51 protein-coding genes, 2 tRNA genes and 1 pseudogene (1 of these 54 cut by a window edge) are annotated in these 56,798 nt (G+C 71.8%); 20 read left to right on the top strand and 34 right to left on the bottom strand.

The window, feature by feature from the left end; all coding sequences use genetic code 11:
* Together smc and ACFQUZ_RS14800 are read right to left on the bottom strand one after the other, a co-directional pair.
* Window positions 1–3,370, bottom strand: partial view of a chromosome segregation protein SMC gene (gene smc, locus ACFQUZ_RS14805; RefSeq protein ID WP_377442320.1) — the 5' portion only. 209 nt of this gene lie to the left of the window's left edge; the window shows 3,370 of its 3,579 coding nt (coding positions 1–3,370); its start codon is at window positions 3,368–3,370; its stop codon lies beyond the left edge, outside the window.
* 351 nt (window positions 3,371–3,721) lie between these two features.
* Window positions 3,722–3,916: a hypothetical protein gene (locus ACFQUZ_RS14800; protein WP_377442318.1), complete on the bottom strand. Its 195-nt coding sequence runs from the start codon at window positions 3,914–3,916 to the stop codon at window positions 3,722–3,724.
* A 378-nt stretch (window positions 3,917–4,294) separates the two neighbouring features.
* Here ACFQUZ_RS14800 and ACFQUZ_RS14795 point away from each other — a divergent pair, with 378 nt between their 5' ends.
* A complete protein-coding gene (locus ACFQUZ_RS14795) occupies window positions 4,295–5,713 on the top strand; it encodes a CAP domain-containing protein (RefSeq protein ID WP_377442316.1) in 1,419 nt (472 codons plus the stop codon).
* A 131-nt stretch (window positions 5,714–5,844) separates the two neighbouring features.
* The gene (locus ACFQUZ_RS14790; RefSeq protein WP_377442314.1) at window positions 5,845–6,642 is read left to right on the top strand and encodes an endo alpha-1,4 polygalactosaminidase; all 798 of its coding nucleotides are present in this window, start codon (window positions 5,845–5,847) and stop codon (window positions 6,640–6,642) included.
* Window positions 6,643–6,773: 131 nt separating this feature from the next.
* Here ACFQUZ_RS14790 and ACFQUZ_RS14785 read toward each other — a convergent pair whose 3' ends face one another.
* The 9 genes from ACFQUZ_RS14785 to rsmD form a co-directional block, all read right to left on the bottom strand.
* On the bottom strand, window positions 6,774–9,008 hold the full coding sequence (locus ACFQUZ_RS14785; protein WP_377442312.1) for an MMPL family transporter: 2,235 nt from the start codon (window positions 9,006–9,008) through the stop codon (window positions 6,774–6,776).
* A gap of 288 nt (window positions 9,009–9,296) precedes the next feature.
* Window positions 9,297–10,154, bottom strand: a complete 858-nt coding sequence (gene mutM / locus ACFQUZ_RS14780; protein ID WP_377442310.1) for a bifunctional DNA-formamidopyrimidine glycosylase/DNA-(apurinic or apyrimidinic site) lyase — start codon at window positions 10,152–10,154, stop codon at window positions 9,297–9,299.
* The gene (rnc, locus tag ACFQUZ_RS14775; RefSeq protein ID WP_377442308.1) at window positions 10,147–11,067 is read right to left on the bottom strand and encodes a ribonuclease III; all 921 of its coding nucleotides are present in this window, start codon (window positions 11,065–11,067) and stop codon (window positions 10,147–10,149) included. The genes mutM and rnc overlap by 8 nt, the downstream gene beginning before the upstream one ends.
* A gap of 40 nt (window positions 11,068–11,107) precedes the next feature.
* Entirely contained in the window at window positions 11,108–12,139 is a 1,032-nt protein-coding gene (locus ACFQUZ_RS14770) for a phosphate acyltransferase PlsX (protein WP_377442429.1), read from the bottom strand.
* Window positions 12,140–12,194: 55 nt separating this feature from the next.
* Complete coding sequence (rpmF, locus tag ACFQUZ_RS14765; RefSeq protein WP_377442306.1) at window positions 12,195–12,368, bottom strand: 50S ribosomal protein L32; 174 nt, start codon at window positions 12,366–12,368, stop codon at window positions 12,195–12,197.
* A gap of 5 nt (window positions 12,369–12,373) precedes the next feature.
* Window positions 12,374–12,937: a YceD family protein gene (locus ACFQUZ_RS14760; protein ID WP_377442304.1), complete on the bottom strand. Its 564-nt coding sequence runs from the start codon at window positions 12,935–12,937 to the stop codon at window positions 12,374–12,376.
* Window positions 12,938–13,034: 97 nt separating this feature from the next.
* Window positions 13,035–13,532: a hypothetical protein gene (locus tag ACFQUZ_RS14755; RefSeq protein ID WP_377442302.1), complete on the bottom strand. Its 498-nt coding sequence runs from the start codon at window positions 13,530–13,532 to the stop codon at window positions 13,035–13,037.
* A 200-nt stretch (window positions 13,533–13,732) separates the two neighbouring features.
* A complete protein-coding gene (gene coaD, locus ACFQUZ_RS14750; RefSeq protein WP_377442300.1) occupies window positions 13,733–14,254 on the bottom strand; it encodes a pantetheine-phosphate adenylyltransferase in 522 nt (173 codons plus the stop codon).
* Complete coding sequence (gene rsmD, locus ACFQUZ_RS14745) at window positions 14,251–14,814, bottom strand: 16S rRNA (guanine(966)-N(2))-methyltransferase RsmD (RefSeq protein WP_377442298.1); 564 nt, start codon at window positions 14,812–14,814, stop codon at window positions 14,251–14,253. Before rsmD ends, coaD begins: the two co-directional genes overlap by 4 nt.
* A 318-nt stretch (window positions 14,815–15,132) precedes the next feature.
* On the opposite strand from rsmD, the gene ACFQUZ_RS14740 reads away from it, so the two are divergent.
* Window positions 15,133–16,254, top strand: a complete 1,122-nt coding sequence (locus ACFQUZ_RS14740) for an LPXTG cell wall anchor domain-containing protein (protein ID WP_377442296.1) — start codon at window positions 15,133–15,135, stop codon at window positions 16,252–16,254.
* Window positions 16,255–16,508: 254 nt separating this feature from the next.
* On the opposite strand, the gene recG is transcribed toward ACFQUZ_RS14740, so the two are convergent.
* Together recG and ACFQUZ_RS14730 are read right to left on the bottom strand one after the other, a co-directional pair.
* The gene (gene recG, locus ACFQUZ_RS14735) at window positions 16,509–18,713 is read right to left on the bottom strand and encodes an ATP-dependent DNA helicase RecG (protein ID WP_377442293.1); all 2,205 of its coding nucleotides are present in this window, start codon (window positions 18,711–18,713) and stop codon (window positions 16,509–16,511) included.
* Window positions 18,710–20,455, bottom strand: coding sequence for a DAK2 domain-containing protein (locus ACFQUZ_RS14730; protein WP_377442291.1), 1,746 nt, complete (start codon window positions 20,453–20,455; stop codon window positions 18,710–18,712). Before ACFQUZ_RS14730 ends, recG begins: the two co-directional genes overlap by 4 nt.
* Before the next feature lie 265 nt (window positions 20,456–20,720).
* Between ACFQUZ_RS14730 and rpmB the strand changes: the two genes are divergently transcribed.
* Window positions 20,721–20,912, top strand: a complete 192-nt coding sequence (rpmB, locus tag ACFQUZ_RS14725; protein ID WP_013284551.1) for a 50S ribosomal protein L28 — start codon at window positions 20,721–20,723, stop codon at window positions 20,910–20,912.
* A gap of 162 nt (window positions 20,913–21,074) precedes the next feature.
* On the opposite strand, the gene ACFQUZ_RS14720 is transcribed toward rpmB, so the two are convergent.
* Window positions 21,075–21,539 (bottom strand): GNAT family N-acetyltransferase, encoded by a 465-nt coding sequence (locus ACFQUZ_RS14720; RefSeq protein WP_377442289.1) that lies wholly within the window; start codon window positions 21,537–21,539, stop codon window positions 21,075–21,077.
* Window positions 21,540–21,567: 28 nt separating this feature from the next.
* Window positions 21,568–22,557, bottom strand: coding sequence for a thiamine-phosphate kinase (locus ACFQUZ_RS14715; protein ID WP_377442427.1), 990 nt, complete (start codon window positions 22,555–22,557; stop codon window positions 21,568–21,570).
* Window positions 22,558–22,667: 110 nt separating this feature from the next.
* Between ACFQUZ_RS14715 and ACFQUZ_RS14710 the strand changes: the two genes are divergently transcribed.
* Window positions 22,668–22,901, top strand: a complete 234-nt coding sequence (locus ACFQUZ_RS14710; RefSeq protein WP_377442287.1) for an Lrp/AsnC ligand binding domain-containing protein — start codon at window positions 22,668–22,670, stop codon at window positions 22,899–22,901.
* Window positions 22,902–23,504: a DUF3515 family protein gene (locus ACFQUZ_RS14705; RefSeq protein ID WP_377442285.1), complete on the top strand. Its 603-nt coding sequence runs from the start codon at window positions 22,902–22,904 to the stop codon at window positions 23,502–23,504.
* Window positions 23,505–23,824: 320 nt separating this feature from the next.
* Here the strand turns inward: ACFQUZ_RS14705 and ACFQUZ_RS14700 are convergent, their stop codons facing one another.
* Together ACFQUZ_RS14700 and ACFQUZ_RS14695 are read right to left on the bottom strand one after the other, a co-directional pair.
* Window positions 23,825–24,925, bottom strand: coding sequence for a D-alanine--D-alanine ligase family protein (locus ACFQUZ_RS14700; RefSeq protein WP_377442283.1), 1,101 nt, complete (start codon window positions 24,923–24,925; stop codon window positions 23,825–23,827).
* A gap of 174 nt (window positions 24,926–25,099) precedes the next feature.
* Complete coding sequence (locus tag ACFQUZ_RS14695; protein WP_377442281.1) at window positions 25,100–25,357, bottom strand: hypothetical protein; 258 nt, start codon at window positions 25,355–25,357, stop codon at window positions 25,100–25,102.
* Between the two features lie 385 nt (window positions 25,358–25,742).
* Between ACFQUZ_RS14695 and ACFQUZ_RS14690 the strand changes: the two genes are divergently transcribed.
* Window positions 25,743–26,588, top strand: a complete 846-nt coding sequence (locus ACFQUZ_RS14690) for a helix-turn-helix domain-containing protein (protein WP_377442279.1) — start codon at window positions 25,743–25,745, stop codon at window positions 26,586–26,588.
* Window position 26,589: 1 nt separating this feature from the next.
* Complete coding sequence (locus tag ACFQUZ_RS14685) at window positions 26,590–26,817, top strand: DUF397 domain-containing protein (protein ID WP_377442276.1); 228 nt, start codon at window positions 26,590–26,592, stop codon at window positions 26,815–26,817.
* A gap of 126 nt (window positions 26,818–26,943) precedes the next feature.
* On the opposite strand, the gene ACFQUZ_RS14680 is transcribed toward ACFQUZ_RS14685, so the two are convergent.
* From ACFQUZ_RS14680 to ACFQUZ_RS14665, 4 genes are all read right to left on the bottom strand, one after another.
* Window positions 26,944–27,972 (bottom strand): ROK family protein, encoded by a 1,029-nt coding sequence (locus tag ACFQUZ_RS14680; protein WP_377442274.1) that lies wholly within the window; start codon window positions 27,970–27,972, stop codon window positions 26,944–26,946.
* Between the two features lie 163 nt (window positions 27,973–28,135).
* Window positions 28,136–29,275: a cystathionine gamma-lyase gene (locus tag ACFQUZ_RS14675; RefSeq protein WP_377442272.1), complete on the bottom strand. Its 1,140-nt coding sequence runs from the start codon at window positions 29,273–29,275 to the stop codon at window positions 28,136–28,138.
* Complete coding sequence (locus ACFQUZ_RS14670; RefSeq protein ID WP_377442270.1) at window positions 29,272–30,267, bottom strand: NAD(P)H-dependent glycerol-3-phosphate dehydrogenase; 996 nt, start codon at window positions 30,265–30,267, stop codon at window positions 29,272–29,274. The genes ACFQUZ_RS14675 and ACFQUZ_RS14670 overlap by 4 nt, the downstream gene beginning before the upstream one ends.
* A complete protein-coding gene (locus tag ACFQUZ_RS14665) occupies window positions 30,264–30,998 on the bottom strand; it encodes a lysophospholipid acyltransferase family protein (RefSeq protein ID WP_377442268.1) in 735 nt (244 codons plus the stop codon). Before ACFQUZ_RS14665 ends, ACFQUZ_RS14670 begins: the two co-directional genes overlap by 4 nt.
* A 159-nt stretch (window positions 30,999–31,157) precedes the next feature.
* Between ACFQUZ_RS14665 and cofC the strand changes: the two genes are divergently transcribed.
* From cofC to ACFQUZ_RS14645, 4 genes are all read left to right on the top strand, one after another.
* A complete protein-coding gene (cofC, locus tag ACFQUZ_RS14660; protein ID WP_377442266.1) occupies window positions 31,158–31,802 on the top strand; it encodes a 2-phospho-L-lactate guanylyltransferase in 645 nt (214 codons plus the stop codon).
* Between the two features lie 19 nt (window positions 31,803–31,821).
* Window positions 31,822–32,019 (top strand): cold-shock protein, encoded by a 198-nt coding sequence (locus ACFQUZ_RS14655; protein ID WP_377442264.1) that lies wholly within the window; start codon window positions 31,822–31,824, stop codon window positions 32,017–32,019.
* A gap of 53 nt (window positions 32,020–32,072) precedes the next feature.
* Entirely contained in the window at window positions 32,073–34,448 is a 2,376-nt protein-coding gene (locus tag ACFQUZ_RS14650; RefSeq protein ID WP_377442262.1) for an RNA degradosome polyphosphate kinase, read from the top strand.
* Between the two features lie 111 nt (window positions 34,449–34,559).
* The gene (locus ACFQUZ_RS14645; protein ID WP_377442260.1) at window positions 34,560–35,477 is read left to right on the top strand and encodes an NUDIX domain-containing protein; all 918 of its coding nucleotides are present in this window, start codon (window positions 34,560–34,562) and stop codon (window positions 35,475–35,477) included.
* A gap of 125 nt (window positions 35,478–35,602) precedes the next feature.
* Here the strand turns inward: ACFQUZ_RS14645 and ACFQUZ_RS14640 are convergent.
* The 3 genes and pseudogenes from ACFQUZ_RS14640 to leuC all read right to left on the bottom strand — a co-directional run.
* Window positions 35,603–36,106: pseudogene (locus ACFQUZ_RS14640) on the bottom strand (HU family DNA-binding protein); the annotation flags it as partial.
* Window positions 36,107–36,321: 215 nt separating this feature from the next.
* A complete protein-coding gene (gene leuD / locus ACFQUZ_RS14635) occupies window positions 36,322–36,909 on the bottom strand; it encodes a 3-isopropylmalate dehydratase small subunit (protein WP_377442257.1) in 588 nt (195 codons plus the stop codon).
* A 23-nt stretch (window positions 36,910–36,932) separates the two neighbouring features.
* Window positions 36,933–38,387, bottom strand: a complete 1,455-nt coding sequence (gene leuC / locus ACFQUZ_RS14630) for a 3-isopropylmalate dehydratase large subunit (protein WP_377442254.1) — start codon at window positions 38,385–38,387, stop codon at window positions 36,933–36,935.
* 49 nt (window positions 38,388–38,436) lie between these two features.
* On the opposite strand from leuC, the gene ACFQUZ_RS14625 reads away from it, so the two are divergent.
* Entirely contained in the window at window positions 38,437–39,123 is a 687-nt protein-coding gene (locus tag ACFQUZ_RS14625) for an IclR family transcriptional regulator (protein ID WP_377442252.1), read from the top strand.
* A gap of 183 nt (window positions 39,124–39,306) precedes the next feature.
* Here the strand turns inward: ACFQUZ_RS14625 and ACFQUZ_RS14620 are convergent.
* The 3 genes from ACFQUZ_RS14620 to ACFQUZ_RS14610 form a co-directional block, all read right to left on the bottom strand.
* Window positions 39,307–39,379, bottom strand: a tRNA-Glu gene (locus ACFQUZ_RS14620).
* Between the two features lie 83 nt (window positions 39,380–39,462).
* Window positions 39,463–39,537: transfer RNA gene (locus tag ACFQUZ_RS14615), tRNA-Gln, on the bottom strand.
* Between the two features lie 107 nt (window positions 39,538–39,644).
* Window positions 39,645–40,448, bottom strand: a complete 804-nt coding sequence (locus ACFQUZ_RS14610; RefSeq protein ID WP_377442250.1) for a fumarylacetoacetate hydrolase family protein — start codon at window positions 40,446–40,448, stop codon at window positions 39,645–39,647.
* A gap of 180 nt (window positions 40,449–40,628) precedes the next feature.
* On the opposite strand from ACFQUZ_RS14610, the gene ACFQUZ_RS14605 reads away from it, so the two are divergent.
* The gene (locus tag ACFQUZ_RS14605; RefSeq protein WP_377442247.1) at window positions 40,629–41,918 is read left to right on the top strand and encodes a hypothetical protein; all 1,290 of its coding nucleotides are present in this window, start codon (window positions 40,629–40,631) and stop codon (window positions 41,916–41,918) included.
* Window positions 41,919–41,988: 70 nt separating this feature from the next.
* Here ACFQUZ_RS14605 and dinB read toward each other — a convergent pair whose 3' ends face one another.
* Window positions 41,989–43,158, bottom strand: a complete 1,170-nt coding sequence (dinB, locus tag ACFQUZ_RS14600) for a DNA polymerase IV (protein ID WP_377442426.1) — start codon at window positions 43,156–43,158, stop codon at window positions 41,989–41,991.
* 162 nt (window positions 43,159–43,320) lie between these two features.
* Between dinB and ACFQUZ_RS14595 the strand changes: the two genes are divergently transcribed.
* On the top strand, window positions 43,321–44,229 hold the full coding sequence (locus ACFQUZ_RS14595) for a 3-methyladenine DNA glycosylase (RefSeq protein ID WP_377442245.1): 909 nt from the start codon (window positions 43,321–43,323) through the stop codon (window positions 44,227–44,229).
* Window positions 44,230–44,360: 131 nt separating this feature from the next.
* Here the strand turns inward: ACFQUZ_RS14595 and ACFQUZ_RS14590 are convergent, their stop codons facing one another.
* Window positions 44,361–44,780 carry a VOC family protein gene (locus ACFQUZ_RS14590; protein ID WP_377442242.1) on the bottom strand — a complete coding sequence of 140 codons (420 nt, stop codon included), beginning with the start codon at window positions 44,778–44,780 and terminating at the stop codon, window positions 44,361–44,363.
* On the opposite strand from ACFQUZ_RS14590, the gene ACFQUZ_RS14585 reads away from it, so the two are divergent.
* Both ACFQUZ_RS14585 and ACFQUZ_RS14580 read left to right on the top strand, forming a co-directional pair.
* The gene (locus ACFQUZ_RS14585; RefSeq protein ID WP_377442240.1) at window positions 44,756–45,886 is read left to right on the top strand and encodes a hypothetical protein; all 1,131 of its coding nucleotides are present in this window, start codon (window positions 44,756–44,758) and stop codon (window positions 45,884–45,886) included. The two genes, ACFQUZ_RS14590 and ACFQUZ_RS14585, sit on opposite strands and share 25 nt — an antisense overlap.
* 135 nt (window positions 45,887–46,021) lie before the next feature.
* Window positions 46,022–46,639, top strand: a complete 618-nt coding sequence (locus ACFQUZ_RS14580; RefSeq protein WP_377442238.1) for a hypothetical protein — start codon at window positions 46,022–46,024, stop codon at window positions 46,637–46,639.
* Here ACFQUZ_RS14580 and malQ read toward each other — a convergent pair.
* Window positions 46,605–48,608 carry a 4-alpha-glucanotransferase gene (gene malQ / locus ACFQUZ_RS14575; RefSeq protein WP_377442236.1) on the bottom strand — a complete coding sequence of 668 codons (2,004 nt, stop codon included), beginning with the start codon at window positions 48,606–48,608 and terminating at the stop codon, window positions 46,605–46,607. The genes ACFQUZ_RS14580 and malQ overlap by 35 nt on opposite strands.
* A gap of 104 nt (window positions 48,609–48,712) precedes the next feature.
* Entirely contained in the window at window positions 48,713–50,404 is a 1,692-nt protein-coding gene (locus ACFQUZ_RS14570; RefSeq protein ID WP_377442234.1) for a serine/threonine protein kinase, read from the bottom strand.
* 133 nt (window positions 50,405–50,537) lie between these two features.
* Between ACFQUZ_RS14570 and ACFQUZ_RS14565 the strand changes: the two genes are divergently transcribed.
* Window positions 50,538–50,918 carry a VOC family protein gene (locus ACFQUZ_RS14565; protein WP_377442232.1) on the top strand — a complete coding sequence of 127 codons (381 nt, stop codon included), beginning with the start codon at window positions 50,538–50,540 and terminating at the stop codon, window positions 50,916–50,918.
* Window positions 50,919–50,926: 8 nt separating this feature from the next.
* On the opposite strand, the gene ACFQUZ_RS14560 is transcribed toward ACFQUZ_RS14565, so the two are convergent.
* Both ACFQUZ_RS14560 and ACFQUZ_RS14555 read right to left on the bottom strand, forming a co-directional pair.
* Entirely contained in the window at window positions 50,927–53,098 is a 2,172-nt protein-coding gene (locus ACFQUZ_RS14560) for a hypothetical protein (protein WP_377442231.1), read from the bottom strand.
* Window positions 53,099–53,255: 157 nt separating this feature from the next.
* Complete coding sequence (locus ACFQUZ_RS14555; protein ID WP_377442230.1) at window positions 53,256–54,002, bottom strand: SAM-dependent methyltransferase; 747 nt, start codon at window positions 54,000–54,002, stop codon at window positions 53,256–53,258.
* Between the two features lie 202 nt (window positions 54,003–54,204).
* On the opposite strand from ACFQUZ_RS14555, the gene ACFQUZ_RS14550 reads away from it, so the two are divergent.
* Together ACFQUZ_RS14550 and ACFQUZ_RS14545 are read left to right on the top strand one after the other, a co-directional pair.
* Window positions 54,205–54,798, top strand: coding sequence for a helix-turn-helix domain-containing protein (locus tag ACFQUZ_RS14550; protein WP_377442228.1), 594 nt, complete (start codon window positions 54,205–54,207; stop codon window positions 54,796–54,798).
* A gap of 1 nt (window position 54,799) precedes the next feature.
* Window positions 54,800–56,083: an MFS transporter gene (locus ACFQUZ_RS14545; RefSeq protein WP_377442226.1), complete on the top strand. Its 1,284-nt coding sequence runs from the start codon at window positions 54,800–54,802 to the stop codon at window positions 56,081–56,083.
* 20 nt (window positions 56,084–56,103) lie between these two features.
* Here ACFQUZ_RS14545 and arfB read toward each other — a convergent pair whose 3' ends face one another.
* A complete protein-coding gene (arfB, locus tag ACFQUZ_RS14540; protein WP_377442224.1) occupies window positions 56,104–56,529 on the bottom strand; it encodes an alternative ribosome rescue aminoacyl-tRNA hydrolase ArfB in 426 nt (141 codons plus the stop codon).
* Between the last annotated feature and the right edge of the window lie 269 nt (window positions 56,530–56,798).

Genomic DNA, 56,798 nt, shown 5'->3' with positions numbered 1-56,798 from the left:
AGAACGGGCTGGGCCGGGCCCGGAAGATGGCCACCAGCAACGCCACCGCGGTCAACGAGCGTTCCCCGCCGGACAACAGCGACAACCGCTTGATCTTCTTACCCGGTGGCCGGGCCTCCACCTCGACGCCGGTGGTGAGCAGGTCCTCCGGGTCGGTGAGCACCAGCCGACCCTCACCGCCCGGGAAGAGCACACCGAAGACCTGTTCGAACTCGCGGGCCGTGTCCTCGTACGCGCTGGCGAAGACCTCCAGGATGCGGTCGTCCACGTCCTTGACCACGGTGAGCAGGTCGCGCCGGGTGGCCTTAAGGTCCTCGAGCTGGTCGGAGAGGAACTTGAACCGCTCCTCGAGCGCGGCGAACTCCTCCAGCGCGAGCGGGTTGACCTTGCCGAGCAGGGCCAGCTCCCGTTCCGCCTTGGCGGCCCGCTTCTCCTGCATCGCGCGTTCGAACGGGACCGGCTCGGGCGCCCGTACCCCGTCCCGTTCGGCCGCGGCCAGCTCGGCGTCCGTGGGTGGCACCGGGTTCTCCGGGCCGTACTCGGCGAGCAACGTCTCCACGTCCAGGGCGAAGTCCTCGGCGGCCTTGGCCTCTAGCTGCTCGATCCGCATCCGCTGCTCGGCCCGGGCGACCTCGTCGCGGTGCACGGCGCTGGTCAGCCGCTCCAGGTCGGCCCCGAGCCGCTTGGCGGCGCCGCGCACCTCCTGCAGCTCGGCCTCTCGGGCGGACCGCGCCGCGGCGATCTCGTCCCGGCTGCGTTCGGCGGTGGACAGCGAGATCGCCAGCCGGGTGAGGGCGTCCCGGGCGCCGTTCTCGACGGCCCGGGCGATGGCCGCGCCACGGGCCCGCGCGGCCCGGCGGGCGGCGGCCCGTTCCCGGGCGGCCCGCTCGGCCGCGGCCTGACGCAGCAGCGAGTCGGCCCGACCCGCGATGGCCGCGACCCGCTCCTCGGCGGTACGCACCGCGAGCCGGACCTCCATCTCGTTCTGCCGGGCCGAGGGCAGGTAGTTGGCCAGTTCGTCCCGTTCGTCGGTGGACGGCTCCTCGTCGATCGGCGTGTCCTCCGCCAACCGGAGCCGTTCCTCCAGCTCGGCCAGGGCGGTCACGTCCCGCTCCCGGGCCTCCTCGGCCCGCGCTCTGGATTCGGCGAGCCGATCCGTTTCGGCCTTGGCGGAGCGGGCCGCCGCCCCCAACTCGGCCAGCCGGCGGGCGGCGGCGTTGCGCTGCCCCTCGGCTTCCCGCTTCACCGCCGCGGCGGCTGCCGTCTCGGCCTTGCGCGTGACGACCTCCTCGCGCGCCTCGGCGAGCTGCTCGTTCAGTTCGGCGATTGTCTGCTCGGCCGTCGTGCGGTTGGCCCGGGCCTCCTCGACCGCCGCCTGCACCTCGATGTAGCTCGGCGCCTTCGCCGAGCCGCCCGCGGCGGCGTACGCGCCGACCACGTCCCCGTCCGGAGTGACCGCGCGCAGTTCGGCGTTGGCTGAGACCAGCGCGGTGGCCGCCGCCAGGTCAGGCACGAGCGCGACATCACGCAGCGCCCGGTGCACCGCGGGGCGGATGTCGTCGGGGCAGCTAACCAGGTCCGGTGCCCACCGGGCGCCGTCGGGCAGCTCCGGCCGCAGCGCGTCCAGCGAGCCGATCATGCCGGGACCGGCGTCGCCGGCCACCAGCAGACTTGCCCGGCCGGCGTCGGAGATCTTCAACAGCCGCATCGCCTCGGCCGCCTCGTCCACCCCGCGTACGGCGACGGCGTCGGCGAGCGCGCCGAGCGCGGCGGCCAGCGCCGCCTCGTGCCCGGGCGCCACGGTGAGCAGCCCGGCGAGACCGCCGAGCAGGCCCGGAACCTCGCTGGCCCGGGAGAGCAGGGCGCCGGCGCCGTCCGCCCGGCGCAGCCCCATGGACAGCGCCTCCTCGCGGGCCTTCCAGGAGGCCGCGTCCTTCTCGGCGGCCCGCTCGGCGTCGGACAGCGCGCGTACCCGGGCCGCCGCCTGGTCCTGGGCGGCCTGCGCCTGCGCGTGCCGGGCGTCCAGCTCGGCGTTGTCCCGGTCGGCCTCGGTGGATTGTTCAGCCACCACGTCCAGCTCGGCCTGCGCGTGCTCGGCGCGGGCCAACGCGTCGGCGTGCGCGGCGGCCAACCGAGCGATCTCCTCGGCGGCCGACGAGGTCCGGGCCCGGGCGGAGTTGACTTGCCCGGTCAGCTTCGCCAAGCCCTCGCGCCGGTCGGCGATGGCTTTGGCGGCGGTGACCAGCGACCGTTCCGCGGCGGCGAGCTGCCGTTCCAGCTCCTGCCGGTGCTCCACCGCCTCGGCGAGGTGCACCTGGTCGTCGGTGAGCGCGGCGCGCAGTTCCTCCTCCTGCTCGCGGACCCGTTCCGCCTCGGCCGTGAGCTGGTCGGGGTCGCGACCCGGCCGCTCGTCGTCCGGGGTGGCACTCATGTGCCGCAGCCGTTCCCGGGCCAACTGCTCGGTGGACCGGAACCGCTCCTGCAACGCGGCCAGCTTGAACCAGGTGTCCTGGGCGTTCGCCAGCATCGGGGCGTCCTCGGCCAGAGCCGCTTCCAGCTCCGCCAGCCGGTACTGCACCTCGGCGTGTTCGGCTTCGACCCGCTCCCGCCGGTCCCGCAAGGCGGTCTCGTCGGCGATCTCCTTGTCCAGGGTGGTGCGCAGGGTGGACAGGTCGTCGGCGAGCAGCCGCAGCCGGGCGTCCCGGAGGTTCGCCTGGATCACCGCGGCCCGGCGGGCCACCTCGGCCTGCCGGCCGAGCGGCTTGAGCTGCCGGCGGAGTTCCGTGGTCAGGTCGGTCAGCCGGTTCAGGTTGGTCTGCATCGCGTCGAGCTTGCGCAGCGCCTTTTCCTTGCGCTTGCGGTGCTTGAGTACGCCGGCGGCCTCCTCGATGAAGGCCCGGCGGTCCTCCGGCTTGGCGTGCAGGACGGCGTCGAGCTGTCCCTGCCCGACGATGACGTGCATCTCGCGGCCGATTCCGGAGTCGGAGAGCAGTTCCTGGATGTCGAGCAGGCGGCAACCGCTGCCGTTGATCTCGTATTCGCTCTCCCCCGAGCGGAACATCCGGCGGGTAATCGACACCTCGGTGTAGTCGATCGGAAGCGCGCCGTCGGTGTTGTCGATGGTGAGAGTGACCTCGGCGCGGCCCAGGGGTGCCCGACCGGCGGTGCCGGCGAAGATCACGTCTTCCATCTTGCCGCCGCGCAGGGCCTTCGCGCTGTGCTCGCCGAGCACCCAGGCGATGGCGTCGACGACGTTGGACTTGCCGGAGCCGTTCGGGCCCACCACGCAGGTGATGCCCGGCTCCAGCTTCAACGTGGTCGCCGAGGCGAAGGACTTGAAGCCCTTCACCGTCAGGGTCTTGAGATACACGTTCCCGATCCTCGTCCGCCGCGCCGTCGGGGCCGACGGTCGCCTCCCCGGCCCGGCGCCCGGTGCCGATCCCGGATCGGCTCCCCAGCGTCTGGCGCGAACCGGGCCGTTCGCGAACCGGCCGCCTCCGCGACCGGGTCTTCGCAGCGTAACCCGCACACTGCCGGGCCGATCCGCGGCGCGCGTCGCAGCTTACCGGGCGTGCCCGTGCCGTTCGCCGGTCACCACCACGGCTCCGTGATCGGGACCGGCGTCGCCGGGCACAAGAACGCGCGCCGTCACGGATGTGCCGGCGCGCGTTCTGTGTTCAGTTGTACTGTGCCGTTACCGGGCGGTGGATGACCGCTCGGATCAGGTCAGCGCCGGTTCGGTCAGCCGGAGCAGATTATCCGCCTCGGCCGTCGCGGCGGCGAGCCGATCGTTCTCCGCTCGCAGACGCGTGATCTCGAACTCCAACGCCTCGACCCTGGCACGCAACCGCGTGACCTCGTCGAGGAGGCGCCGGTCAGGCGCCGCACCCACGTGGCCGTAGAGGGCCTTCGCCATATCGTCTCCCTTTGATGCGCTGCCGGTAGGCCGGCCAACGCGCGCCCCATCGCTCGCAACATGCGCCCTCGAGCACACATTGGGCACGATTGGGCGCGACTGGCGACACCTCTATAGTGTGTCGACACGCTCGCTTCGTCAAGTTACGTGGCGCGCGGAAGTCTTCCGTGTCGACCGGTGTCGCCCAGACCCGGCCGCCGCTTGGCACGAACAAGATCACTGTTCGGACGATGACAGTGTACCGTCGAGCCGCCTCCGGCACCCCGGTTTTCGGTCTTTACCTCAGCCTTATGTCTTCCTTAGCCAGATTGCTGGCGCGCGACGTGACACCGTAACCTCGGCCGGGCTTCACGACTGGCAATTTACGGAGGCGAGCGCGTGCAGGGTTGGAACGACCGGATCGACCCGAGCGACCCGAACTGGGCCGACCGGCGAACGGCGGACGAACCGGCGCCGCAGCCGTGGTACGACGCCCTCCACCACTCGTACGACCCCGACGGGCGGTATCCGTACGGCGGCACGGAGGCCGCCGGCCACGCCGCGGCCAGCGGCGAACCGTACGACCCGGACCGGGGCGCCACGGACGCGTACCCGACCGTCGGTGGCTATCCGGGCCCCGGCGGCGAGGACGGCCAGTACCGGCCCGCGTTCGACGCACGACCGCCGTACGACTCGGACCGCGACGACTACCCGACCCAGGCCCCGGGCTTCGCCGGCGGGCACGGCTACGCCGACGGACCCGGCTACGCCGACGGACCCGGTTACCCCGGACATCGGGACGGACTCGACCAGGGCGGGTTCGACCAGGGCGGGTTCGACCAGGGCGGGTTCGACCAGGGCGGGTTCGACCAGGGCGGGTTCCACCAGGGCGGGTTCCACCAGGGCCATCCTGGGTATGGCATGGACCGGGACGCGCACGGCGACGGACCCGAGCGTCCGATCGGTGGCTTCTGGGCCGACCCGCCGAACGCCGGCGACGAGCGCGGCTCGTACCCCGACCACACCGCCAAGTGGGACGCGGCGGACCGCGCCGGTACGGCCTCGGAACCGCCGGCTCGCCGGCTGCCCCGGCCGCTGGTCCTCGCCGGAGCCGCCGCCGCCGCGACCCTGGCCGTGATGGTCGGCGTCGGCGCCATGGTGCTGCCCGACTCGCAGGAGCCGACATCCCGCACGACGACCACCGCCGACGGCGGAACCGCGCCCACCGAGGCGGCTGACCCCTTCGGCGACCCGACGGAGAGCCCGACCGAGCCCGTCCCGACGAGCGCCGCACCGACCCCGAGCGCCAGTCCCAGCAAGCCGGCGGCCACCACCCCGGCGCCCCGCCGCTCGACGGCCCCGCCGGCCCGGCGGACCGAGTCCGCCCCGGCCAGCCGGTCGGGCGGCAGCAGCGGCGGATCCGGCAACGGCTCGGTCAGCAGCACCGAGCAGCAGGTGATCGACCTCGTCAACCGGGAGCGGTCGGCCAACGGCTGCGGTGCGGTCGCCGCTGAGTCACACCTGATGACCTCTGCCCGGCTGCACAGCCAGGACCAGGCGGAGCACAACAAGATGTCGCACACCGGCAGCGACGGCAGCAGCTTCGACCAGCGCATCCGGCGGGCCGGCTACGACGGGCGGACGATGGCGGAGAACGTCGCGTACGGTTACCCGACCCCCGCCGCCGTGATGGACGGCTGGATGAACAGCTCCGGTCACCGCGCCAACATCCTGAACTGCGCCTTCAAGGACATCGGGGTGGGCGTGGCCACGGGGGGCGACGGCCGGCTCTACTGGACGCAGAACTTCGGCGGCTGAGCCGCCCGACACCGCACCGCCGTACGGGTCGTTGATCCGTACGGCGGTGCGGTCGGTACGGGCAGCACGACCCCGTACCAGACCCGACCGCTCGTCGGTGACCTCCGACGTCCTGTGGTCGGGGAGCCGCGATGCCCAGGACCCGCGGCCGGCTGTCGGCGCTGCTGGCCGCCCTGACCCTGTTCGCCCCGCCCAGTTGCGCGGCGGAACCGGCCGCGCCGCCGCCTCACCCGTGGGCCAGCGGCCCGGCGCCGAGCTGGCAGTGGCAGTTGTCCGGCACGCCGGACGTCGACGTGGACGCCGAGGTGTTCGTCCTGGACCCGTTCGCCACGACGGCCGACGTGACCGACCGGCTACGGGCCCGGAACCGCCGGCTGATCTGCTCGGTCGAGGTGGGCACGTACGATCCCCGGCGACCGGACGCCAGTCGATTCCCGGCGGACGTGCTCGGTGCCCCCGCTGGCGGCGATCGGCGCTGGCTGGACATCCGACGCTGGGACGTCCTCGCGCCGATCGTCGAGGACCGGTTCCGGCTCTGCCTCGGCAAGCGGTTCGAGGCCGTCGCCCCGCTGGACGCGGACGGGCACCTGCACCGGTCCGGCTTCCCGCTCAGCTTCGACGACCAGCTCGTGGCCAACCGCCGGGTCGCCGCGATGGCTCGTTCGCTGGGCCTGACCGTCGGACTGGTGAACAACCTGCCACAGGTCACGGCGCTGGCCCCGGACTTCGACTTCGCGATCAACGAGGAGTGCGTACGCCTGGGGCAGTGCGACCGGCTCCGGCCGTTCGTGGCGGCCGGCAAGCCCGTGTTCCACGTGGAGTACACCGGTGACACCGGCGACTTCTGTGTGACCTCCCGAGGGCTGGGCTTCGCCTCGATGCGCAAGGACCGGTCCCTTGGCGTATGGCGCGAACCGTGCCTGCGCTGACTGTCGCCCTGCTCATCGGGGTAGGTCGCCGGCAGACCACCGCGTCCGGCCGCGCCCGTGGGCTTCCGGCCCGGAAGCCCACGGGCAGGGTGGCGTCACCTCCGCGGCCACCCCCTCCGGCCACGTCCCGATCAGCGCGTCAGCACCAGTTCGGGTTCGGGTTCCACGGGCGGCACCGGTCCGGCCGGCGACACCGGGACCGCGGTACGGCCGCGCAGGAACCGCGGCGCCCACCAGTTGGCCGACCCCAGCAGCGTCATCAGCGACGGCAGTACCACCGCGCGGATGATCGTGGCGTCCAGCAGGATCGCCGCCGCGAGTCCGACCCCGAGCTGCTTCATGTCGATCGTGCTCAGCGTCGCGAAGATCGAGAACACCCCGACCATCACGATCGCGGCGCTGCTCACGACGCCCGCCGAACTGGTGATCCCGTAGGCGACGGCCTCCCGGTTGGGGACCCCCCGACGCACCGCCTCGCGAATCCGGCTGACCACGAAGACGTGGTAGTCCATCGACAATCCGAACAGCACCACGAACAGGAACAGCGGCAGCCAGGAGACGATCGCCCCCATCGAGGTGAAGCCGAGCAGATCCTCCGCCCAGGCGCCCTGGAACACCAGCGTCAGCAGCCCGTACGCGGCCCCGGCGGACAGCAGGTTGAGCAGGATCGAGGTGAGGGCGACCACCACCGACCGGAACGTGAAGGTCATCACCAGAAAGGTCAGCACCAGGACGAACCCCATGACCAACGGCAGCTTGTCCCGTACGTGTGCCGCGTAGTCCTCGCTCCACGCCACCGCACCGCTGACGGCGTGCTCGGCGCCGGGAACGGCACCGACGGTGGCCGGGACGAACCTGTCGCGCAGCACCTCCAGCGATCGTTTCGCCTCGTCGGTGCGACTGGCGTGCGGGGTGGCCACCTCCAGCACCGACACCTGCCGGTCAGCGGACACCCGGATCTCCGGACCGTCCTGCTCGATCGGGGCGAACAACGGGTCGGCCGCCGCCCGGCGAGCCAGGTCCGTCAGCGCCACCCGGACCTCGTCGGCCGCGCCGGCCGGTGCCCGCACCGCGACGGTGTGGGTGGTCCCGGTGCTCGGGAACGCGTCGGTCAGCCGGTCGTACGCCTGCATGACCGGCGTGTCGCGGGGCAGGTCCTCCATCCCGGGGAACTTGAGCTGCATGCCGAGCGCCGGGGCGGCCAGCGCGAGCAGCAGACCGACCGAGACGGTCAGGGTGACGGCCGGACGGCGCAGGGCGGGCCGCAGCAGCGCCGGCCACAGGCGGGGCGGCGCCGGCGTGCCGTCGGGACCCCGGCGCGGCGCGGTGAGCCGCCACAGGACGGGCACCCGGGGCCGGTCCACCCAACGTCCGAGCTTGGCCAGCAGCGCGGGCAGCACGGTGAGCGAACCGGCCACGGCCACCGCGACCACCAGGATCGAGCCGACGGCGAGCGAGGAGAAGACCACGTCGCCGGCGAGGAACAGCCCGGCCATCGAGATGATGACGGCGAGGCCGGAGACGACCACGGCGTGCCCCGAGGTCTCGGCCGCGATCTCCACCGCGTCGAGGCTCCCCCGACCCTTGGCCCGTTCCTCCCGTTCCCGCCGGACGTAGAACAGCGAGTAGTCGACCCCCACCGCCATGCCGATCAGCAGGATGACGCTGGCCGTGGTCTCGGTTGCCGGCACCAGGTGCGAGGCGAGCGTCGAGAGCCCCAGCGCGGCGGCGACCGAGGAAAGGGCGAGCAGCACCGGCACCCCGGCGGCGATCAACGCGCCGAACGCGACGATCAGAATGGCCAGCGTCACCGGGAGGCTGAGCAGTTCGGCACGCTTGAAGTCGTTGCCGAGCGTGTCGTCCATGGCCTTGCCGATGGATGGCCCGCCGACCTGCTCGACCCGCAGGTCGGGATGATCGGCCTGGACGCGCGCGGTCGCGTCCAGCAGCGGCTGGATCCGGTCGGACGCGGTCTCCGGGTCGCCGGTGAGGGTGACCGGCAGCAGCAACGCGGTGCCGTCCCGGGCCGGCACCGGCTCGCCGACCGACGCCACGCCGGTCACCGATCCGAGCCGGGCGCGCGCGTCGGTGGCCGCCGCCTGAGCGGCCGTCGGGTCGAGCGTCCCGGTCCGGGCACTGATCAGGACGTTGTCCACCGCCGGGTCGGCGAAGTTCCCGTCGGCGACGATGATGTCGGCGCGCCCGGCCTCACCGATCGCCGAGTCCCGATCTGTCGCCTCGTTGAGACCGGCCGTGTTGCCCCCCACGAAACACACGGCCACGAAGACGATCCACATCGCCACGGCGCGCCACGGATGCTCGGCGCTCCACCGAGCCACCCGTACGGTCACTGGTCTGCTGCCCATGTTCTCGGCTCCCCCTCGTGTCAGCCTCGACGAGTGGACGCTCGTCGAGCCGACGTTAGGGAGGACGGGCGTACCGGGCATCGGGGAACGCCCCGCGGTTGTCCCCGAGTAATCATCCAGATCGGACGGTGACGGGGCCGGCGGCGGCGAACCGGACATCTGACGCAGGAGCGTGGTACGCGCAGGAGCGCGGAACCGCCCGTAGGGAGTGGCGACGGCGTGTCGGCGACGGCATTCCGGAGACGACCCGGAGTGCGGCGCGGGATGACCCCGAGCCGTCCTGAGGGGTCAACCCCGAGCGGCTCCCCGGGGACGCGGCTGGCAACGCGGACAACTGAACGACGACCGGTTCATGAACGGTTCCCGCCGGATGGGAGCAGCGCACCGCCGGCACGGGAGCCCTTCCCGGCCGTACACGGCCAACGAGCGGTCGAAGTAGCCGCTCTCACCGTTCACGTTGACGTAGAGCGCGTCGAAGCTGGTGCCTCCCTCGTCGGTGGCGGCGGCAAGCACGTCGCGGACATGGCCGAGCAGCCGGCCGACCGCGGGCCGGGTGAGGGCGTCGGTGGGCCGGAGGCCGTGCAGCCGGGCCCGCCAGAGCGCCTCGTCGGCGTAGATGTTGCCGACGCCGGAGATGAGGGACTGGTCGAGCAGGGCTCGTTTGATCTCGGTACGCCGTCGCCGCAGAGCCGCGACGAACGCCGTGTCGGAGAAGTCCGGGTCCATCGGGTCGCGGGCGATGTGCGCGATCTCCGCGGGCAGGTCGGCCCCACCCTCGGAGAGGGCCAACCCGCCGAACGTCCGCTGGTCGACGAAGCGCAGCTCGGGGCCTTCGTCGGCGAACCCGAAGCGGACCCGCAGGTGCTTCTCGTCCGGGGCATCGGCCGGCTGGAGCAGCATCTGTCCCGACATGCCGAGGTGACCCAGCACGGCGTCGCCGCTGTCCAGCGGCAGCCAGAGGTACTTGCCACGGCGGCGGACGTCGACCACGGTCCGACCAGCGATGGCCGCGGCGAAGTGTTCCGGACCGGGGACATGGCGGCGCACGGCGCGCGGATGCCGCACCTCGACGCTGGCGATCCGCCGGCCGACGACCCAGGTGGCCAGCCCGCGCCGGACCGTCTCGACCTCAGGCAGTTCAGGCACGCGACCCGCCGTGCGGCTCTGGGTCCGTCACCGGCGGCGGCTGCGGGGCCTCCGTCGCGGGTACGCCGGCGGACCCGGTCGCCGCGCTGTGCGCTGGCGCCGGCGAGTCCAGCCGCGGCCCCGCGGGCTCGGTGGACGCGCCGGGTCCGTTCGGTGGCTCGACCGGGGCCGGCGGCTCCGACTGTTCGGCCGCCTGTTCCGACAGGGTGCGCCAGGCTGTCTCGGCGGCTCGCTGCTCAGCTTCCTTCTTGCTACGACCCTCGGCACCGCCGTACCGGTCGCCGGCCACCACCACCCAGGCGGTGAACGTCTTCGCGTGGTCGGGTCCGGTGTCCTCGATACGGTACTCCGGCACGCCGAGCCCCAGTGCCGCGGTGAGTTCCTGGAGGCTGGTCTTCCAGTCGAGGCCGGCGCCCCGCCCGGCGGACTCCGCCATCAGCGGATCGAACAGCCGGTGGATCACCTTGGCGGCGATCTCCAGGCCGTACTGGAGGTAGATGGCGCCGAGCAGAGCCTCCAGGGTGTCCGCGAGAATGCTTGCCTTGTCCCGGCCGCCGGTGCTCTCCTCGCCCTTGCCGAGCAGCAGGTACGGGCCGAGGCCGGAGGGCCCGAGCCGGCGCGCCACGTCGGCCAGGGCCCGCATGTTCACCACGCTCGCCCGCAACTTGGCCAGCTGCCCCTCCGGCAGATCCGGGTGATTGTGGAAGAGCGCGGTGGTGATGACCACGCCGAGCACCGAGTCGCCGAGAAACTCCAGCCGTTCGTTGGTGGGCAGCCCACCGTTCTCGTACGCGTACGAGCGGTGCGTCAGCGCCCGCTCCAGGAGCTCCGGATCCAACGTGACACCGAAGGCCTGCTCCAGGTGACCGATCGGCGCCCGTCGGCGCTTGCCGTTACCGTTACTGGCGCTCATGGTGCCACCTCGTGAACCATCGGTTCGCTCCCTGGACTGGTCATGCGGACACCTCGGTGTCGCTCGGCCGGACGTCCCGCTGCGGGTCGGCGGACAGCGTGCGGACGGCGGCGGACGCGCCCTGACGGCACAACCGGGCCGCGAGTGCGATGCCGGACGCGAGGTCGGCGGCCCCGGCCGCGCCGTGGCAGACCACCACGGTGCCGGCCACCCCGAGCAGCGCGGCGGCGCGTGGCGCACCGCCACGCCGAGGCGGTCCGCCGGCCAGGTCGTACGCGCCCTCGATGCCCTTGAGCAGGATATTTCCCGTGAAGCCGTCGGTCACCACCACGTCGGCCCGGTTGCCGGCAGTGACGTCGTTTCCCTCGACCAGGCCGACGTACCGGGCGCCGGCCGGCAGCGGCTCGGCGGCCAGGGCGGGATCCGCGGCACGGCGGGGCCGGTCGCCCTTGCCGCCCTCCACACCGACGGACAGCAGGCCCACCCGGGGCGCGGAGGTTCCGTTCACCACCGCGGCGTACGCGGCGCCCAGCACCGCGTGTCGGGCGAGGGTGCCGGCCCGGGCCTCCAGCGAGCCGCCGACGTCGAGCAGCACCACCGGGCCGGACATGGCGGGCAGGATGGCGGCAAGCGCCGGTCGGCGTACCCCGGACCAGCGGCCGAAGCCGAGTACGGCGGCGGTGACGGTGGCGCCGGTCGACCCTGCGGAGACGATGGCGTCCGCCGCGCCGGTCGTCGCGGCGTGGACCGCGGCGCCGATTGTGGTTTCGGCGCGGACCGCGAGCGTCGGATCGTCGGCCATGGTGACCAGGCCGCGGACCGGACGGACCGTCACCCGGAGCCGGTCCGCCGGCGAGAGCGCGGCGACGACCTCGTCGGCCACCTCGGGTGGCCCGACGAGCAGTAGCGTCAGGTCGGCGTCGGCGTCCAGCGCTCGCAGAGCGCCGTCAACCACGACGGCGGGAGCTCGGTCCCCGCCGAGGAGGTCGACGGCGATCCGCACGGCGCCCGGCTGGGCCGCGGCGACCACGGTGTCGCGGTCGCCGCTGACCGGAGCCGGTACCCCGGGCAGTCGCCGGGACGGGCGCGCCCGACCAGGGGTCGGAGGCGTCACTCGGTGTCCAGAATCAGACCTCGATGACCTGGCGGCCGTTGTAGGTGCCGCAGACGGGGCAGGCGGCGTGCGGCAGCTTCGGCGACTTGCACTGCGGGCACGCGGCAGTGGTCACCGCCGCGGCCTTCCACTGCGCCCGGCGGGACCGGGTGTTGCTGCGCGACATCTTGCGCTTGGGAACGGCCACGGTTGCTACTCCTCTTTGCGGATCATTTGCGACAGCCCCGCCCAGCGCGGGTCGAGCTGTTCATGGTTGTGGTCGGCCGGCAGGTCGTCCAGGTGTACCCCGCAGTCGGGGCACAGGCCCGGGCAGTCCTCCCGGCACAGCGGGTTCGTCGGCAGCGCGAGCACCACCGCGTCCCGCACCTCCGGCTCCAGGTCGATCAGGTCGCCCCGCATCCGGCCCACCTCGTCCTCTTCGGCCGTTTCGTCCGTGGTGCTGTGCTCGTAGGCGTACAGCTCCTGAACCGTCACGGTCACCGAGTCGTTGATCTCCCGTAGGCAACGGCCGCACTCGCCGGTCACCGGGCCGCTCACCGTCCCGGAAACGAGCACGCCCTCGGACACCGACTCGAGCCGCAGGTCGAGGCTCAGGTCGGCGCCCTGCGGCACGCGGATCAACTCCACGCCGAGGTCCACCGGTGCCGGCACCACCCGCTTGACCGTACGCAACGCGCCAGGCCGACGCGGCAGGTCTCTCGTGTCGAGGACCAGCGGCGACCTGGGGTCGAGTGGGTTAGGCAAATGTTTGGGCATAGTTAGACTCCGGCCTGGTAGAGGCCGACGAAGAAGGTTACCCGAGGGGCCGCCCCAGCGTCGAACCGGGGCGCGTCCGCTCGCCAGGGTGTCGCAGCTAGAACGGCAGGGGGCGCTCGGCCTCGTCACCCCCGAAGGTACCGATCTCCCGAAGCGCGTGCATCTTGTCCCGGCCGCGCTCGATCGAGGCGAGGGCCCGGGTGAGGAACTGCTCGAAGTTGGCCAGCGCGGTGTCGACGTAGTCGTCGACCTCGTCCCGGAGCCGCTGCGCCTCGGCCCGGGCCTCGGCGATGATCCGGGCCCCCTCGTGCTCGGCGGAGACGGTGATCTCATTCCGCGACACGAGCCTGGAGTGTTCCGCCTCACCCTCGCTGATGATGCGATCGGCCTCCCGTTTGCCGGCCTCCATGATCTTGTCCCGCTCCTCCAGCAACGCAACGGCGCGCCGCAGGTCGGCGGGAAGCTCCGCGCGCAGCTCGTCGAGGGCGGCAATCATCTCGCCCCGGTCCACCATGCAGCTGTTGCGCGACATCGGGACAGAACGGGCCGTCTCCACCATGGCGATGATCTCGTCGATGCGGTCGAGCGGGTCCACCGGTACCTCACCCCTGTCGTTCGATACGGCCGGCCTCCATGATGCGGGTACCGGGCCGGTTGCCGCTCAACCATGATGCGGTCACCGGCACCATCATGGGGCCCCCGCGCGGGTCGTGCTCCGATCACCGCTGGCCCGGCGCGTCGCGCCGGAGCCCCGCACCGAGCGTCGCGAAGCGTCCCCGTCAACCCGTCAACCCGTCAACCCGGCGGCGGGGCCGCGGAGGACGGCGGAGCGGCGGAGGGCGGCGGCCCCAGTCGGCGACGCAACGCCTGGTCCACCGACTCCGGCACGTGCGCGGACACGTCACCGCCCCACTTCGCCACGTCCTTGACCAGGCTGGAGGAGAGGAACGAATAGAGCGGGTTGGTGGGCATGAACAGGGTCTCCACCCCGGCCAGGCCGATGTTCATGTGCGCCATCTGCAGCTCGTAGTCGAAGTCACTCACCGCCCGCAGGCCCTTGACCAGCACCGTGGCCTGCTGGGCGCGGCAGAAGTCCACCGTGAGGCCACGGAACGACTCCACCCGGACGTTGCCGAACGCCGCGGTCACCTCGCGCAGCATCGCCATCCGCTCGTCGACGTCGAACAACGACTTCTTCGTCTGGTTGATCGACACGACGACGATCACCTCGTCGAACAGCCGGCTCGCCCGGCCGATGATGTCCAGGTGACCGTTGGTGACCGGGTCGAACGAGCCGGGGCACACCGCACGTCTCATGATCGGCGACCGTACCAAAGCGTGGTCTCGCCATACCGGCGACTGCGCTCGCCGGTGATGCCGTGCACCCAGGTCGGTGGGCCGCCGCGGGTGGACCGCTCGACGACCACCACGGCGTCCGGCGCCAGCCAGTCGTACGCGACGAGGGCGGTGAGCGTCGCGGCGAGTTCGGCGTCCGGCAGCGCGTATGGCGGATCGGCGAAAACGACGTCGTACGGCCCGCCGAGCGGGCTGGTCGCGAGCACCTGGGCCACGGCACCCGTGGCGAGGGTGGCTCCGCCGCCCGCCCGCAACGTCGCGATGTTGTCGCGGATCACCCGCGCGGCGCGGGGGTCCGACTCCACCAGCAGCACGTGTGCCGCACCCCGGGAGAGGGCCTCCAGGCCCACCGCGCCGGAGCCGGCGTACAGGTCGGCGAAGCGGGCGCCGTCCAGGTCGACCGTTGCCGACAAGGCGCTGAACAGCGCCTCGCGGACCCGGTCCGCGGTGGGTCGGGTGCGGTCTCCCGGCGGCGCGGCGATCCGCCGGCCACCCAACGTTCCGGCGACGATCCGGGTCATCCTGGTCGGCCCTCCTGACGGTGCTGACGGTACCGGAGTGACTGATGTGGCGTGAGATAACAGAAGGTAATCGGAAACCGGCTCACATCTGACTCTGAGTGGATCAAACGTCTCAGGTGGATAACATCATCCTTAGAGGGTCCTGAAGGGTATCCGTGCTCCACGCTAATCGCTAAGGTCTGGCGCTGTGCCGGCTCCCGTTTGCCGGCGTTGCGACGTGGGGGAGGCACCGTCGCAGGTCGCGCCGCGTCAGCAGTGACCTCCTACGCCACCCCCGCCCGTCGTGCCCTGACGCTTCCACCCTCTCAGGAGTAACGCGTGATCCGTCCCAAGCTGTCGCTCCGGCGGCCGCTCGCCGTGCTGGGGGCCGCCTTCCTCGGCCTCACCGCGGCCGTTGCGGTAGCCGCCCCGGCGAGCGCGCACCACAGTGAGGTCAAGGTGGCCGCCGAGTGCGACACCAAGACCGGCGAGTGGGTCGTCGACTGGACCGTCAACAGCTACGCCCCCGTCAAGACGTACAAGTTCATCAAGGTCGACGCGAAGAGCTGGGTCGGCGAGAAGGCCAGCGACCTGTCCATCCCGGGCATCGAGGTCACCAAGGGTGACGAGTACCCGCACAGCGTCGGCACCCCGGTCAAGGCCACCACCCGCCTGGCTGGCGAGACCACCAAGGCCCGGCTCGCGGTGAAGGCCAAGTGGGACAACGGCCACCAGGACGACAAGATCCGCGCCGCCGCCATCGACCTGGGCGGCAAGTGCGCCCCGGATGAGCAGCCCCCGCCGAAGACCGCCGTGCCCTCCGCCAGCATGGTCGCCGACTGCGACGGCAACGTCGACGTCAAGCTGGTCAACGGCAAGGAAGCCACCGCCGACGCCGAGTTCGAGGTGACCGCGGGCACCGGCTTCGAACCCAAGAAGGTGACCGTTAAGCCGGACGCCGACGCCACGGTCAAGGTCGAGGCCAAGTACGCCACGCACATCAAGGTCACCGCCAAGGGCGAGAAGGAGCCGCTGCTCGACGCGGCGCCGACCAAGCCCGAGGACTGCGTCGCCCCGGGTGAGCCGGCCGGCAGCATCAAGATGACCTGTGACAAGCTGATCTTCCAGATCGTCAACCCGGAGGACGGCGAGACCATCGAGGTCACCCTGACCCCGAACAAGGGTGAGGCCAAGCAGCTGGTCGTGAAGGCCGGCGAGACCGGGACCGTCGAGTTCGACGCGTTCGAGGGCCTGACCGTCACCCCCTCGGCCGAGGGCATGGGCGAGGGCGAGCCGATCGCCTGGATCCAGCCGGAGAACTGTGACGAGGAGGGTGGCCCCACCCTGCCGGTGACCGGCGCCCAGGCCACCGGCATCGCGGGCGGCGCCGCCGTCCTGGTCGCCGTCGGTGCCGGCCTGTTCGTGCTGAACCGTCGTCGTAAGATCCGCTTCACCGCCTGATCCGCGTCAGGATGATCTCGATCACCTGAGCGACTGACGGCCCGAGGGCGCGTCGACCACCGGTCGACGCGCCCTCGGTCATTCCCCCCTCGCCCCACCCTCGCCCCCGCCCGCCGCCCGCCGGCCCCGCCCGCAGGCTTCGTTGATCTAGGGCAGATGCCTGTCTCCCGTCGATCTAGGGCAGATGGTCGTGATTGGAGATCAACTCACGACCATCTGCCCTAGATCAACGGCGGGGTGGGTGGGGGTGGGGGTTAGCCCTTTTCCAGGTACTCGGCGCGTTCCTCGTCGACCAGGGCGGCGACCGAGTCGGCCAGTCCCGGATGTCGGGCCAGTTCCGGATCCTCCTCGACCAGGGGGATCGCCTCCAGCCGGGCGTCCCGGATCAGGTCGGTGTCCCGCAGTAGCGACAGTAGCCGCAGGTGCGAGCGCCGGCCGGACTGGGTGGCCCCCAGCACATCGCCCTCCCGGCGCTGCTCCAGGTCCAGCTCAGCCAACCGGAAGCCATCCGTGGTCGAGGCCACCGCGTCCAGCCGTTCCCGCGCCGGGGTCCCCTCGGCCGCCTCGGTGACCAGCAGGCACAGGCCCGGCGCCGAACCACGACCCACCCGACCCCGCAGTTGGTGCAACTGGGAGACGCCGAACCGGTCCGCGTCCAGCACGATCATCACGGTGGCGTTCGGCACGTCGACGCCCACCTCGACAACCGTGGTGGCCACCAGCACGTCAAGGTTCCCGGCGGCGAACGCGCGCATCACAGCGTCCTTCTCGTCGGCCGGCAGCCGGCCGTGCAGCACACCGATCCGCAACCCGTGCAGCGGCCCGTCCGCCAGCAGCGGAGCCACCTCGGTCACCGCCAACGGTGGCCGGCGGGCGGATTCCTCCGTCGGCGGCGGCGCCTCCTCGTCGTCGTCAGAGGCACCGGCCTCGCCGATCCGCGGGCACACCACGTACGCCTGATGGCCGGCGGTCACCTCCTCGCGCAGCCGGCGCCAGGCCCGGTCGAGGTACGCCGGTTTGTCGGCGGCCGGCACCACGTGCGAGGCGATCGGCGAGCGGCCGCGCGGCAACTGGGACAGCGTCGAGACCTCCAGGTCCCCGTACACGGTCATGGCTACCGTGCGCGGGATCGGCGTCGCGGTCATCACCAGCACATGCGGCGGTTGCTCGGCCTTGGCCCGCAGCGCGTCCCGCTGCTCGACGCCGAACCGGTGCTGCTCGTCCACCACGACGAGGCCCAGGTCGGCGAAGTCCACCCCCTCGTACAGCAGGGCGTGGGTGCCGATGACGATTCCGGCTTCGCCGGTCGCCACCTCCTCCAGGGCGCGGCGCCGGGCAGCCGTTCCCAGCGAACCGGTGACCAGCGTGATCCGGGTACCGTCCGGATCTCCGTCCAGCTCACCGGCCCGGCCGAGCGGTCCGAGCAGGGCGGCGACGCCCCGGTAGTGCTGGGCGGCGAGCACCTCGGTGGGAGCCAGCAGAGCGGCCTGCCCGCCCGCGTCCACCACCTGGAGCATCGCGCGCAACGCGCAGACCGTCTTGCCCGAGCCCACCTCCCCCTGCAACAGCCGGTGCATGGGGTGCGCGGTGGCCAGGTCGCCGCTGATCTCCTCGCCCACGTCGCGTTGCCCGTCGGTCAGCTCGTACGGCAACCGGGCGTCGAACGCCGTCAGCAGCCCGTCGTCCCGGCGCGGTCGGGGTCGCGCCGGCCACGACGCCGCCCGATGCTTGCGCTGGACGAGGGTCAACTGCAGGGCGAACGCCTCGTCCCATTTCAACCGCCGGCGCGCCCGGTACAGGTCGTCCTTAGTGGACGGCCGATGAATCTCGCGCAGCGCCCGGGCCAGGTCGATCAGGTTGCGGCTGGCCCTGATCGTCGCCGGCAGCGGATCCGGTGGCGGTGACAGCGTGTCCAGCACCACCCGGACGCAGCGGGCGATCACCCAGGTGGGCACGGCGGCCGCCGCCGGATACACCGGGATGAGCGCGCCGGCGAACTCCTCGATCTCCTCCGAAGCCGCCGCCTCGCCGCCGGCGGCTCCCTCGCCGAGCAGTACGTATTCGGGGCCGTTGAGCTGACGCTTGCTCCGGAACTCGGTCACCTTCCCGGCGAACAGCCCCCACCGACCCGGCTTCAGATCCCGCTCGCGCCATACCTGGTTGCCGAAGAAGGTGAGCGTCAGCGTGCCGCCCGAGCCGTCCTCCACGGTCACCTCGAGCAGGTTGCCCCGACGCTGGCGCATCGGGCGTACCGCCGTGCGGCGCACCTGGCCGAGCACCGTGACCTGCTCGCCCACCTCCAGAGATCGAATGTCCGTATGGTCGCCCCGCTCGTCGTAGCGGCGCGGAAAGTGGTAAACGAGGTCACCCGCGGTGTGCAGGTCCAGGTGGGCGGCGAGCGCCTTGGCGGTCTTGTCGCCCACCAGCTTCTTCAGCGGCGTCTCCATCGTCGCCGTCATTCCACCCCCACCACAAGCGGATAGTTGGGTTGGCCGCCGTCGTGGACCTGCGTCTCGACGAACGGCCAGCGGGCTGCCAGGTGCGCTCGCAGCGCATCGGCCAACCCGGCCGGAGCACCCGCCCCGAGCAGCAGCGTGACCAGCTCACCGCCACCGCCGAGCATCCGGTCGATCAGGTCCCGGCAGGTTGCGAGCAGATCCGTGCCGATCAGATTGACCTCTCCCTCGACCAGTCCGAGAACGTCGCCCGGGCGGCACCGTCCAGCGACGGTGAGCGCCTCCCGGCTGGCCTGGCAGATCTCGCCGTACCGACAGGCTCCGGCGGACTCGGCCATCGCGATCACATCGTCGTCGAACCGCCGCTCGGGATCCCGCACGGCGAGCGCGGCGAGCGCCTGGACCGGCGAGCGGGTCGGCACCACACTGACCCGGATCCCGCGCTGGGCGGCCTCCGCGACCGCCAGGTTCGCCACCGCCTGCGTGTCGGGGTCGTTGGGCAGCACCACGACACGGGCGGCATGAGTGCCGCTGATCGCCCCGACCAGATCGGCGGTCGACGGGTTCCCAGCCACCACGGTGGCCCCCTCCCCGGCGAACAACTGGGCAAGTCCGTCGCCCGCGGCGACCACCACGGCGGCCCGGTCCGGACCGGCCGACTGGACCGCGGTGTCTTGACCGGCGGTGACCCGCGACCCGCCGCCGTCCGCCGGGGCGGCGGCGACGCAGAGATCGGATCGGGTGCCGAGGCCGGCCATCTGGTCGGCGAACCGGGTCACCGTGATCCGGTGCGGCCGGCCGGCCACCACCCCGGCCTCGATGGCCGCGCCCACGTCGTCGACGTGCACGTGCACGTTCCAGGTGGCCGGTCCGTCGACCCGGCCGTCCCCGACCACCACCAGCGAGTCACCCAGTCCGGCGAGCACGGCGCGCAACCGGTCGACCGCCGCCGGCTCGGCGTCGAGCAGATACTGCACCTCGTAGGCGTACCCGGACGCCTCGCCCGGCGCCGGATCGGACCGCTGGCCCGCCGGCCCCGCCAACTCAGCCGTCCGCGGAGCCGGATCGCCCGGCTGCCGGGCCGGCGGGGCGTGCGGTTCGGCGGACGTCGCCGCCGCGCCGCTGACGGTCTCGGCCAGGGCATCCAGCAACAGGCACAGACCACGACCGCCGGCATCCACCACGCCGGCCCGAGCCAGCGCCGGCAACTGCTCAGGGGTACGGGCCAGCGCGTCGGCCGCCGCGGCGGCGGCCGCCCCGGTCACCGACCGTAGGTCGTCGCTGTTCGACCGCTCAGCCGCTGCGGCGGCCGCGGCGGCGACGGTGAGCAGGGTGCCTTCCGCCGGTTCGGCAACCGCGGCGTATGCGGCGGAGGCAGCCGTCCGCAACGCGGCCGCCAACTCCCGACCGCCCACCGCGGGCACCTGGGCCAGGGAGTCGGCCAACCCGCGCAGGATCTGCGAGACGATCACCCCGGAGTTTCCCCGGGCGCCGAGGAGGGCGCCACGGGCCATCAGCCGCAGCGCGTGCCCGTGCGGGGTCGTCTCCCGACCGGGGTCGGTCTCCAGCCCGGCGAGCAGCGCCTGCTGGGCCGAGGTGAGGGTGAGCACCAGATTTGTCCCGGTGTCACCGTCCGGCACCGGATAGACGTTGAGATCATCGATTTCGCCCTGGTGGCGGCGAAGCGCCGCGAGCCCGCCCGAGCACCATCGGCGCACCGCCGCGGCGTCCAGGGTGTCCAACACGGCGAGAAGCCTACTTGCGTGGTCCGACGAGCGCCTTCCGCCGGGCCGCTTCCACGGGCCGGCGACACGGGCCGGCTCCCCCGGGTGGGCGACACGGGCTGGCCCCCCGGGGCCGGCGGAACGGGCTGGCTCCGCGGGAACGGGACGCCGGCCGGCGGTCTGGATGCCGATTAGCCGGCCGGCCGGGGCATCGGGTAACCTGGCCAGGTTGCCCGGGCGACGCCTGGTGGCGACCTCACGAACGATCAGACTTCAGGAGTATCCCGTGGCTAGCGTGTGCGACGTCTGTGGCAAGGGGCCCGGCTTCGGCCACAACGTGTCCCACTCGCACCGGCGGACCAACCGCCGCTGGAACCCGAACATCCAGTCGGTGCGTACCCCGGCCGGTGGCGGCACCACCAAGAAGTTGCAGGTCTGCACCTCATGCATCAAGGCCGGCAAGGTCACCCGCGCCTGACACGGGCGGCACCCCGACCGGAACCCGCACCGCCCTGGCCGCCGGATCGTCACGACCCGGCGGTCAGCCGTGTTCCCGGGTCCGTCTCCGCAGGCCATCGCTCGTCGCTGGGCGGGCACGGCCCACGCCGGCCCGGAACCAATCCACGCCGCGCAGCGCGAGCTACGTCAGGGCGCGCCCGAAGGACACGCAGCCGTCCCAGTCCCGGTAGTAGCCGAAGTTCTCGATCCGCCGGTAACCGCTCGACTCGTACAGCGCGATGGCCTCGGGCTGCTTGTCGCCGCATTCGAGGATGATCCGCTCCCGCCCGGCGTTCCGGGCGGACCGTTCCACCGCGGCCAGCAGTGCCCGGGCCACTCCTCGCCCCCGCGCCGTGGGCATCACGAACATCCGCTTCAGTTCGGCGACCCTCGCGTCGTGCCCGCGCCAGCCTCCGCATCCCACCGCCTCGCCGGCCAGGTGCGCGATCAGGAAGTCGCCGGTCGGTGGCACGAACTCGCTCGCCCGCACCGGTGTGTCGTCCCCGTTCCCGCCGTAGCGGGCACCGAGGTCAGCCAGCGCCGCCGTGACCAACCGCGTGGCCTCGGGTGAGTCGAAGCGCGCCGCTCGAATCTCGATCTCGTGCACCCGCAGAGCCTACGACCCGGGACGCCGGTCAGCGGAAGTGATCCCAGCCGGCCGGGCCGGTGAACGGCCGGCCGTCGACGGTGACCTGGCCGGCGGTCGGGGTGACGGCTCCCACGGCCCGCCAACCGTCGGGCAGCGCCGCGTCCGCGGGAAAGGTCGCGGCCAGGGCATGGTCCTCGCCGCCGCCCAGCAACCAGGTGTACGGGTCGACGCCCAGCGCCTGTGCGGCGTCGCGCAGCTGACCGGGCACCGGGAAGGCGTCCCGGCGCAGGTCGACGCCGACCCCGCTGGCCGTCGCGACGTGCCCGAGGTCGGCGAGCAGGCCGTCCGAAACGTCGATCATGGCGGTGGCCCCGGCACGCGCGGCCGCCGGTCCCGCCCCGTACGGCACCTCGGGTCGCCGGTACGCGCTGACCAGCAGCTTCGGCGTCCGGAAGCCACGGGAGAGCACGGTCAGGCCGGCGGCCGCGTGTCCGGTGCGCCCGGCCAGCGCCACCACGTCGCCGACTCGGGCGCCGGCGCGCCGCACCGGCGGCCGCCCCGCGAGGTCGCCGAGCGCGGTGACCGACACGGTGAGTGTGGGGCTGCCCGAGACGTCGCCGCCCACCACGCCGGCGCCCACCTTCGCCGCCTCGGCCGCCAGCCCGTCGGCGAGACCCTCCGCCCAGGCCACCGGGAGGTCGGACGGGGCGCAGAGCGTCACCAGCAGGGCCGTCGGCACCGCACCCATCGCGGCGATGTCCGCCATGTTCGCCGCCGCGGCCCGGTGTCCCACGTCCGCGGCGCTGGACCAGTCGCGCCGGAAGTGCCGGCCGTCCACCAGCACGTCGGTCGCCGCGACCACCCGCCCGTCCGCCGCGCTGACGAGCGCGGCGTCGTCACCCGGCCCGAGCAGGCAGGCGGCGCCGGAATCGAGCCGGGCGGTGATCCGGGCGATCAGCCCGAACTCGCCCGTCGTCGAGACCGTCTCCGGAGCGGCACCCGGGACAACGGTGCCGTCCGCCCCGCCCCGTCGCAGCGCACTCCGATCACTCACTGTCGCCTCCGTTGCCTACCGGTACTGATCCGTCCCGGTCCGTACGGTATTTTCTCCGTCGAGCCGCTCGGCGGCGGGACGGGAGTCGGATCATGGTCCAGGCGTACATCCTCATCCAGACCGAGGTCGGACGCGCGCGTGACGTGGCCGGGGAGATAGGCGAAATCCCCGGCGTGGTCCGCGTGGACGCCGTCACCGGTCCGTATGACGTGGTGGTGCTCACGGAGGCGCACACGGTCGACGAGTTGGGCAAGATGATCGTCAGTAAGGTGCAACTGGTGCCCGGGATCACCCGTACGCTTACCTGTTCGGTGGTGCGGCTCTAGGTGGAGCGGACCACGTCCTCGCGGCCCGCCGTGCCCGACCAGCCGCCGGCCCGCGACCCCGCTGCCCGGCAGGCCGCCCGGTGGGCTACCGCGGTGGCGTTGCCGGTCGCCCTGCTGGTGGGATTGTTCGCGTTCTTCCAGCTCCGGCCCGAGCCACCGGCGCCGTCCGCGACCGCACCGGGCCCGCAGTCCACCGCCCCGGTCACGGTGGCCGCGCCGGCGTTGCCGGACCGGGCTCAGGTGGTCTGCCGGGCGTTGATCGCCACGCTGCCGGGTTCCGTCCGGGATCTGCGGCAGCGGCCGGTCACGGCCGGTCCGGAGCAGAACGCCGCGTACGGAGATCCGGCTCTCCTGGTGCGCTGCGGAGTGCCGCCCGTCACCGCCTCCGGCACCGATGACCTCTGGAACATCAACGGCGTCTGCTGGCTCCCGGAGCAGACTCCGGAGGCCGTGGTGCTCACCACGGTCGACCGGGAGGTGCCGATCGCGGTGACGGTGCCTCGGGCTTACCCGGAGGCGTTGCAGTGGACGGCGCCGCTCGCGGAGGCCACGCTGGCCAGCGTCCGGTCGATCGCTGATCCGCCGCGGAGGTGCCGGGGCTGATCGCGGCGGGAGCGGTCCCCGGGTTCCGACCGCGACGGTCACCAACGCCGTGACCAGGAGCCGGCCTACCGGGTAGTACCCGCCTTGCGCGACCGCCCCTGCCGCGACCGCCGCCAGCAGCGCAAGGGCCCAGGTGGGTGGGGCGGTGGCGGTGACGGCCCGGCCGGTGACCAAGCCACGCCCGCAGCGGTACGCGCGGACATGCGTTCCCCCGTAGATCGCGACTGTCGTGCGACTGACGATTGAACACCCTGGGGAGGGCGGGACGGTTGCGTCAGGAAGGCGACAGTCCTATGTCGAGGACACTGTGGTATCGCCGGTCAATGCAGGCCGGTGCCTCGCTGTAACGCCGTCCGGATCAGCCGGTTCACCAACTTGGGGTACTCCAGCCCGGTGGCGGCCCACATCCGCGGGAACATGGACGTCGGGGTGAAGCCCGGCATGGTGTTCACCTCGTTGAGATAGACATCAAGTTCCGGCGTGACGAAGAAGTCGACCCGGGCCAGCCCGGCACCGTCCAGTGCGGTGAACGCCCGGCACGCGTAGTCCCGTATCCGCGCCGTCACGTGCTCGGGCAGGTCGGCCGGGATGTCGTACTCGCACGCGTCGTCGATGTACTTCGCCTCGAAGTCGTAGAAGTCGTGGTCGGCCACGATTCGCACCTCGGCGAGAAGGGATGCCTCGGGGGCCCCGCCGGTCTCGCCCTCCAGCACGCCGCACTCGACCTCCCGGCCGACGATGGCCGCCTCCACGATGACCTTCGGGTCGATCTCGCGGGCGGTCGCCACGGCGGCGTCCAGGTCGGCCCAGTCGGTCACCTTGCTGATCCCGAACGAGGACCCCGCTCGGGCCGGCTTGACGAAGACCGGCAGGCCCAGCCGGTCTCGGTCCACGTCGGACAGCGTCATCCCGGCACGCAGCACCGCGTACGGGCCGCTGGGAATGCCCTCGGCGGTGCAGAGCTTCTTGGCGAACTCCTTGTCCATGGCGGCGGCGGAGGCGAAGACGTTCGCCCCCACGTAGGGCACCCCGGCCATTTCCAGCAACCCCTGAATGGTGCCGTCCTCGCCGTAGGCGCCGTGCAGCACGGGGAACACCACGTCCACGCCGGCCAGGACGCGCGGTCCGTCGGTCGGATCGAGCACCATGAGGCCGTTACCGGTGGGGTCGGCGGGCAGCACCACGGCGGATCCGGTGTCGGCGGTGATTTCCGGGAGCCGTCGATCGGTGATGGCCAGCCGCTCCGGATCTCCGTTGGCCAGCACCCACTGTCCGGCTCGGGTGATGCCGACCGGCACCACCTCGAACTCGTCTGGATCGAGAGCGGCGATGACGGATCCGGCGCTGACGGCGGAGACACCGTGCTCGGGGCTGCGGCCGCCGAAGACGACGGCGACGCGGGTCTTGCCTGGGCTGCTCACGCGGGGTCACCTCTCGTTCGCGATGGCGGCACCGCGCCAGCGCCGGAAAGTGCGCCGTTCGGTGCCGCCGGTGCGGCTTCCGGGTGACCCTACTCTGCGTGCGGACGCACGGGGTCGCGCCCGGGACCGACCCCGTTTATCCGCATATCCTGCCGACAAACCCCTTACTTAGGGTTATTGACGGCTCGACCGCTCGTCATCATCGCGCCGGTTTCCGCGGTTTCCGCGACCTACCGCGATGACCTTGACCCGCTGCCGGCCGGCGCGGACCATCCCCAGCGCCATGAACGCCCCGGCGATCCGGTCGGCCGCCGCCCGGTCGCTCGCCCCCACCACCTGTCGACGCCGCTCCGGGCTGCTCCGCTCGTCCCGTCCTTCGGTCGGCAGCGGCCGGACGTCGGTGAGCACGACGAGATACCTGGCCGTCACCATGGCGCGCCGCCCCGGTCATCAGGCCCACGGCCACCGCGTGGTCCATGCCGCCCCGCCGCGCAGCCCGGGCAGCACACCGCGTACCACGCGCGCCCCGCCGGGCACCACGGGCCCCCCGGGCCACCGGGATCCAGAAGACAGACCCTGGGCACGGTCATGGCGATCCTCCAGGTGCGCGGCATCGGGCACACGACGATCGGGTACGGGAGAGGCCCGATCGTCGTGCTCCTCGCCCCCTCCCCGGGGTGTCACTCACCGCCACCGTCGACTCGACCACCGGCAGTGAGGATGTGCGCATAGATTGGCGGATGGGAAAACATGAATGCAACTCTCACCATTGTTCTCTCATGCGGGCTTTCCCATAGAAATATGTAAGCATCGATGCATGGCACCGAAGACCGCCCGCGCTCGCCGACTCGGATTCGCCCTGCGGTCCTACCGCGAGGCCGCCGGGTTGACCCTGGAGGAGGCCGCCGACGAGATCAACAGCACCCGCAGCACCCTGTCCCGGTACGAGAACGCGTTGACCCTGGTCAGCCCGGCCACGGTGCGGGCTCTTCTCGCCCTCTACCGGGTCAGCGACGAGGAGACGGCGGCCGTGGTACGGCTTGCCCGGGAGGCCCGGACGCCGGGTTGGTGGCAGTCCTATTCGGACGTGCTCGACCGACGCACATTGGACTTCATCGCGTTGGAATCCGAGGCGACGGTCGTCGCGAATTTCGAACCGTGCGTGGTGCCGGGACTGTTGCAGACCGCCGACTACATCCGGGCGGTAATGCGCGGCGCGCCCAACTCCCTCTCCGACAGCGAGGTCGAGCAGCGGGTGCAGGCCCGGCTGAGCCGCCAACAACGGCTGACCGGGAGCGAGCCCCCGATCTTCGACGCGATCATCGACGAGGCCGCCCTGCTCCGACCCGTGGGTGGCACCGGTGTGCTCGCTGCCCAACTGAACCAGTTGGTCAAGACCTCCGAGCTGCCGAACGTCACGATCCAGGTGGTGCCGCTGTCCGCCGGCTACCACCGCGGCACCGGCGGCTCCCTGCACATCCTCGAGTTCGCGGATCCGGAGGACCCGATTCTCGCCTCCGTAGAGACGGTGGCCGGCCAGCTCACCCTGGACCGGCCAGCCGATCTGCGCGTCTGCACGCGGGTCATGGAGAACCTGCGATCGGTCGCGCTGAGCCCGGACGCCAGCCGGGACCGCATCATCCACCTGCAGAAGGGACCCTGACGTGTCGACAAACCCGCCCACCGCGGACCACCCGGCCGGGTGGCGCAAGAGCACCCGCAGCGGTGATCAGGGCGCCTGCGTGGAGGTCGCGCTCGGCGGCCCGGACATCGGGGTCCGGGACTCCAAGGACGTGACCGGCCCCGTCCTGCGCTTCTCCCCCGCCGCATGGGCCGCCTTCGCCGCGGGACCGCCGGAGCCGCCCGCCCAGACCCCGGCCGCGCACGCGTAGCGCGTCCGGCACCGGACCCCGGTGGCCGCTGCCGCGTCGTGTCCCCGCGGCGGGCCTGGTAGCCGGGAACGACATACCGCGGAGCCACCGACCTGGCTCCGCGGTATGTCCGTTGAAGCGGGACGCCTACCGGGGACGCAACGCCTCCATCGCGGCGATCGCCACTCCCCGGGCGCCGGCCTGGTCCAGGTCGGGCACCAGCGCGAACTGGGCGACCGCACGCTGCTCCCGGCGCAGGCGGGTATGCGACTCAACGATCTCCAGGAACCACCGGCCGAAGTCGGGGGAAGCCTCCACCACACCGCCGCCGACAAAGTACGCGTGCGGATCGGTGAAGTTGGCCGCCAGGGTGAACAACCGGCCCAACGCGCGTGCCTGCTGGTCGAAGATGAGGCGGGCCATCGGATCACCACGCACGCCGTACCCGCGGACCAGCTTCGCCGCCTCCGCCGGCGGTCCGGCCGCGGCCAGCGGGTGCCCCTCGAACCGGGTCAGCCAGTAGGGCAACAGGTTCCGCGCGATGCCGGTCAGCGAGGCGATGCTCTCGGCGTCGCCGGCGAACCCGCAGGCGCACGTCGGCACCGGCTGCTCCGGCCCCAGCAGGCCGTCCAGGGGCAGGTGCACATGCCCCAGCTCGCCGGCCATCCCGGCGGCACCGGAAACCACCCGGCCCTGTTCGATCAGCCCACCCCCCAGTCCCGTCCCCACCACCACGGTGACCGACGAGCGGACCGCCGCGTCCTGTCCGAAGTGGACGTGGTGGGCGTAGAGCGCCGCGGCGTTGCCGTCGTTGTGATAGATGACCGGCAGTCCGAGCCGGTCCTGCAGCGCGCCACGGAAGTCGAACCCCCGCCAGGCCGGCTCGGAGAAGTTTGTCGAACCCTTTGCGGAGATGACCCCGGTGGCACTGGCCGGTCCCGGCGAGTCGAGACCCACCCCGAGCACCGCGTCGCGAGGCACCCCGGTGGCGGTCAGCACGGCGTCCATGGCGGCGACGAGCGCCTCGACGGCGGCCGGCGGCCCGTCGTGCACCCGGCTGGGCGTCTCCACGAGTCCATCCACCAGGAACCGGCCCGCCGAGTCGAGGACCGTGGCGTTGTTGCTGGTGCCGCCGTTGTCCAGGCCGACGACCACCGGCAGCCGCACGTCGCTCATGCCCGAACTCCCGTCGTCGCCAAGCCCGTGCCACCAGATCGTAGCGAGCCGGACGGCATCGCGCTGCCGCTCGCGGCAGCCCGGCCCAACGGCCGGATCAGCGCGGCCCAACGGCCGGATCAGCGCGGCCCAACGGCCGGATCAGCGCGGCCCGGCGGCCGGATCAGGCCGGCCCGGCCGCGTCCAGAGCCCGGGTGAGGTCGGCGACCAGATCCGCCGTGTCCTCGACGCCACAGGAGAGCCGTACGAAACCCGGCGTGGTGTCGTCGCCCCACTGCGCCCGGCGGTCGGCCGTGGTGTGCACGCCGCCGAACGACGTGGCGGCGAACACCAGCCGGGCGGCGCGCAGGAACCGTGCCACCCGGTCCGCCGAGCCGAGATCGAAGCCGAGGACACCCGGCATCCGCCGTAGCTGCGCGCTGGCGACCGGGTACGCCGGGTCGCCCGGCAGGCCCGGCCACCGGACACCTTCCACATCGGATCGTGCCGCGAGGGTTCGGGCAACGGCGGCCGCGTTGGCGCTCTGGCGAGCCAACCGCAGGTCGAGAGTGGCCATCGAGCGGTGCGCCAGCCACGCCTCGACGGGGCCGGGGACCGCCCCGGTCATCGTGCGCCAGGCGCGCAACCGCGCCGCCAGTGCCTCGTCGCGGGTGGCCAGGTAGCCCAGGAGCAGGTCCGAGTGGCCGGTGAGCGCCTTGGTCCCGGAGGCGACCACCAGGTCCGCTCCGAGGTCCAGCGGGCGCTGCCCGAGCGGGGTCGCCGTGGTGTTGTCGACCGCGAGCAGCGCCCCGGCCGCGCGGGCCCGCCGGGCCACCGCCGCCACGTCACAGACGTCCAGGCCAGGGTTCGCCGGTGTCTCCAGCAGCACCAGGCGCACGCCGGCCAGTTCCGGGTACGGTCCGGCGGTCGGCACCAGCGTCACCCGTACGCCCAGCTCGGTCAGTGTCTCGGCGGCGAACGCCCGGACCGGGAAGTAACCGTCCGCCGGCAGCAGCACCCGGTCGCCGGGACGCAGCACGGCCAGCAGCAGGCCGGTGACGGCGGCCTGCCCGCTGGCGAAGGCCAGGCAGTCACCGCCCTCCAGATCCCCGATTGCCGCCTCCAGCAACCGACGCGTCGGGTTGTCCGGCCGCCCGTAGCCATCCGGCGTGGCGTCCGGCCCCCGATCCGGATCGAGGTGGTACGGCGCAGCGAGGACCGGACCCGGCAGGAACGGCCGACCGGGGACCGGCTCCGGCAGACCGGCGTGCGCGCACCGGGTACCGTCACCCCACCCAACCGTCCCCGGCGGTTGACCGGTCATTCCGGTTTGGGCGACCGCGCCATCAGCGCCGCCATCGCCACCCTCGGCGAGACTCCCTCGTGGCACACCAACTCCACCTGCTCGGTGATCGGCATCTCGACCCCGTGCGCGCGGGCCAGGTCACGGATGGACAGGCAGCTCTTGACCCCCTCGGCGGTCTGCCGGGTGGCGGCCTGCGCCTGCTCCAGCGTCTCGCCCCGACCCAGGTGCTCGCCGAAGGTGCGGTTGCGCGCCGACGGTGACGAGCAGCTCGCCACGAGGTCGCCCATTCCGGCCAGACCGGCGAACGTCAGCGGGTCGGCACCGAGCGCCACCCCGAGTCGCGCCGTCTCGGCGAGTCCCCGGGTGATCAGCATGGCGCGGGTGTTGTGACCCAGGCCCATCGCGGTCGCCATCCCGTACGCCAGGGCGATGACGTTCTTGACCGCGCCGCCCAGTTCGGCCCCGATCACGTCGTCGTTGGTGTACGGACGGAAGTACGGCGTCGTGATGGCGCGCTGGACCAGCGTGGCGCGGGCCAGATCCACGCACGCCACGACGGTTGCGGCCGGCTGCTCGGCGGCGATCTCGGGGGCCAGGTTGGGTCCGGAGACCACGGCCACCCGGTCGGCCGGCACCGCGCCGGTCTCCATGATCACCTCGCTCATCCGCCGGGTGGTGCCGAGTTCGATCCCCTTCATCAGGGAGACCAGCGTCGCGTCGGGCTCGAGGAAGCCGGCCCACTCCGCCAGGTTGCCGCGCAGCGTCTGGGACGGCACGGCGAGCACCACGAGATCGGCACCGCTGATGGCCTTGGCGGCGTCGTCGGTGGCGGTCACCTGCTCCGGGAGCCGGATCCCCGGGAGGTAGTCGGGGTTCGTGCCGGTCGACCGGATGATCGCCGCCACCTGGGCCCGCCGGGCCCAGATCGTCACGTCACTGCCGGCGTCCGCGAGCAGCTTGGCGAACGCCGTACCCCAGGATCCGGCACCGAGGACGGCGGCCCGGCTCATTGCTCACCGCCGGCCGGCCGGCCGGTTTCCGACCGGGCGTCCCGGGACCACAGCGGGGGTGGGGTGCCGCCGCGCACCTCGGCCACGAGGTCACGGATGCGTAGCATGATCTCCTCGGTCATCTCGTCGAGGGTCGCCTTGGTCGGGTTCGCACCCGCCCAGCGGCTCAGGTCCACCGGTGGACCCGCCGTCACCCGCATTCGCAGGCCGGGCCGGAGGTCGACCTTCTTCGTCCGCGGATCGAAGATCTGCTCGGGGCCCCACATCGCCATCGGGATCACTGGCGCCCCGGTCGCCAGGGCCAGCCGGGCGGCGCCGGTCTTCCCGCGCATCGGCCACAGGTCGGGCTCCTTGGTGGTGGTGCCCTCCGGGTAGATGATCACCGCGCCGCCGGACCGGACGGCCGCCACCAGCCGGTCGAGGGACCTGGCGGCGTTCATCGTGCCGCGCTCCACCGGGATCTGCCGCACCTTGTGCAGCAGCCAGCCCACCACCGGCACCGTGAACACGCTCGCCTTGCCGAGGTACTGCGGCCAACGACCGGCGTCGTAGATGTAGTGCGCGGAGATCAGGGGGTCGGCGTGGGAGATGTGATTGGGGACGATGATCACACCACCGGTACGCGGGATGTGCTCCCGGCCGGACCACTCCCGGCGGGTCCAGAGGAACAGCGGCGGCTTGATCAACATCACGACGAAGCGTCGCCAGAATCCCAGCCTGCGCCGCGCCACCATGCCTCCTCGTCGTACCGCTTCAGCGACGCCCCGCCGACGCCCGCAGCGAAATCATGCCTGCTCGCGCCGGATGCGGCCAGTGCGGGGGCGACCCTGGACCGTCAGGGGGTGTCCGGCGGCGCGGCGGATGATCGCGGCTGCTGGCAGGATTGAGGCGTGACTGAGCCGATCTGGACGGTGGTGGTGCCGGTCAAGCGCCTCGACGCGGCCAAGACCCGGTTGCGTGGCGCGGTCGACGGGGTGCCCCACGAGCAGCTGGCCCTGGCCCTCGCGCAGGACACCGTGGCGGCCGCGGTGGCCTGCCCGGAGGTCGCCGCGGTGCTGGTCGTCGCCGACGCGTCGATGACCGCGGCGTTCGAGCCGCTGCGCGCCCGGGTGGTGCCCGAGGCCGGGGAGCGCGGCCTCAATGCCGCCGTGACGCAGGGCGCCGAGTTAATCCGGGATTGTCCGGTTGCGGCGCTTCCGGCCGATCTGCCAGCGCTACGCCCGCTGGAACTGGCGGCCGCCCTGCGGGCCGCCGCGGCCGAGCCCTCCGGCCGCCGGTTCGTGGCCGACACCCCTGGCACCGGCACCGTACTCCTGACCACCCCGGCCGGCGTCGCTCTGGACCCCCGCTTCGGGGCCGGCTCGGCAACGGCCCACGAGGAATCCGGCGCCGAACCGCTGCGTGGCACCTGGCCCACCCTGCGACGGGACGTCGACACCCCCGCCGACCTGGCGGCGGCCGCGGTGCTCGGCCTCGGGCGGCACACCAACGCGCTGGTCCGGCGGGTGTTCGCCGCCACCGCGGCGCACCGCTGACCGGTGTACGGTGCAACGCATGCAGGGCACCGTGGCGACCTACTCCCCGTCGACGAGGTCTGGCACTCTCCTGCTGGACGACGGTTCCGAGGTCAGCTTCCCGGCGGCGGCGTTCGACGCCTCGGGGTTGCGGCTGCTGCGGTTGGGACAACGGGTCCGGGTGGAGTACGGCCCGGACGGCGCCGTCAGCCGCATCGCCATCCCGACGTTCGACTGATCAACTGAGTCGAGTTCATTTTCCGTTCACCTGGATCGGGCCATGATGGGCCGGTGAGCACGCCCGCAGATCATTCCGGCCCGGACCCTCTCGACCGCGCGGAAACCGACGGCGACGCCAGCGCGAACGGCGGTGGCAACGGCGCCCGGCGGCGCGGACCGGACGGTCGGTTCCGGCGGCCCGAGCCGGCCGCTCCCACCGGCCCGGTTACCGCGGTCGACGACGGTCCGGTGTCTGGGGACGACCTGCCGCCGCTGCCCGACGACGGCCCGGTGTCCGGGGACGAGCTACCGCCGCCGCCACCCGACGACGGCCCGGTGTCCGGGGACGACCTGCCGCCGCCACCCGCTCCGCTGCCCGACGACCGGTTCCTCAACCGCGAGCTTTCCTGGCTCGACTTCAACGCCCGGGTGCTCTGCCTGGCCGAGGACCAGACCACGCCGCTGCTGGAACGGGCGAAGTTCCTGGCCATCTTCGCCAGCAATCTGGACGAGTTCTACATGGTCCGGGTGGCCGGGTTGAAACGTCGGCTACAGGCGGGGCTGCCGGTGCGTGGCGGCGACCGGCTGCCGCTGCGGACCCAACTGGAACGCATCGCCGAGCAGACCGCCGATCTGGTGGCCCGGCACGCCCGCTGCTTCGTCGATGACGTGCTGCCCCGGCTGGCCGCCGAGGACATCCACCTGCAGCGCTGGAGCGACCTGGGACCGGTCGAGCGGGAACGGCTGAGCACCTACTTCCGGGAACACATCTTCCCGGTGCTCACCCCGCTCGCGGTGGACCCGGCGCACCCGTTCCCGTACATCTCGGGGCGGTCGCTCAGCCTGGCTGTGACGGTCCGCGACCCGGACGGCGGGCCGGAGCTGTTCGCCCGGGTCAAGGTGCCGAACAACGTCCCCCGGTTCGTCCGGGTGGACCGGGACGCTCCCGGCTATCGCTTCCTGCCGGTGGAGGACCTCATCGCCACCCACCTCAGCCAGCTGTTCTCCGGCATGCGGGTGGTCGAGTGCCACCTGTTCCGGGTGACCCGCAACGCCGAGGTGGAGGTCGACGAGGACCGAGACGAGGACCTGCTGCAGGCGCTGGAGCGGGAACTGGCGCAGCGGCGGTTCGGGCCGCCGGTCCGGCTCGAGGTGGACGCCTCGATCTCGGACCATGTGCTGGAACTTCTGGTCCGCGAGCTGGACATGGACAGCCACGACGTGTTGCGGGTGCCCGGCCTGCTGGACCTGGCCTCGCTATGGCAGGTGTACGAGGCGTGCGACCGGTCCGATCTCAAGGACCGCCCGTTCGTCCCGGCGACCCATCCGCGCCTGGTCGAGGGCGAGGTGCCGCGCAGCGTCTTCGCCACCCTGCGCGACGGCGACGTGCTGGTGCACCACCCTTACCATTCGTTCTCCACAAGCGTGCAGCGCTTCATCGAGCAGGCCGCCGCGGACCCCCAGGTGCTGGCGATCAAGCAGACGCTCTACCGGACCAGTGGCGACTCCCCGATCGTGGACGCGTTGACCGAGGCGGCCGCCGCCGGCAAGCAGGTGGTGGTGCTTGTCGAGATCAAGGCACGGTTCGACGAACAGGCCAACATCGGCTGGGCGCGAGTGCTGGAACAGGCCGGCTGCCACGTGGTCTACGGCCTCGTCGGCCTGAAGACGCACTGCAAGACGGCGCTGGTGGTGCGCCAGGAGGGCAACCAGATCCGCCGCTACTGCCACATCGGCACCGGCAACTACCACAGCAAGACCGCCCGGCTGTACGAGGACTTCGGCATGTTGACCGCCGATCCGGCGGTTGGCGCCGACCTGACCGACCTGTTCAACGTGCTCACCGGGTACAGCAGGCAGACCGCGTACCGCCGGCTGTTGGTGGCGCCGCACGGCATCCGCAGCGGGCTGATCGAGCGGATCGAGCGGGAGGTCGCGCACACCCGGCTTGGCCAGCGGGGCATGGTCCAGATGAAGGTCAACGCACTGGTGGACGAGGAGATGATCGACGCACTCTACCGGGCGTCCCGGGCCGGCGTACATGTGGATCTGCTTATCCGGGGCATGTGCGCGCTGCGCCCGGGGGTGCCCGGGCTGTCGGAGAACATCCGGGTCCGCTCGATCCTCGGCCGGTTCCTCGAACACTCGCGGATCTTCCGGTTCGGCAACGACGGCGCCGGCGAGTGTTGGATCGGCTCGGCCGACCTGATGCACCGCAACCTGGACCGCCGGGTCGAGGCCCTGGTAAACGTCACCGACCCGGTAGCCCGGGCGGAACTGGACCACCTGATGACGACCGCGATGGGCGAGGATGTCGAGGCGTTCGACCTGGCCGCCGACGGACGCTGGCACCGGCGCGCGAGCACCCCCGAACGGCCGTTGGCGCACCTGCAGGAACTCCTGCTGCGGCGGATCGAGGGCGAGGCGGCCCAGCCGGCCACCGCCTGAGGGCTAGGCTGAGCCAAACATGCTGGCGAGGGAGCCGACATACCAGGTCAGCGAGCATTTCCGTGGCTGGGTGGCCGCGCTCCTCGGGGACGGGCGGTCGCCCATGACGCGGTGCGCGAGGCTGCCGCGGTGAACCCGATCCGCGCGGCCGGCGGTGTCGTGCACCGGCCGGTGAACGGCGGCACCGAGGTCTGTCTGGTGCATCGCCCGCGCTACGACGACTGGTCGTTACCCAAGGGCAAGCTGGATCCGGGGGAACATCCGCTCCTCGCCGCCGTCCGGGAGGTCGCCGAGGAGGCCGACGTACGGGCCGTACCGCAGATCCGGTTGCCTACCGTGCGGTACGTCAGTCAGGGCCGACCGAAACGGGTCGACTTCTGGTCCATGCGGGCGGGCGGCTCGGGCGGGTTCCAGCCGCACGTCGAGGTGGACCAGCTCCGCTGGCTGCCGGTCGCCCAAGCCAGCGAGCTCGTCAGTTATCCGCACGATGCCCAGGTTCTGCGTGCCTTCGCGGCGCTGCCCGCGGTAACCGTCGAGGTGACCGTGGCCCGGCACGCCAGCGCGTACCGGCGGGGCACCTGGACCGGCCCGGACACCGCGCGGGCGCTGGACGACGACGGACGCCGGCAGGCCGCCGCCCTGGCGCCGTTGCTGGCGCTCTGCGGACCGCGTCGGCTGCTGTCGGCCGCCGCGCTGCGGTGCGTGCAGACGTTGGCGCCGCTGGCGGCGTCGCTGGACCTTCCGATCGAGGTGGACTCCGACTTCGCCGAACCCCGGCCCGGCCAGGATGCCGGCGACCGGGTCGGGGCGGCCACCGCCCGGCTGATCGAGCTGGCACTGGACGGGCAACCGGTGACGGTGTGCAGCCAGGGAAAAGTGCTGCCGCCGGCATTGGACCGGCTCGCGGCGGTCGGCGCCCCGGTGGGCGCGGCCGGCGACCACCGCACCCCGAAGGGCACCGGTTGGCTGCTGGCGTTCGCGGGTGACCGCCTGGTCGGGGCTGACCGGCTCATCCCACCGCCGGACTGACCCGCTCGTCCCACCGCCGGGCTGGGTGCACGGCGGCTGGATCCGAGGACCCGGACCGCGGAGAAGGGCCCTCCGCCAACGCGTTCCCGTCGGCGGAGGGCCCTTCCTCGTACTCAGCGGCGCGCGGCCTTCTTGGCCGGCGCCTTCTTCGCGGACGCGGACTTCTTGGCCCCGGTCGCCTTGCTGGTGGTCTTCTTCGCCGCCGTCGCCTTGCTGGTGGTCTTCTTCGCGGTGGTCTTCTTGGCGGTGGCCTTCTTGGCGGCGGTGGTCTTGGTCGCCGCCTTCGTCGCCTTGGTGCCGGTGGACTTGGTGCCACCGGACGCCTTCTTCGCCGCCCCCGTGGCCTTCGGCACCTTGCCGCTGGCCACCATCTCCTTGAAGCCCGTACCCGGCTTGAAGGCCGGGACGGACGTCTTCTTGACCTTCACCGGTTCCCCGGTACGCGGGTTGCGCGCTGTTCGCGCACCACGGACCCGCTTTTCGAAGGCACCGAAGCCGGTGATCGCCACCCGGTCGCCCTTGGCCACGGCCGCCTGAATCTCAGCCAGGACCGCGTCGAGCGCCGACGTCGCCGTCTTCCGGTCCCCGAGGCGATCAGTCAACGCCTCGATGAGCTCGGCCTTGTTCACGACTTCCTCCCGATGTGCAACTGGACTCAACGCGAGCCATTCTGCGCGCACCGTATGCCCTGCGCCCCGCAGACACAAACATCTGGTCGAAAAAATCCCTTGTGTCGCAACGGATTTCGTCGACCGGCTCGGCGTAGGGCACCCGGAAGGCGTGACAGCACAGGGAATCCGGGCCCGAGCGGGACGGGGACACCACCCGACGCCCGGGTCCGCGGTCACCCAACCGTCGGCAGGATGGCCGGTCGGACGTCCTCAAACTTCCTGATCAAGGACTCGTGGCGAAGTGTGAGTCCAATGTCGTCCAGCCCCTCCATGAGGCGCCAGCGGTTGAAGTCGTCGATGGGGAACGGCCACGTCAGCTCGGCCACCCGGACTTCCCGCTCGACCAGGTCGACCGTGATCGGGGTGGTCGGCTCGCGCTCCACGATTGCCCACAGGTCCTCGATCGCGGGCAGTTCCAGTTCGACCGGCAGCAGCCCTTCCTTGAGGGCGTTTCCCCGGAAGATGTCGCCGAAGCGCGGCGACAGGACCGCGCGGAATCCCCAGTCCCGTAGCGCCCACACGGCATGCTGCCGGGACGAGCCGGTGCCGAAGTCGGGACCGGCCACCAGGATCGACGCGCCGGAATGGGCGGGATCGTTGAACACGAATTCCGGGTCCTGCCGCCAGGAGTCGAACAGGGCGTCGGCAAACCCGGTCCTGGTGACCCGCTTGAGATAGACGGCCGGCACTATCTGATCTGTATCCACATTGGATCGGCGAAGCGGCATCGCCGTACCGGTGTGGGTGGTGAGCCTTTCCATGTCTGCCCTTCTGGTGTCTTGAGCTACAGATCCGCCGGCGCGGCCAGCCGGCCAGCCACGGCGGTGGCCGCGGCGACCGGTGGCGACACCAGGTGGGTGCGGCCGCCCCGGCCCTGGCGACCCTCGAAGTTGCGGTTGGAGGTGGACGCGGACCGCTCCCCCGGCCGCAACGTGTCCGGGTTCATGCCCAGACACATGGAACAGCCGGCGAACCGCCACTCGGCTCCGGCGTCGCTGAACACCTTGTCCAGTCCCTCGGCCTCGGCGGCCTCGCGCACCGCCGCCGAGCCGGGCACCACGAGCATCCGTACGCCGTCGGCGACCCGGTGACCACGCAGCACGTCGGCCGCGGCCCGCAGGTCCTCCAGCCGCCCATTGGTGCACGAGCCGACGAAGACCACGTCGACCGGCACCGAACGCAGCGGCGTACCAGGACGCAGGTCCATGTACTCGAGGGCGCGCTGGGCGGCCGCCCGGTCCTCGGCGGAGTCGAAGTCGGCGGGGTCGGGCACCGCGCCGTCCAGCGCCGAACCCTGGCCCGGGTTGGTGCCCCAGGTGACGAACGGGCTGATCCGGCTGGCGTCCAGCCGTACCTCGGCGTCGAACCGGGCGTCCGGGTCGGTGGCCAGGCCGCGCCAGTACTCGACGGCGGCGTCCCAGCTCTCGCCCGTAGGGGCGTGCCGGCGACCGCGCAGGTAGCCGAAGGTGGTCTCGTCCGGTGCGATCATGCCGGCCTTGGCGCCCCACTCGATGGACATGTTCGCCACCGTCATCCGGCCCTCCATGGACAGCGCCCGGATCGCCTCGCCGCGGTACTCCACCACGTGTCCCCGACCACCGCCGGTGCCTACCTGGGCGATCAGCGCGAGGACGAGGTCCTTGGCGGTGACCCCGGGAGCGAGGTGCCCGGTCACGGTGACCGCCATCGTCCTGGGGCGCTGCTGCGGCAGGGTCTGCGTAGCCAGCACGTGCTCGACCTCGCTGGTGCCGATGCCGAACGCCAGTGCGCCGAACGCGCCGTGGGTGGCGGTGTGCGAATCACCGCAGACCACGGTCATCCCCGGCTGGGTGAGGCCGAGTTGTGGGCCTATCACGTGCACGATGCCCTGCTGCTCGTCGCCGAGTTGATGCAGGCGGACGCCGAACTCGGCGCAGTTGCGGCGCAGCGTCGCGAGCTGGGTCCGAGAGGTCAGGTCGGTCACCGTGCTCAGGTCACCGCGGCGACCGTGCGCCTGCGGGTCCGCGTACCCGGTGGGGGTGTTGTGGTCCTCGGTGGCGAGGGTGAGGTCGGGGCGACGGACCCGGCGCCGCGCGGCGCGCAGCCCGTCGAACGCCTGCGGGCTCGTCACCTCGTGCAACAGGTGCAGGTCGATGTAGAGCAGGTCGGGTTCGCCGGCCGCGGACCGCACCACGTGGGCGTCCCAGACCTTCTCGGCCAGCGTCTGTGGACCCGGCGGCTGTGGAGTGTCTCCCACCATCTGGACATCCTAAATTCTGGGAGGTAAGTTTCGGCTTGTGGGACACAGTATGAGCGGTGTCGGCGTCCTCGACAAGGCGGTGGTGATCCTCGCCGCCTGTGTGGATGGCGCCAGCCTGGCCGAACTCGTCGAACGCACCAAGCTGCCCCGGGCCACCGCGCACCGGCTCGCTCAGGCCCTGGAGATCCACCGCATGCTGGTCCGGGACACCCAGGGCCGCTGGCGCCCGGGGCCCCGGCTGGGCGAACTGGCGAACGCCGCTCCCGATGTCCTGCTCACCGCCGCCGAGCCGCTGCTGACCGCACTGCGGGACGCCACCGGCGAAAGCGCCCAGCTCTACCTGCGCCGAGCCGACGAACGCATCTGCGTGGCCGCTGCCGAGCGAGCCAGCGGCCTCCGCGACACCGTTCCCATCGGCGCGGTCCTCCCGATGACCGCGGGGTCGGCGGCACAGGTGCTACTCGCCTGGGAGCCACCGGAGGCGGTGATGCCGCTGCTGCCGAGGTGCAAGTTCACCGGCCGCACGCTGGCCGAGGTCCGCCGCCGAGGCTGGGCGCAGAGCGTTGCCGAACGGGAGGCCGGAGTGGCGAGCGTCTCCGCCCCGATCCGCGACCGGACCGGACGGGTGATCGCCTCGGTCAGCGTCTCGGGCCCCATCGAACGGCTTGGCCGCCGCCCAGGCGACCGCCACGCCATGGCCGTCGTCCGCGCCGGCCAACGCCTCAGCGGCCTCTGACCCCCCACCCCCCTGCCCCCACCGCCCCACCCCGCCGATCTAGGGCAGATGGTCGTGATTGGAGATCAACTAGCAGCCATCTGCCCTAGATCGGCGGGAAACACGGGAAACGGCGCAGGGGGGCGTTGGATGTGGGCACAATGAAACGGCCCGCATCGCCAGAGGCGATGCGGGCCGTGAACGTAGCCCCGACCGGATTCGAACCGGCGCTACCGCCTTGAGAGGGCGGCGTCCTAGGCCGCTAGACGACGGGGCCGAGAACTTCCATGTCGTTGACCTTGCGACCAACGCCGCCAGACTCTATCAGAGTCCAGCTACCGACGCCCTCGCGGGCATCAGTGGCTGGGGTACCAGGACTCGAACCTAGACTAACTGAACCAGAATCAGTCGGGCTGCCAATTACCCCATACCCCATCGGCGCTTTCGGCGCCGGAAGAGAACTTTACCGGACCTGTCCGGCAGGGCCAAATCGACCCCCGCGTCCGGTCCGGAGCCCCCGGCGCCTGAGCCCACGGGCGGACTCAGTCCATCGCCACGACCGGGTTGACCAGTTCGCCGATCCCCTCCACCCGGACGCTGACCGTATCCCCGCTGGTCAGCGGGGAAACCCCCGCGGGGGTACCGGTCAGCACCACGTCGCCGGGGAGCAGTGTCATGACGTGCGAGACGTACGACACCAGGCCGGGTACGTCGAACACCATGTCCCGGGTCCGGCCGAGCTGCCGCACCTCCATCTCGTCGGCCGACCGCCCCACCTCGCACCGAACTTCGAGGTCGCCGACGTCCAGCCCGGTCGCGATCCACGGCCCCAGCGGGCAGAACGAGTCGAACCCCTTCGCCCGCGTCCACTGACCGTCGGAACGCTGCAGATCACGCGCCGTGACGTCGTTGGCGCAGGTGTAGCCGAATACTGCCCGCTGCGCGGCGGCCCGGTCGGCACGGCGGGCACCGGGCGGACCGATCACCACCGCCAGCTCGGCCTCGTGCTCCACCTGGCGGGACTGTGGCGGCAGCCGGATCGCGTCCCGTGGCCCGATCACCGAGGTGGACGGCTTCAGGAACAGCAGCGGCTCGGCCGGCACCTCCGCACCGTGCTCGGCGGCATGTTCCGCGTAGTTGCGGCCGACGCAGACCACCTTGCTGGGCAGGATCGGGGAAAGCAGCCGGACGTCGGCCACCGCCCACCGCTGCCCGGTGAAGGTGATCTGGCCGAACGGGTGGCCGTCGATCTGGGCAATCGTCAGGGCCTGCGGGCCGGCGTCCGGCTCACCTTCGACGGCGCCGAACGACATTCCCTTGGGATGGGCGAAACGAGCGATACGCACCCGGCCAATCTAGCCGCAGTCGCTGTCCGCGAGCCCGGCGGCGGGGCGTACCGGCATACAGGGCCCGGGAGAGTACGCCCGCAGGGTACCCCCGACCCAGCGCCGCCGTGGTCGTTCCCTCCTTTCCGACCTCCACGGGGGGACCCGCGCCTAGCGTCGGCCGTGGGAGGTCTCGATCTGATGGTGGTATCGAGAAGTCAACTGAGGGTGTTCGCCACGCTCGTCGCCGGCGCCCTGGCCGTCCTCACCGCACCGGTCACACCGACAACCCCGACCCCGCCCACGAGCACGGCGCGGCCGACCGTCACGGGCTCACCCGGCGGCACAGCACCACCCACCGGAACGCCACTGCCGGCAACCGCGGCGCCGCCACCCATCGCCACAGTGCCCGCCGTGACCCTGGCGGTCACCCCGCTCGGCCAGCTCACCCCGGCGTACGAGATCCAGGTCACAAACGGCACGGCGGCGTCGGTGCGGACCACGGTCCGCCAGGAACTCCCACCCGGCCTGTCCCCCATCGCGATCAGCCACGGCGGCCACGCGAACGATTCCGGCGGCGCCGGTGGGGGCACCGAGCTGAGCTGGCAGCTCCGGGTGCCCGCCGGGCGTACCGAAACGGTAAGCGCGACCCTGCGACGGGCCGGCGCGAACGCCTCCGAGCTGACCGCGCCGGCCTGCGCGTTCACCCGTGACGGCCTGGTGCCGGACGACTGCGCGACGGCCACCTGGAGCCCGCCGCGCCAGTTCATCGGCGGCTCCGAGCCGCCGTGGCGACAACCCGGCGTGCTCGGGCTGGCCGGCGGCGCGGCCCTGCTGCTCGGCGCCATCGGGCTCGGATTCCGGGCTCGAAGACGCCGGGACGCCAGCGCCCGGCAGGCGGCCCGCGACGTGCTCGCCCACAGCGAACCGAACATCTATCCGAAACCTCGCACGGCTGCCCCCCGGGTGGTGCGGCCTCCCCGCCGCCGCCCTCCGCTGTGGGCAGCGGTCGGGCTGGCCCTGCTGCTCATCGGCGCGTCGGCCGGGGTCGCGTTGTGGGCGGCCACCGATCGGGTGGGTGCCATGCAGTCGCGGCAACAACCGTCCGGCGGGGCCTGGGTGGGCACCACCGCCGAAGGCCCGGTCGGCACGCCGCTACGCGAGTCCGCCTTCGAGTTCACCGTGTATCGGGCGGCCTGCCCAGCGGGCCGGCCGTGCACGCTCACCGTCGGCGTCCGCAACGTCTCCGACCGTGGCCAGCGCTGGTACGCCGAGTTGCAGCGGGCCTACCTGGCGGACGGCAACTGGGTGACGGTCGACGAGGCGGCGACCCGTGGTGCCAACCGGGGGCACGACCTTTTCGCCGAACCGGTGCCGCCGGGCGAACGACGGCTGGCACCGTTGGTCTTCGCGGCCACCCCGAGCCCACCGACGACGTTCGAACTCCGCAGCGCCGTCTTCTCCGCCGGGGTACGGGTCGATCCGTCCTGAGCTGAACGTCCGGCGGTCCAGTCCGGTCCCGGTCCGGTGCCGTCGGTCGACCGGTCCCGCCGGTACCGGGTCAGTCGGGCAGGAGGGGCATTTCCAGGCCGGGATCCCGACCGAGCAGGACGGCCCGGGTGAGCGCCGACGAGCCGAACCGGTCGCGTACGGCGTCGACCGCGGCGTCCAGACCGGAGCCGTCGTCTCCGTCGAAGGGCAACTCCGGCTGCACGTACCCGTTGTGCAGGTTGCCGAGCGAAATGCCGATAAGCGTGACGCCGCGCCGGTCGATCTCCGGCTGGGCGGCGTGTAACAGGGATCGCGCGGCGGCGAGGACGGCGCCGGTGTGCGCGGTCGCCTTGGTCACGGTATGTGATCGGGTGGCCCGTGCGTAGTCGGCGAATCTCAGCCGGAGTGTCACCGTCCGGCCGACGCGACCGGCCGCCCGCATCCGGCGGGTCACCCGGTCGACCAGGCCGGCCAGGATGGCGTCGAGTTCGGCGGGTGGATGCGGCCCGCGTCCGAGCGCGTGCTGGGCACCCATCGATCCGCGCCGGCGGCCGACGTCCACCCGCCGAGGGTCGCGGTTGTGTGCCAGGGCGTGCAGGTGCCGACCGGCGGCGGACCCGAGCAGGGAGACGAGGGTGGCCTCACCGAGCCGGGCCACCTGCCCGACCGTACGGATCCGCCGGTCCCGCAGCTTCGCGGCGGTGACCGGACCCACCCCCCACAGCCGCTCGACCGGAAGCGGATGCAGGAAGTCCAGTTCCCCGGCGGGCGGCACGACCAGCAGACCGTCCGGTTTGGCCACCCCGCTCGCCACCTTGGCGAGGAACTTCGTCCGGGCCACTCCCACGGTGATCGGCAGGCCGACGGTCTCCCGCACATCGTCGCGCAACCGTCCCGCGATGTCGGCCGGCGGCCCGCAGAGCCGGCGCAGACCGCCCACGTCGAGGAACGCCTCGTCGATGGAGAGCCCCTCGACGATCGGGGTGGTCCGCCGGAAGATCTCGAACACCGCCCGGCTGGCGGCGGTGTACGCCGACATCCGCGGCGGCACGACGACGGCATCCGGACAGAGCCGGCGCGCCTGCGCACCGCCCATCGCGCTGCGGACGCCCCGGGCTTTCGCCTCGTAGCTGGCGGCCAGCACCACCCCGCCGCCGACGATCACGGGCCGACCGCGCAGTCGCGGATCGTCCCGCTGCTCCACCGAGGCGTAGAACGCGTCAAGATCGGCGTGCAGGATCGTGGCGGCGCCGCGCCCACCGGCACCGCGCCCACCGGCACCGTCCTCGCCGGCACCACCCTCCCCAGCACCGTCCGACACGAACATATGTTCGCACGGAATCGTCTGACCTGGGGGGCGACCAGCGGAGACGGCCTCCGTTCGGCTGCGTACCCTGAACGGGTGACCGTGACGCACATCCCCGCGGCGAGCTGGCTTGCCGCCCTGGCGGCCCACGAGAGGCGCGCCGACTCCCTCACGGCCGGACACCGTGCCCGCAAGGCCACCGGGGAACGTCACGCGATCGACGATTTCCTCTACGACTACTACGGCACCAGGCCGTCCGTGCTGCGACGTTGGCATCCCGGCGTGGGTATCTCCCTGGAGCCGGGACCACACGGCTCCGCACCACACCGACAGTGGCGCTGGTACGCCGAGGACGCGAACGGGGTGGTGGGTCTCGACGTCGCGGCGTTCCTCACCGACCGGGGCGAGTCGGTGCGCTTCATCCATCGACTGTTGTCCGCGATCGCCTCGCGACCGGCCTTCACCGGCTGCTTCGGGTTGCACGAGTGGGCGATGGTGTACCGCCAACGTCAGCATCGGCATCCGCTACCCCTGCGGCTCGGGCAGGAGGGCACCGACGCGGTTGTCGAGTCCCACCAGATCCGTTGCACGCACTTCGACGCGTTCCGGTTCTTCACCCCGGACGCGGTCGGCCTCAACCGGCTCCAACCCACCCGGGCGAGCCAGGTGGAACTCGACCAACCGGGCTGCCTGCACGCCTCCATGGACTGCCACAAGTGGGCGACCAAGCTGGGTCCAGCCGTTCCGGGAGACCTGGCGCTCGACTGCTTCGAGTTGGCGAGGGACATCCGGCTGCTCGACATGCGGGCATCTCCATACGACTTCTCCTCGTACGGGGAGTCGGCGGTGGCCATCGAGACACCGGAGGGCAAGTCCGAGTACGTGGCTCGGCAGCGCGACTTCGCCCACCGTGCCGACCGGCTACGCGCCCGGTTGATCGAGGTCTGCGCAGCGCTGATCGAGGCGGCGCCGGTGGGGATGATCGTGGTGGGAGATCGGGATTGATCGTGGATTATCGCTGCCCCTGGCGGGGCACCAACAATCCACGATCCACACGACGGTCACCCGGTCGGGTCGAGGTAGAGGCAGAACGGGTGCCCGGCCGGGTCGAGCGGCACCCGCACGTTCTCCTGCGGCTAGTACGCGGCGACCTCGGCACCGATGCCGACGGCGTACGCCACCGCCTGGGCCAGGTCGTCCACCTCGATGTCGAGGTGCATGGACATCCGCGGCTGCCCCGGAACGGTCGGCCAAACGGGCCGGACGTAGTGCGGCTCAGTCTGGAACCCCAGGTTGTAACCGAGTTCCCCGAGCCGCGCGCCGTCGGCGGTGAACAGATCAACCGGCTCCAGGCAATGGCACGGACGTCGTTTGCGCAGCCCATGAAAACGCTCTGAGCTGGGCTTTTGCCGGATCGGTCGGCGACGTACGGTCGGGAGTGCCGGGCTGTGGCGACCCCGGCAACCAGCTCCACCCCTCGGCCGGCAGCGCTGCCCGTCGACGGCCCCTCGGTCGACGCGGAGGCACGCTGATGACGATCTTCGGTTGGGACACAAGTGATTACGACGTCGGCCGGGGACTGACCCCGGACCGGGTCCGCGCGGCCGCCGGGTTGGGCATCCAGTTCCTGACGGCCAAGGGCACCGAGCACTCCCCCGGCGGCGTGGTCCGGCACACCTCCGGCGGCTGGGTCCTCGGCACCGGCCGGGACGCCGGCATCCCGTTTCTCGGCCTCTACGTGGTCGTCCGCACGGGCGTGTCTCCGGCGGTTCAGGCGCAGACGCTCATCGAGCACGCGACCAGGGTCGCCCCCTGGTGGTCCACCTCTCCGCAGTTCTTCTGGCAGGTGGACCTCGAACGGTGGCCGTACGACGACGTGGCGGCGACCGTCGGCGTCCAGGTCTGCGCCGAGTTGGAGGCCCGAACCACCAAACGGGTTGTCCTGTACGCGTCCCGGGGCCAGTACGGCGACAGCCAACTCGGCCCGTATCCGCGCTGGAACGCCCGCTACCCGTACAACCGGGACGAGGACTTCCGCGCCGCGTACACCAGGGCCGGTGGGGACACCGGATCGGGCTGGCAGGTCTACGGGGCGCCGCCGAAGCTGCCCCTGATCTGGCAGTACACCAGCACCGCACGGATCGGCGCGCAGCGCACCTGCGACGCGAACGCCTTCCGGGGGGACCTCACCGCCTTCGCCGTCATGATCGGCGCCACCTCACCAGGGGGAACGGACGTGAAGACCACGCATATCGTCACCAGGAACAGCAGTGCCACCGTCCCGGTGGACGGCGTCTATCACGACATCCCCTGGTCAGACGGAAACGTCGCCTACCAGGTCACCGGCGCCGGTGTGGTGAGCCACCAGACCAAACTGGACCTGCGCGGGTTGCGCCTCGGCGACCTCGTCCGGATCCGCGCCAGCTACCGCTTCCCGGGCCGCACCGACCCGTACCACCAGACCCTGTCGCAGCAGACCGTCTCGGTCGACCCGGCCGGCACCGGTGGGATCTTCTTGGTCAGCAGCGCCAACGAGAACCATCAACTGACGGCCGGCACGCAGATCAGCTTCGCGGTGGCGGTGACGCCGGCCGCCGGGACCGGAACCCGGACCGTCAGTTACGGCGAGTACACCCGCAAGACCATCCTGCTGTACGCCTGAGGCAGGCGAGGGTGTCGGTCCGACGGACCCCAACTATGAACAAGAAGTGACGACTCGATGGCTATGCGTGGCGATCCACCACGTCGACGCTGGCCACCGCACGATGACTCCATGCCTACCTCTCGCCGACTGACGGTGGCCGGCCTCGCCGTCATCGGAGTCGCCCTTATCGTCATGGCCGCCGTTAACCTGCCCACAGCCGGCGCGGTGGCAACCGTGATAAATGCGCTGACCGGTCTGGTTCTACTCGGACTGGCGTTATGGAACGGAACAGCTTCCCGAGGGACGACCGCTGGGCAGCCGGAAGCCGCCGATCGCAGGCAACGACTTCCGATTCGCGTCGCCTACGTCGCCTTGGCTTTCTCGGCGCTGGCAATCATCATCCAGGTCCAACCATGGTGGACGATCTCCGAGGACTCCGGTGGCATCGAGGCAGCCAGGACGACCCCTGTCGTGCCCGGGCAGAGCGGTGTCGTCGCGCCCGTCGCCGCGTCCGTTCGGCCGCCGGGACGAACCTGCGCGACCGTCACGTCGGACTCGGCCGGGGTCTACACGAATCCGGACTCGTCCGCTTCACCGGTGAAGTACAAGAGCGGAGGAGACCGCATCGTACTGGAGCCGGGTCAGATCCCACCGCCGTTCGACGGCTGGGTCAAGGTTTGGCTCCCCGCCGACGCGCCCGGTTACGGCTTCATGCGCGCCGACACCCTGTCCGCGATCAGCTGTGAACGGCCCGCCGGCGCCCTCCGCTAGCACCACCGTTGCCGCGCCCGGTCTTCATCAAATCGGCAACGCGACCCGGGCGAGGGTCGGCTCGGAGCTGTTCGAGGGTGGCTGGCAGCGGCAGGCGCCAGTTCGGGTACTCGTTCACGGTGCCCGGCAGATTGGGCTGGCGGATCTCGCCAAGCACGTCGTAGAGCGACACGGCGAGCAGCCGGGTCGGGCTGGCCGCCAGCGCGGCGTGCATGCCCACCACTATGTCGTCGTCGGACGGGTCGCCGCCGGAACCGGCCGGCAGCAGGTTCTCGGCACGCAGCATGGCGAGCAGCTGGTGCCGGTCGTCGGCGGCCCGGGACCGCTCATCGGCCTCGCTGCCGGCCAGTTGGCGTAGTTCGGCCCGGACCCGCACGTGCTCGCCGACCAGGAAGCCGGGCGCGGTGGGCAGGTCGTGGGTGGAGATGGTGGCAAGCGCGTTGCGGGGCCAGCGGGCCGGCGGGAGGAACGGCGCGTCCGGGCGTTCGTGGTCGCGGGCGAACCACAGCACGGTGGAGCCGAGCATGTTGCGACCCCGCAGTCCTCGGGTCACCACCGGTTGCACGGTGCCCAGGTCCTCGCCGATCACCACGGCGCCGGCCCGGTGCGCCTCCAGCGCGAGGATGCCGAGCATCGCCTCGGCGTCGTACGTCACATAGGTGCCCTCCCCGGGCCCGGCACCCGGCGGGATCCACCACAGCCGCCACAGGCCGGCGACGTGGTCGACACGGAGCCCGCCGGCGTGGGCGAGCGCTCGGCGCAAGAGGTCGCGATAGGCGGCGTACCCGGTGGCGGCCAACCGGTCCGGCCGCCATGCGGCGAGTCCCCAGTCCTGGCCGAGTTGGTTGAAGTCGTCCGGGGGAGCGCCGATCCGGACTCCGGCGGCCAGCACGTCGGCGAGTTGCCACCCGTCGGCGCCGCCCGGATCGACGCCGACTGCCAGGTCGTGCACGATGCCGACCGGCATCCCGGCCGCGGACGCGGCGGCGGAAGCGGCCGCGAGCTGTTCGCCGCACAGCCGCTGCAACCAGGCGTGGAAGGCCACCTGCGGGGCCAGCTCGGCGCGGGCCTCGGCCACCGCCGGTCCGGCCGGCGTCCGCAGCGGTTCGGGCCAGGTCCGCCAGTCGCTGCCGTGCCGCTCGGCGAGAGCGCAGTACGTGGCGAAGGCGGTCAGCTCCGGATCCGCGTCCAGATCGATCGGCCCGGCCAGCGGGAAGAGCAACTCCAGGGCCGCCCGCTTGGCTCGCCAGACGGCGTCGTAGTCAATCAGGTCACCGGCGTCGGGCCGCAGCGCGTCGATCCGGCCGCGCAGGTCGGCGTCGGCCTCCTGGTACGCGTCGATGTCGGCGACGCGGAGGTAGAGGGGATTGGCGAACCGGCGGCTGGACGGCGAGTACGGCGACGCGGGCACCGGATGGGTCGGGGCCACCGCGTGCAGCGGGTTGAGCAGCACCAGTCCGGCGCCGGTGTCGGCACCCGCCCAGCGGGTGAAGTCGGCCAGGTCGCCCAGGTCTCCCATCCCCCACGACCGGTCCGACCGCAGCGCGTAGAGCTGGAGCATCCAGCCCCAGGCCGTCGGCGGCACGGGGAGCCGGCGGGGCACGACGACGAGCGGGACCTGGCGACCGGCGCAGGTCAGCCGGTGCCAGCCCAGCGGCAGGTCGGCGGGGAGCGTCTCGCCAACCGGGCGACGGCCACCGTCTTCCAGGGTCACCTCGCCGGGAGCGGGCAACGCCCGGGTCCGGCCGGCGGTGAGCACCACCGTGTCGGGCAGGCTGGCGCCGTCGACCACCGCACGAGCGGCGGTGAGGCTGTCCTGGACCGCCGCCGGGCCGGTCGCGTCCACGCCGAGCAGTCCGAGCACCTCCACGACGATCTCCGGGCGGACCCGCACCCGCCGTCCCCGCCAGTCGGTGTACGAGGTAGCCACCCCGTGGGCCGCCGCCAGGGCGGCCAGTCGCCGGTCCATCCGCACCCCCAGACCTTGTCATGTGGCCGTCATCGACGCACGGCCACCCCGGTCGTTGACCGGGCGTTCCCGCCGGTCGAACGGTTCTGGACGGAACGCCTGGGTCAGCCGCAGTGTTCGAATGGGCTGTTGTAGCTGGCTCCGCCGGTCGATCCGCCCCACCTGACGCAGACCCCGGCCGCTCGGGCCCGCACCGGACCGGCGTAGTACTCGAACGAACCGCTGTCGGTCTGCCGGTCGCGGCCCTTGACCTCAAGGTATGCCGAGATCTGGGTACGCACGCCGACCGAGTTGGTCTTCATGGCGACGGTGCAGTTGTTGCCGTTGCCGGAGTTGTACATCAGGTACACCCGCGCGAGCGGCGTCCCGTTCGCACTGACCAGGGGCTTCGAGTTGATCACTTGGTACCCGTTGCCGCATACCTCGACCGGTGTGTGCGGGTTCTTCTCGGGAGGCTCGGCTCCGGGTGTGGTGGGTTCCGGGTCTGGCTTGCCGGTGCCCGCCGGCCCCGGGGGCGGCGCCGCTGAGGGGTCTCCCCGACCGGGGGTGCTGGTCGCCGGGTCCGCCCCGGCGGTCGCCGTCGGGCTGGCCGACGGCCCGGAACCCTCGGCCGGGGGACCAAGGCCCGCGCTGGCCGACGTTCCCGCCTCCGCCTGGTTCGAGGGATCCGTTCGGTTCTCGTCCGCCCCGCGCCACACGCCCACCAGCGCGGTCCCGCCGAGCACCGCGACAACAACCGCCGCCACACCCGCCAACGCGGCGATCCGGCGCCGCCGGCCGCTGGCGGTCGGCGCGACAGGCGACGGCTCGGCTGCGGGCGGCCTGGGAACAGTCGGACCGGTCCCGTCCGGCGCTCCTCCTCGCGGTGTAACCGTGGCCCGCGGTGACGCGTCGGCTTGCCACGTCACGGCCTGCGGTGGCGCTGCCCGTGGTGGGGACGGCAGGGCCGTGGTCGGCCCCGACGCCAGGGCGTCCTGCGCGATCCGCACCGCCCGGACGAACGCCGCCGCGCTCGGGAACCGGTCGGCCGGGTCCTTGGCCATCGCGCGGGTCAGCAACCGCACCACCGATGCCGGTACGTCGGCTGGCAGGGCCGGCGGCTCGTCCTGGAGATGTTGGGTCGCGACCTGCAACGCGTTCTCACCGATGAACGGCGGACGGCCGAGCAGGCAGCAGTACCCGACCGCGGCCAGGGCATAGACGTCGGTAGCCGCGGAGAGGGGTCGACCCGCGATCTGCTCCGGGGCCATGTAGTGCGCGGATCCCAGCACGATGTTGGTGCCGGTAATGCTTGTCACGTTCGCCGACCGGGCCACCCCGAAGTCCACGAGCACGACGGAACCATCCGGCTGGACCAGTAGGTTCCCCGGCTTCACGTCCCGATGGACGATGTTGGCGAGATGGGCGACGTGCAGCGCCTGCCCGGCCTGGGCCAGTACGGAGAGAGTCTCGGCGGCGTCGAGCCGACCGGTATCCTTGATCCGCTGTGACAGCGACGTGCCGTCGATGTACTCCATCACGAGGTAGTCCATGCGGTGACCGTCGACCTCGGTGTCCTCGCCGTAGTCGTACACGGCGACGATGCCGGGGTGCCGGAGCGCGGCCAGCAGCCGCGCCTCGGTGCGGAAGCGGGTGATGAACTCGGTGTCGGAGACCAGCGCCGGCAGCAGTGCCTTGATCGCGATCCGGCGCTTCAGCAGGGTGTCGGTGGCCGACCAGACATCTCCCATGCCGCCGCTCGCGATCCGGTCGTCGAGCCGGTAGCGGTCGTTGAGCACGACTCCTGCGGAGAGCATCCGGACACCGTACCGGTCGGCGGGGCCGAGGCGTCGATGGCGCCGGATCGGCCATCGGCGGGGCCGACGGCCATCGGCGGGCATGGCCGGGCGGGACCCGCCCGCTCGACCGGCGGGGCTAGGGTGGCTCACCATGATGCTGCGTCACATCACCGTCGACTGCGCCGATCCGTACGAGTTGGCCACCTTCTGGAGCGGTGTGACGGGCTGGACAGTGTCTGATGTGGACAAACCGGGTGATGACGAGGTCCTGGTCGAGGCACCGGCCCCGGTGCCGGGCCTGCTGTTCGTCCGGGTGCCGGAGGGCAAGACAGTGAAGAACCGGATCCACCTCGACTGGCAGCCGACGGAACGCGGCCGGGACGGCGAGGTGGAGCGGCTCATGGCGCTCGGCGCCACGCTGCACGAGGACCATCGCGCCGAGGGCGGCGGTCGCGGTTGGGCCACGCTGCGCGATCCCGAGGGCAACGAGTTCTGCGTCGAGCGGGAGGCCGGCTCAGCCGCCGCCGGCTGACCACGACGTCATGGCCCGGTCGCCGGTACGCGGCTGCTCGGTGTCGGTTCGGCGGGCGTGCGGAGTCGAGGGCTCGGACGCTCCCAGAGCCGGCTGGGATCGTTGAGCGGATCGACGTGCCACATCCGGACCGGAATCGTGTGCTCGACCAGGCGGCCCTCCCGGACGGTGGCCTGGGTGCCGGTGAGCGTGGTCCTGGTCGTCTCGAGACTTGTCAGGTAGTCCCTGCCCCGCGGTGACCGGTCGGGTAGCAGGTCGTCGGCCAGCAGCACGGCATCCCACATGGGGATCAGATAGGTGCCCAGGTCGTTGGGTCGGCACGGCTGGCTCGTGAGCTTCGCGGCGGCGTCCAGGGTGCAGGCGTTCCGCACCTCCCCGTCCCGGGCGCCCGCGGCCCGGTCCACGCAGGCGAAGGTCTCGTCCGAGGGGATGCCCAGCACGTCCCGCGAGACGGACACCTGCGTGGTGAGCGTCTCGAACGACGCCGCCGTCAGGTCAGCGCATCCCGGCCCACCGACGTAGTAGTCGATCGGCCAGTCCGCGTTACTGACGGCACGCAGGCGGTAGTCGGCCATGAACCGGCTGACCGAGACGTCGGCGATGACCAGCCGCGGTCGGGAGTGTCCGCAAACCTCGTTGATCCGCTGGACGAAGTCGGCGAACCGCGTCCACCGGTCGGCGAAGTACAGCACCGTCGGCGGGCCGTCGGCGTTGGCCGCGCAGGCGGTGTCGTCCACCCGCTCCAGGCTCGGCAGGTGCCTCGCGGTAGCTCCCACGGCCGGCTTCACCGCGATCAGCAGGTCGTTGACAAGGGACGTCGTGTAGTGGTCGGTCGGGTCTCGCTGCTGGTAGATGTCCAGCCGGAATCCCCCGGGATATCGGTGTCTCAGCCGGTCGATCGTGTCCGTCGCGTAGTCCAAGTTGGACGGGGCAAGCTGGAGGTAACCGGGCCGATCCACGAACGGCCGCCCCGGCGCACCGAGATCGGCGAGCAGGTTCGGAGCGATGAACGGGATGCCGGCGTCGAGCAGCCGGTTGATCGCGCGTTGGGTGAGGTCGCGGCTGTCGCCTCCGCCGATGACGACCGCGCGAGGCCCCAGGGCCGCCCGCCGGTCGATGATCAACTGAGCGATGTCGTCGGCGTGCCGGACGTCCTGGGTGGCGTCGGCGATGACCACATGCAGCCGGTGGTCACCGGCGGCGGAGATCTGGGTCTGCGCGAACAGCAACGCGCGCAACTGGTCGCGTTCGGACGGGTAGTCCCGGCCATCCGCACACCGGGTGGTGTCGCCGGGTAGCGCGTCGCAGGACAGGGCACCCAGCCACACCACGGTGAGATCGCCATCGCGCAATGGCCGATTGTTGCGCAGGATCTCGTGTTGCAGCCTTGCGGCGACCGGGTCCCTACCGAAGACCGGCGTGGCGAAAACGCCAGGGTCGGCGGTGTCCAGCAGGCCGTAACAGCGATCGCCGTCGGGCGTCGCTCGCAGCACGGTGATCCCGGTCGAGGTGGGCAGGGTGTAACAGCGGTTCATCACGCCGGGAAGCCAGTCGGCCCGCGTCCAGCCGAGGAAACCCAGCACGAGGGTGAGCACCACGAGGATGGCGTGGTGCGTGATGGTCAGCTCCGGTTGCCTTACCAGCTTGCCGATCCTGTCGGACACCAGCATCGGGAGGACGATGGCGGCGACGGAGATGGCGAGGGCGCGCGCCTCGGTGCTGCCCCGGAAGAAGTTGGACACGAAGACGGTGGCAGCCGCGAAGACCACGGCCATGCCGCCGAGCAACGCGGTCAGTCGCAGGTTGGGGCTCAGCAGCGTGGCGATGGTCGCCATGACGACCGCCACCAGGATCGTCCAGACGCTCACATAGCCGGTGATCGCCGCGTGGACGACCAGGATCAGCAGGGCGAGTACGGCGGCGAGCCGGGAACGGGGGCGGTCGGCCACGAATCCCGCCAGGCGGTACGTCGCCAGCGGGTCCTCGGCCTCGGTTTCGGTCTGCGCGAAGACGGCGCGAAGTCGGCCGTAGAACCAGGCCAATCCCCAGAGGGCGACGAACGCGAGCAGGACGAGGCCGATCGACCGGAATCCGGAGCCTCCGGTGAACAGGACCCGGACCACGATGAGAGTCGCCAACACCACCGCGGCCGCCCGGAGAACGAAGTCCACGGTCAGCAACGAGCGCAAGGATCTGGTCGAACGTGACTGGTCTGGCACCGGCACCTCGCGGGATTCGACAACATAGGTGACCACCGATAGTAGGAACCGTCGACAATCCGGACGCGCGACCGGAGGACGGCTGAACGTGAGCCTCGGCAGGAGACCCTGCCGGGCCTCAACGCTTCATGAGGGCGAAGATGCCCCAGCCGACGTACTCCCGAGCGTTCGTCACGTAGCGGAGCGGCTCGGTCGTCAGCTCCTCGCGCATCTGCGCGGCCAGTTCGTCGTCCGGGTTGGCGTCGAGCCAGCGGCGCCGGTTGAGCCAGTGGGCCGCGGCGTACCGGTCCCAACTGTCCTGGTCGGTGAGCACCATCTCGACGAGGTCCCAGCCCTCGTCCCCGAACAATCGGACCAGGTCCGGCAGGCTCTTGAAGTGGTCCCTGGTCGGGGCGTAACACGCCTCGACGGTCGCCTGGTCGGGTGGTTCCAGCCGCCAGTACGACTCCCCCACCAGCGCCATACCACCCGGACGCAGGCTGCGCTCCAGGTGGCGGAGCGTGCCCGGGACACCGTGGAAGATCCGGGTGACGCCGATCAACGCAGCCACGTCGACCGGTTCCTCGGCGACGTACCCGGTCGCGTCGCCGTGCAGGAACGTCACCCGGTCGGCGACGCCGAGTTCGACGGCGCGCTTCCGGGCCTTCGCGGTGGACACCGTGCTGATGTCCATCCCGGTGCCGGTGATGCCGTGATCCCGGGCCCAGGTGCAGAGCATCTCCCCCCGGCCGCTGGCCAGGTCCAGCATCGTCTGGCCGGCGCGTAGGTCAATGGCGGCCCCGAGCGTGGCGAGCTTGTCCGCCGTGTACGGGCCGAGGATGCGCATGTCGCCGACCCGGATGGCGTAGCTACGTGGCAGGTCCACGCGAGAACTCCTGAGGATTCAGGGGCGTCGGCCGGTTGCTGCCGATGAAACCGACCGTACGACCCGTACAAAACATCTTCTCTGGTCCTCGTGGGACGACTGACGCCACGCTAATCGGGTGCGATCCGGCGGCCTACCGGATTCCCGACAGCATTCCAAGCAAATGCTTGACATCGACGCATATTCATTCCAGACTCCAAGCATGTCTTTGGAATCCGAAGGTCGACGGACGGTTCGCGACCCGCTCGCCATGCGTGCGATGGCCCACCCCCTCCGACTCAAGCTGCACGCCCTCGTCGGCCGCGAGGGGACCATCACGGCGGCCGAGGCCGCCCGGGCACTGGGCATCAGCCAGGCCCTCGCCTCCCACCACCTACGCCAACTCGCCAAGTACGGCTTCGTCGAGCCGGCCGAGGCACCGGACAACCGGGAACGCCCCTGGCGGACCACCCACAGCTCGACCGGATACGAGCCACCGTCCGACCCGGACGGATGGGACTCGATCGAGGTGCTGGAACGGGTCATCCTGGACCGGGTCACCGTCCAGTTCACCGACTGGCAGCAGCGCCGCGCCGAGGCGGACCCCCGCTGGGCCGAACACACCGGCATCTCGCAGAACCTGGTTTACCTGACCATCGACGAGATGGAAGATCTGCGGCGGGCCTGGGAAGACCTGATCGACCCGCTGGTACGCCGGCGGAGAATCGGCGATGCCGCCGCCCGCCCGGCGGACGCCGTACCCGTGGATGTGACGCTGGTCTGCGCGCCGGTGCCCCCCACCCCGTCCGGCGGCTGAGATGCGCCGGCTCCGGGACCTGCTGGTCGGCCACCGCGACTACCGGTTGCTGCTCTCCGCCAACGTCGTCTCGCTACTCGGCGACTGGATCCTGCGGACCGGCCTGGCCTACCAGGTGTACGTGCTGACCGGCTCCACCCTCGCGATGACCGGCACACTGCTGGCGTCCCTGTTGCCGCAGATCGCGCTCGGCTCGGTCGCCGGGGTGTACGCCGACCGCTGGGATCGGCGCCGTACCATGGTCGCCGTCAACCTGCTGATGGCCGGCACGCTGCTGCCGTTGCTCGCCGTCCAGGACGCGGCGCACGTCTGGATCGTGTACGCCGTCGTGGCCGTCCACAGTTGCCTCGCTCCGTTCTTCGTCGCCGCCGAGGCCGCAATCGTGCCCACGCTCGTACCCACCAAGCACCTGGTCACCGCGAACGGTCTGAACGGACAGACCCGCGACGTCGCCCGGCTCGTCGGCGCCGCGCTCGGCGGCGTCCTCGCCGGCGTTGGCGGGATCGGCCTGCTGGCGATCGTCAACGCGGCCACGTTCGCCGTCGCGTCCGCGATCCTGCTCGCCATCCGGCGGTCCGCCCAGCGCACGGCCGGCACGGGCACGGCCGGCACGGCGGCTTCCCGGTCCGGCGTCGTCCGGGACTGGGCGGAGGGCGTCCGCATCGCCTGGACCAGCCGTACGCTGCGAGTCTTCTTGGCGTTCATCGTCCTCGCCGGCGTCGGCGAAGCAACGATGGGGACCCTGATGCCACCCTTCGTCCGGGACGTGCTGGGCGGTGACGCCGATGCGTACGGCCTGATCATCTCGGCGCAGGCGGTCGGCGGGCTGTTCGGTGGCCTGGTGACGACGCTTGTCGGCCACCGGTTCAGCCCCCGGGTGCTGGCTGGGTGCGGCGCGTTGGTCTTCGGCCTCCTGGACCTCGTACTGTTCCTCTACCCGCTGGTCACTGCGACGTTGTGGCCCGCCGTAGTAATCATGGTGCTGGTCGGGCTGCCTGGCGCACTCACCGTCGCCGGACTCATGACGATCTTCCAGACGGCCACCGGCGACGCACATCGCGGCCGGGTGTTCGGGGCCGCCATGGCGCTGAGATCGGCGGCGATGTTGGCCGGCACCACGCTCGCCGGGACCCTCGGCGAGCGGATCGGCATCGTCCCGGTGATCGCCGTCCAGGGAGTCGGGTACTGCCTCGCGGGGCTGCTCGTGCTGGGCCTCTTGCCAATCGCGACGCCGCGCACGACGGACCGGGTGAAGGAATGGCCCCTTGTCGACGCTACGGGTTGATCAGGGAACCCTCCTCGCGCTCAGTCCTCGTCAGGACGACGCAACCGTTTGACCTCGCCACGCCGCTTCTTGTCGGTGATCCGGCGTTCCTTGGCTCGCCGCGAGGGCTTGGTAGGGCGGCGGGGCGGCGGTGGCGGCGCGATGGCCTCGGCCAGCAGCGCCGCCAGCCGCTCCTCGGCGGCCTCCCGGTTACGCAACTGCGCCCGGTGCTCCGAAGCGGCGATGGTGATCACACCATTCACCAGCCGGTTCGCCAGATTCTTGCGGGCCCGGTCCTTGAGGTGATCGGGCAGGACGGTGGAGTTGTCGAGGTCCCAGGAGAGTTCCGCCCGCGAGTCTGCGGTGTTGACCCCTTGACCGCCCGGACCGCTGGACCGGGAGAACCGCCAGTTCAGCTCACCGGCCGGGATGGAGACCCGGTCGTTGACGCGCAGTTCGTCGGCCATGAACACAGGTTAGTAGGCACCGTGATCAACCGCCCCCGCGTTCCCAGGCGACGCCTCCCCTGAGATGCGAGCTCTATCGCAGGCCGATCGACGTGTCCGTGTCGCGGATCTTGGACAGTTTCCGTCCCATTATGACGGAAACTGTCCAAGATCCGCCGGGAGCACGTCCGCGGCAACCCGGCGGAGCCGGCGGCGCACGGTTGGGAGGGTGGCAACGGCACGGCGAGAGGGGTGGCAACGGCACGGCGGGAGGGTGGCGCGGCAACGTG

Source organism: Plantactinospora sp. GCM10030261 (assembly GCF_042666615.1).
GTDB lineage: Bacteria > Actinomycetota > Actinomycetes > Mycobacteriales > Micromonosporaceae > KBS50.
This window is presented reverse-complemented; position numbering and strand designations above follow the sequence as displayed.

Coding starts and splice junctions, on each gene's coding strand:
- ACFQUZ_RS14680 (WP_377442274.1), bottom strand. CDS start 27,972: ATGAGCGACGTGCGGCTGCCGGTGGTCGTCGGCCTGGACAACGGCGGC.
- ACFQUZ_RS14570 (WP_377442234.1), bottom strand. CDS start 50,404: ATGCTCTCCGCAGGAGTCGTGCTCAACGACCGCTACCGGCTCGACGAC.
- coaD (WP_377442300.1), bottom strand. CDS start 14,254: ATGAGACGTGCGGTGTGCCCCGGCTCGTTCGACCCGGTCACCAACGGT.
- ACFQUZ_RS14605 (WP_377442247.1), top strand. CDS start 40,629: ATGGTGGTATCGAGAAGTCAACTGAGGGTGTTCGCCACGCTCGTCGCC.
- rsmD (WP_377442298.1), bottom strand. CDS start 14,814: ATGACCCGGATCGTCGCCGGAACGTTGGGTGGCCGGCGGATCGCCGCG.
- ACFQUZ_RS14655 (WP_377442264.1), top strand. CDS start 31,822: ATGCAGGGCACCGTGGCGACCTACTCCCCGTCGACGAGGTCTGGCACT.
- ACFQUZ_RS14695 (WP_377442281.1), bottom strand. CDS start 25,357: ATGGTGACGGCCAGGTATCTCGTCGTGCTCACCGACGTCCGGCCGCTG.
- ACFQUZ_RS14675 (WP_377442272.1), bottom strand. CDS start 29,275: ATGACCGGTCAACCGCCGGGGACGGTTGGGTGGGGTGACGGTACCCGG.
- recG (WP_377442293.1), bottom strand. CDS start 18,713: ATGACGGCGACGATGGAGACGCCGCTGAAGAAGCTGGTGGGCGACAAG.
- ACFQUZ_RS14550 (WP_377442228.1), top strand. CDS start 54,205: ATGTCTTTGGAATCCGAAGGTCGACGGACGGTTCGCGACCCGCTCGCC.
- leuC (WP_377442254.1), bottom strand. CDS start 38,387: ATGGTGGGAGACACTCCACAGCCGCCGGGTCCACAGACGCTGGCCGAG.
- ACFQUZ_RS14690 (WP_377442279.1), top strand. CDS start 25,743: ATGGCACCGAAGACCGCCCGCGCTCGCCGACTCGGATTCGCCCTGCGG.
- arfB (WP_377442224.1), bottom strand. CDS start 56,529: ATGGCCGACGAACTGCGCGTCAACGACCGGGTCTCCATCCCGGCCGGT.
- ACFQUZ_RS14585 (WP_377442240.1), top strand. CDS start 44,756: ATGACGATCTTCGGTTGGGACACAAGTGATTACGACGTCGGCCGGGGA.
- ACFQUZ_RS14800 (WP_377442318.1), bottom strand. CDS start 3,916: ATGGCGAAGGCCCTCTACGGCCACGTGGGTGCGGCGCCTGACCGGCGC.
- ACFQUZ_RS14790 (WP_377442314.1), top strand. CDS start 5,845: ATGCCCAGGACCCGCGGCCGGCTGTCGGCGCTGCTGGCCGCCCTGACC.
- ACFQUZ_RS14565 (WP_377442232.1), top strand. CDS start 50,538: ATGATGCTGCGTCACATCACCGTCGACTGCGCCGATCCGTACGAGTTG.
- ACFQUZ_RS14625 (WP_377442252.1), top strand. CDS start 38,437: ATGAGCGGTGTCGGCGTCCTCGACAAGGCGGTGGTGATCCTCGCCGCC.
- rnc (WP_377442308.1), bottom strand. CDS start 11,067: ATGAGCGCCAGTAACGGTAACGGCAAGCGCCGACGGGCGCCGATCGGT.
- malQ (WP_377442236.1), bottom strand. CDS start 48,608: ATGGACCGGCGACTGGCCGCCCTGGCGGCGGCCCACGGGGTGGCTACC.
- ACFQUZ_RS14670 (WP_377442270.1), bottom strand. CDS start 30,267: ATGAGCCGGGCCGCCGTCCTCGGTGCCGGATCCTGGGGTACGGCGTTC.
- ACFQUZ_RS14785 (WP_377442312.1), bottom strand. CDS start 9,008: ATGGGCAGCAGACCAGTGACCGTACGGGTGGCTCGGTGGAGCGCCGAG.
- leuD (WP_377442257.1), bottom strand. CDS start 36,909: ATGGAAAGGCTCACCACCCACACCGGTACGGCGATGCCGCTTCGCCGA.
- ACFQUZ_RS14760 (WP_377442304.1), bottom strand. CDS start 12,937: ATGCCCAAACATTTGCCTAACCCACTCGACCCCAGGTCGCCGCTGGTC.
- ACFQUZ_RS14545 (WP_377442226.1), top strand. CDS start 54,800: ATGCGCCGGCTCCGGGACCTGCTGGTCGGCCACCGCGACTACCGGTTG.
- ACFQUZ_RS14710 (WP_377442287.1), top strand. CDS start 22,668: ATGGTCCAGGCGTACATCCTCATCCAGACCGAGGTCGGACGCGCGCGT.